50 protein-coding genes and 1 pseudogene are annotated in these 56648 nt (G+C 37.4%); 12 read left to right on the plus strand and 39 right to left on the minus strand.

Annotated features, from left to right (window positions below):
- Positions 1-51 precede the first annotated feature (51 nt).
- Positions 52-1575, minus strand: coding sequence for a malate:quinone oxidoreductase (locus H131_RS18730; RefSeq protein ID WP_268891049.1), 1524 nt, complete (start codon positions 1573-1575; stop codon positions 52-54).
- Positions 1576-2086: 511 nt separating this feature from the next.
- Here H131_RS18730 and H131_RS18735 point away from each other — a divergent pair.
- Positions 2087-2578: a hypothetical protein gene (locus H131_RS18735; protein ID WP_010860698.1), complete on the plus strand. Its 492-nt coding sequence runs from the start codon at positions 2087-2089 to the stop codon at positions 2576-2578.
- 186 nt (positions 2579-2764) lie between these two features.
- Here H131_RS18735 and H131_RS18740 read toward each other — a convergent pair whose 3' ends face one another.
- The 7 genes from H131_RS18740 to H131_RS18770 form a co-directional block, all read right to left on the minus strand.
- Complete coding sequence (locus tag H131_RS18740; protein ID WP_010860699.1) at positions 2765-3043, minus strand: hypothetical protein; 279 nt, start codon at positions 3041-3043, stop codon at positions 2765-2767.
- Positions 3044-3290: 247 nt separating this feature from the next.
- Positions 3291-4088, minus strand: coding sequence for an MBL fold metallo-hydrolase (locus tag H131_RS18745; RefSeq protein ID WP_010860700.1), 798 nt, complete (start codon positions 4086-4088; stop codon positions 3291-3293).
- Between the two features lie 392 nt (positions 4089-4480).
- Positions 4481-6400 (minus strand): helix-turn-helix domain-containing protein, encoded by a 1920-nt coding sequence (locus tag H131_RS18750; RefSeq protein ID WP_010860701.1) that lies wholly within the window; start codon positions 6398-6400, stop codon positions 4481-4483.
- A gap of 331 nt (positions 6401-6731) precedes the next feature.
- Entirely contained in the window at positions 6732-9071 is a 2340-nt protein-coding gene (helD, locus tag H131_RS18755) for an RNA polymerase recycling motor HelD (protein WP_010860702.1), read from the minus strand.
- A gap of 373 nt (positions 9072-9444) precedes the next feature.
- Entirely contained in the window at positions 9445-9783 is a 339-nt protein-coding gene (locus H131_RS18760) for a cupin domain-containing protein (RefSeq protein ID WP_010860703.1), read from the minus strand.
- 28 nt (positions 9784-9811) lie between these two features.
- A complete protein-coding gene (locus H131_RS18765) occupies positions 9812-10795 on the minus strand; it encodes an ABC transporter substrate-binding protein (RefSeq protein ID WP_010860704.1) in 984 nt (327 codons plus the stop codon).
- A gap of 86 nt (positions 10796-10881) precedes the next feature.
- Positions 10882-11712 (minus strand): helix-turn-helix transcriptional regulator, encoded by an 831-nt coding sequence (locus H131_RS18770; RefSeq protein WP_010860705.1) that lies wholly within the window; start codon positions 11710-11712, stop codon positions 10882-10884.
- 426 nt (positions 11713-12138) lie between these two features.
- On the opposite strand from H131_RS18770, the pseudogene H131_RS25540 reads away from it, so the two are divergent.
- A pseudogene (locus H131_RS25540) lies at positions 12139-12340 on the plus strand (transposase); the annotation flags it as partial.
- Between the two features lie 108 nt (positions 12341-12448).
- Here the strand turns inward: H131_RS25540 and rlmH are convergent.
- From rlmH to H131_RS18815, 9 genes are all read right to left on the minus strand, one after another.
- Entirely contained in the window at positions 12449-12928 is a 480-nt protein-coding gene (gene rlmH / locus H131_RS18775; protein WP_010860706.1) for a 23S rRNA (pseudouridine(1915)-N(3))-methyltransferase RlmH, read from the minus strand.
- Between the two features lie 90 nt (positions 12929-13018).
- Positions 13019-13183 (minus strand): CxxH/CxxC protein, encoded by a 165-nt coding sequence (locus tag H131_RS23930; protein ID WP_010860707.1) that lies wholly within the window; start codon positions 13181-13183, stop codon positions 13019-13021.
- 170 nt (positions 13184-13353) lie between these two features.
- The gene (locus tag H131_RS18785; protein ID WP_010860708.1) at positions 13354-14649 is read right to left on the minus strand and encodes a S1C family serine protease; all 1296 of its coding nucleotides are present in this window, start codon (positions 14647-14649) and stop codon (positions 13354-13356) included.
- Between the two features lie 246 nt (positions 14650-14895).
- On the minus strand, positions 14896-15684 hold the full coding sequence (locus H131_RS18790; RefSeq protein WP_010860709.1) for an MBL fold metallo-hydrolase: 789 nt from the start codon (positions 15682-15684) through the stop codon (positions 14896-14898).
- Between the two features lie 2 nt (positions 15685-15686).
- Positions 15687-16520: a two-component system regulatory protein YycI gene (locus tag H131_RS18795; protein ID WP_010860710.1), complete on the minus strand. Its 834-nt coding sequence runs from the start codon at positions 16518-16520 to the stop codon at positions 15687-15689.
- Positions 16507-17838 carry a YycH family regulatory protein gene (locus tag H131_RS18800; RefSeq protein ID WP_010860711.1) on the minus strand — a complete coding sequence of 444 codons (1332 nt, stop codon included), beginning with the start codon at positions 17836-17838 and terminating at the stop codon, positions 16507-16509. The genes H131_RS18795 and H131_RS18800 overlap by 14 nt, the downstream gene beginning before the upstream one ends.
- Positions 17835-19700, minus strand: a complete 1866-nt coding sequence (walK, locus tag H131_RS18805; protein ID WP_010860712.1) for a cell wall metabolism sensor histidine kinase WalK — start codon at positions 19698-19700, stop codon at positions 17835-17837. Before walK ends, H131_RS18800 begins: the two co-directional genes overlap by 4 nt.
- Positions 19701-19705: 5 nt before the next feature.
- Complete coding sequence (yycF, locus tag H131_RS18810; RefSeq protein ID WP_010860713.1) at positions 19706-20419, minus strand: response regulator YycF; 714 nt, start codon at positions 20417-20419, stop codon at positions 19706-19708.
- Between the two features lie 437 nt (positions 20420-20856).
- Positions 20857-22323, minus strand: coding sequence for a M23 family metallopeptidase (locus H131_RS18815; RefSeq protein WP_010860714.1), 1467 nt, complete (start codon positions 22321-22323; stop codon positions 20857-20859).
- 420 nt (positions 22324-22743) lie between these two features.
- Between H131_RS18815 and H131_RS18820 the strand changes: the two genes are divergently transcribed.
- Positions 22744-23556 carry a YitT family protein gene (locus H131_RS18820; protein ID WP_196228939.1) on the plus strand — a complete coding sequence of 271 codons (813 nt, stop codon included), beginning with the start codon at positions 22744-22746 and terminating at the stop codon, positions 23554-23556.
- A 58-nt stretch (positions 23557-23614) separates the two neighbouring features.
- Here H131_RS18820 and H131_RS18825 read toward each other — a convergent pair whose 3' ends face one another.
- From H131_RS18825 to rpsF, 8 genes are all read right to left on the minus strand, one after another.
- On the minus strand, positions 23615-24904 hold the full coding sequence (locus tag H131_RS18825; RefSeq protein ID WP_010860716.1) for an adenylosuccinate synthase: 1290 nt from the start codon (positions 24902-24904) through the stop codon (positions 23615-23617).
- Between the two features lie 340 nt (positions 24905-25244).
- Positions 25245-26606: a replicative DNA helicase gene (gene dnaB / locus H131_RS18830; RefSeq protein WP_010860717.1), complete on the minus strand. Its 1362-nt coding sequence runs from the start codon at positions 26604-26606 to the stop codon at positions 25245-25247.
- Positions 26607-26619: 13 nt separating this feature from the next.
- Positions 26620-27066, minus strand: a complete 447-nt coding sequence (rplI, locus tag H131_RS18835; protein WP_010860718.1) for a 50S ribosomal protein L9 — start codon at positions 27064-27066, stop codon at positions 26620-26622.
- Positions 27066-29036 carry a DHH family phosphoesterase gene (locus tag H131_RS18840; protein ID WP_010860719.1) on the minus strand — a complete coding sequence of 657 codons (1971 nt, stop codon included), beginning with the start codon at positions 29034-29036 and terminating at the stop codon, positions 27066-27068. The genes rplI and H131_RS18840 overlap by 1 nt, the downstream gene beginning before the upstream one ends.
- A 12-nt stretch (positions 29037-29048) precedes the next feature.
- A complete protein-coding gene (locus tag H131_RS18845) occupies positions 29049-29990 on the minus strand; it encodes a YybS family protein (protein WP_010860720.1) in 942 nt (313 codons plus the stop codon).
- A 328-nt stretch (positions 29991-30318) separates the two neighbouring features.
- Complete coding sequence (gene rpsR, locus H131_RS18850) at positions 30319-30555, minus strand: 30S ribosomal protein S18 (RefSeq protein WP_010860721.1); 237 nt, start codon at positions 30553-30555, stop codon at positions 30319-30321.
- 47 nt (positions 30556-30602) lie between these two features.
- The gene (gene ssb / locus H131_RS18855) at positions 30603-31172 is read right to left on the minus strand and encodes a single-stranded DNA-binding protein (protein ID WP_010860722.1); all 570 of its coding nucleotides are present in this window, start codon (positions 31170-31172) and stop codon (positions 30603-30605) included.
- Positions 31173-31208: 36 nt separating this feature from the next.
- Positions 31209-31499 carry a 30S ribosomal protein S6 gene (gene rpsF / locus H131_RS18860; protein ID WP_010860723.1) on the minus strand — a complete coding sequence of 97 codons (291 nt, stop codon included), beginning with the start codon at positions 31497-31499 and terminating at the stop codon, positions 31209-31211.
- Positions 31500-31673: 174 nt separating this feature from the next.
- Here rpsF and H131_RS18865 point away from each other — a divergent pair, with 174 nt between their 5' ends.
- On the plus strand, positions 31674-32246 hold the full coding sequence (locus H131_RS18865) for a DUF3267 domain-containing protein (RefSeq protein ID WP_010860724.1): 573 nt from the start codon (positions 31674-31676) through the stop codon (positions 32244-32246).
- Positions 32247-32288: 42 nt separating this feature from the next.
- On the opposite strand, the gene ychF is transcribed toward H131_RS18865, so the two are convergent.
- From ychF to H131_RS18880, 3 genes are all read right to left on the minus strand, one after another.
- Positions 32289-33389: a redox-regulated ATPase YchF gene (ychF, locus tag H131_RS18870; RefSeq protein ID WP_010860725.1), complete on the minus strand. Its 1101-nt coding sequence runs from the start codon at positions 33387-33389 to the stop codon at positions 32289-32291.
- A gap of 297 nt (positions 33390-33686) precedes the next feature.
- The gene (locus tag H131_RS18875; RefSeq protein ID WP_010860726.1) at positions 33687-33887 is read right to left on the minus strand and encodes a DUF951 domain-containing protein; all 201 of its coding nucleotides are present in this window, start codon (positions 33885-33887) and stop codon (positions 33687-33689) included.
- On the minus strand, positions 33888-34760 hold the full coding sequence (locus H131_RS18880; protein WP_010860727.1) for a mechanosensitive ion channel family protein: 873 nt from the start codon (positions 34758-34760) through the stop codon (positions 33888-33890).
- A 93-nt stretch (positions 34761-34853) separates the two neighbouring features.
- Here H131_RS18880 and yyaC point away from each other — a divergent pair, with 93 nt between their 5' ends.
- Complete coding sequence (yyaC, locus tag H131_RS18885) at positions 34854-35486, plus strand: spore protease YyaC (protein WP_010860728.1); 633 nt, start codon at positions 34854-34856, stop codon at positions 35484-35486.
- Here yyaC and H131_RS18890 read toward each other — a convergent pair.
- From H131_RS18890 to rpmH, 11 genes are all read right to left on the minus strand, one after another.
- Complete coding sequence (locus H131_RS18890) at positions 35403-36119, minus strand: DUF554 domain-containing protein (protein WP_010860729.1); 717 nt, start codon at positions 36117-36119, stop codon at positions 35403-35405. The two genes, yyaC and H131_RS18890, sit on opposite strands and share 84 nt — an antisense overlap.
- Positions 36120-36196: 77 nt before the next feature.
- Entirely contained in the window at positions 36197-37045 is an 849-nt protein-coding gene (locus tag H131_RS18895; protein WP_010860730.1) for a ParB/RepB/Spo0J family partition protein, read from the minus strand.
- Complete coding sequence (locus H131_RS18900; protein ID WP_010860731.1) at positions 37038-37799, minus strand: ParA family protein; 762 nt, start codon at positions 37797-37799, stop codon at positions 37038-37040. The genes H131_RS18895 and H131_RS18900 overlap by 8 nt, the downstream gene beginning before the upstream one ends.
- 243 nt (positions 37800-38042) lie before the next feature.
- Positions 38043-38942, minus strand: a complete 900-nt coding sequence (noc, locus tag H131_RS18905; protein WP_010860732.1) for a nucleoid occlusion protein — start codon at positions 38940-38942, stop codon at positions 38043-38045.
- A 179-nt stretch (positions 38943-39121) separates the two neighbouring features.
- Positions 39122-39838 carry a 16S rRNA (guanine(527)-N(7))-methyltransferase RsmG gene (rsmG, locus tag H131_RS18910; protein ID WP_010860733.1) on the minus strand — a complete coding sequence of 239 codons (717 nt, stop codon included), beginning with the start codon at positions 39836-39838 and terminating at the stop codon, positions 39122-39124.
- 75 nt (positions 39839-39913) lie between these two features.
- On the minus strand, positions 39914-41809 hold the full coding sequence (gene mnmG / locus H131_RS18915; protein WP_010860734.1) for a tRNA uridine-5-carboxymethylaminomethyl(34) synthesis enzyme MnmG: 1896 nt from the start codon (positions 41807-41809) through the stop codon (positions 39914-39916).
- A 27-nt stretch (positions 41810-41836) separates the two neighbouring features.
- Complete coding sequence (mnmE, locus tag H131_RS18920; protein WP_010860735.1) at positions 41837-43222, minus strand: tRNA uridine-5-carboxymethylaminomethyl(34) synthesis GTPase MnmE; 1386 nt, start codon at positions 43220-43222, stop codon at positions 41837-41839.
- Positions 43223-43519: 297 nt separating this feature from the next.
- Complete coding sequence (gene jag / locus H131_RS18925) at positions 43520-44335, minus strand: RNA-binding cell elongation regulator Jag/EloR (protein WP_010860736.1); 816 nt, start codon at positions 44333-44335, stop codon at positions 43520-43522.
- Positions 44332-45102 (minus strand): membrane protein insertase YidC, encoded by a 771-nt coding sequence (gene yidC / locus H131_RS18930; RefSeq protein ID WP_010860737.1) that lies wholly within the window; start codon positions 45100-45102, stop codon positions 44332-44334. The genes jag and yidC overlap by 4 nt, the downstream gene beginning before the upstream one ends.
- A gap of 253 nt (positions 45103-45355) precedes the next feature.
- Positions 45356-45700 (minus strand): ribonuclease P protein component, encoded by a 345-nt coding sequence (gene rnpA, locus H131_RS18935; RefSeq protein ID WP_010860738.1) that lies wholly within the window; start codon positions 45698-45700, stop codon positions 45356-45358.
- 100 nt (positions 45701-45800) lie between these two features.
- Positions 45801-45935 carry a 50S ribosomal protein L34 gene (gene rpmH / locus H131_RS18940; RefSeq protein WP_004233310.1) on the minus strand — a complete coding sequence of 45 codons (135 nt, stop codon included), beginning with the start codon at positions 45933-45935 and terminating at the stop codon, positions 45801-45803.
- Between the two features lie 552 nt (positions 45936-46487).
- On the opposite strand from rpmH, the gene dnaA reads away from it, so the two are divergent.
- From dnaA to H131_RS18975, 7 genes are all read left to right on the plus strand, one after another.
- The gene (gene dnaA, locus H131_RS18945; RefSeq protein ID WP_010860739.1) at positions 46488-47837 is read left to right on the plus strand and encodes a chromosomal replication initiator protein DnaA; all 1350 of its coding nucleotides are present in this window, start codon (positions 46488-46490) and stop codon (positions 47835-47837) included.
- 168 nt (positions 47838-48005) lie between these two features.
- Complete coding sequence (gene dnaN, locus H131_RS18950; protein WP_010860740.1) at positions 48006-49142, plus strand: DNA polymerase III subunit beta; 1137 nt, start codon at positions 48006-48008, stop codon at positions 49140-49142.
- A gap of 185 nt (positions 49143-49327) precedes the next feature.
- Positions 49328-49552, plus strand: a complete 225-nt coding sequence (yaaA, locus tag H131_RS18955; protein WP_010860741.1) for a S4 domain-containing protein YaaA — start codon at positions 49328-49330, stop codon at positions 49550-49552.
- A 3-nt stretch (positions 49553-49555) separates the two neighbouring features.
- On the plus strand, positions 49556-50671 hold the full coding sequence (recF, locus tag H131_RS18960) for a DNA replication/repair protein RecF (protein WP_010860742.1): 1116 nt from the start codon (positions 49556-49558) through the stop codon (positions 50669-50671).
- Positions 50672-50762: 91 nt separating this feature from the next.
- The gene (gyrB, locus tag H131_RS18965) at positions 50763-52700 is read left to right on the plus strand and encodes a DNA topoisomerase (ATP-hydrolyzing) subunit B (protein ID WP_010860743.1); all 1938 of its coding nucleotides are present in this window, start codon (positions 50763-50765) and stop codon (positions 52698-52700) included.
- Between the two features lie 24 nt (positions 52701-52724).
- Entirely contained in the window at positions 52725-55196 is a 2472-nt protein-coding gene (gene gyrA / locus H131_RS18970) for a DNA gyrase subunit A (RefSeq protein ID WP_010860744.1), read from the plus strand.
- A gap of 145 nt (positions 55197-55341) precedes the next feature.
- Positions 55342-56427: an HD-GYP domain-containing protein gene (locus tag H131_RS18975; protein WP_010860745.1), complete on the plus strand. Its 1086-nt coding sequence runs from the start codon at positions 55342-55344 to the stop codon at positions 56425-56427.
- The last annotated feature ends 221 nt before the right edge of the window (positions 56428-56648 follow it).

Below are 56648 nucleotides of genomic sequence, written 5' to 3' on the forward strand. Positions count from 1 at the left end.
AAAGAACCTTCAATCCAAAGACGGATGAAAGGTTCTTTATTTTTTATTTGATTAGTTTTTGTTTAGACCAAGTACTTGCGCTGTAGAAGCATGCACTTCTTCAAGAAGCTCTGGGTTTTCCACTAATGCGATGCCATAAGAAGGAATCATTTCTTTTAACTTTGGTTCCCACTCTTTTACCTGCTGAGGGAAACATTTGTTAATCACTTCAATCATAACTGGCACGGCAGTAGATGCACCTGGAGAAGCACCTAGTAAAGCAGCAATGGAACCATCGGCCGCACTGACCACTTCGGTACCAAATTGAAGCGTTCCTTTACCACCAGCTTCAGTATCTTTGATTACTTGTACACGTTGACCCGCAACGACAATATCCCAATCATCGCTCTTCGCAGTCGGGATAAAGTCACGCAACTCTTCCATACGTTGATCTTTCGATAACATTAATTGTTGGATCAAGTATTTTGTCAAGCCCATTTCTTTCACGCCTGCCGCCAATAATGTGGTAATATTATGCGGTTTTACAGAAGCAAATAAATCCATATTTGAACCTGTTTTTAAGAACTTCGGTGAGAAACCAGCGAACGGTCCAAATAGTAATGATTTTTTGTTATCGATAAATCTTGTATCAAGATGTGGTACAGACATTGGTGGCGCACCAACTGCAGCTTTGCCGTATACTTTAGCATGATGCTGTTCCACAATTTCCTGGTTGTTACATACCATGAATAATCCACTAATTGGGAACCCACCGATATGTTTGCCTTCAGGAATACCTGATTTTTGTAATAACTCTAAGCTTCCTCCGCCTGCTCCAAGGAAGACGAATTTTGCTGTATGATATTCCATTTTACAGCCATCCATATCATGTACTTTTAACTCCCATGAGCCGTCTTTCGTACGTTTAATGCTTTCGACACTATGTTTGTAGTTGATATCGACGTTTTGCGTTGTTAAATTGTCAAAAAGCATACGCGTTAAAGCACCAAAGTTAACGTCTGTACCCGTGTCAATTTTTGTTGCCGCAATCGCTTCATCTGCTGGACGGTCTTCCATAATAAGTGGAATCCATTCCTTTAGTTTTTCAGGGTTATCGGAAAATTCCATCCCTTTGAACAGCGGATTATTAGCCATCGTTTCAAAACGTTTTTTCAAATACGCGACATTTTTTTCGCCTTTTACCATACTCATATGCGGTAATGGCATGATAAAGTCTTCTGGATTTTGGATGAGCTTACGATTAACAAGATATGACCAAAACTGCATAGAAACCTGGAATTGTTCATTCACATTAATGGCCTTGCTAATATCGATCGATCCGTCTGGTTTTTCTGAAGTGTAGTTAAGCTCGCACAATGCTGCATGCCCTGTTCCCGCATTATTCCATTCGTTCGAGCTTTCTTCTCCGGCGTTTGCAAGTTTCTCAAACACGGTAATATTCCAATCTGGTGCTAATTCTTTGAGCATTGTCCCCAAAGTCGCACTCATGATTCCGGCACCAATTAAGATGACGTCTGATTTAATTTGTTTGCTACTCATTTTTACCATCCTTATACCAATATTCGCAGAAAGAATGTAGGCGCTCCTGCTTAGGTGTTTCAGCAAGCTAAGGAGTAAATAGTCACATACCTTTTCTGTCTTAACAACCTCATTGTGTATTACAATTATTCTTACATTAGAATCGCCTCTATTATATAACAGTTGTTATCTATTTAAAAGGTGATAAAGAGTAGGAAATCCGCGCAAACTATTCTATGGACATACAAAATCAAAGCCTTTTCGCAAAGAGTTAAGCTTTGACTTGCCCTGCTAGTCTATTACTTGTGAATACGTGGTAGGATTCACAGTTACGCGAATATTTTCTATTATTTAAAAATTGATTATTTGCCAGCTCCCCTATGTAATGATTTATGTAAAATATAATTTCATCCTTTATGTTTCATCTGTCACCCATATTGGATATGTTACATACTGTACTAAAGGTACTCATTTTACGATAGATTGAATTCAAATCAAATTATTTTTCCATTTAGATAAACATGGCTTACCAATGATCGTTTGAGATTTTATAAAGAAAGGAATGGCTATGGTAAATTTTATATCTTTTCGTGGGATTGTTACACAGATGAATGATTTTACAATCGGGCAAAATGGGGAAGGAGAAGGATGTTATAAACTACTGACGGTAGAAGATGGTACTGGTGGCATCGTCAATTTTGTGGTCTCACCTTCTACTTACTTTGTAAACCAAGAAATTGTGTCTCTTGGTGATTTTATTACTGGCTATTATGATGGCGATGTACCTGTACCTATGATATATCCTCCGCAATATCGAGCAATTATCGTTGTAAAGGAAAACAACAATCAAAATGTGAAAGTAGACTTTTTTAATAGCCAATTGGTGAGTAGTGATGGTCAATTACAATTAAATCTGTCTCCCTATACCCCTATCTTACTTAAAAATGGGCAGCCTTTTTCAAAAAATCCTGCTAATCGAAACTTAATTGTCATCTATGGCCCAACTACAAGGAGTATTCCTGCACAAACTACGCCGTATGAAATAATCGTCTGGTGTTAGCTAAAAAACACGTCTCTCATCTGGGCAACATATCACTGAAAGTCGCTATAACTAGGTTCTCTGAAAGCCAACTATATAGGTAAACCAGAAAATGAAACGGCTTGAGTCCATTATAAGGCTCAAACCGTTTCATTTATTTCGACTGTCAAATTGACAGCAAGTTTCACAATGGCGTAGGTCATTGCCTTACTGCTTTTTTACGTTCTCTCGCATGTCGTGTAATTGTTGCTTGATCTCCTCTAAGTATTCATTATTTTGTTGAACTGTATCCAGATGTTCACCATATTGTTCTGCATTGAATCGAGCATTTTCTGCATGTTCTATTTGATCGAAAGCATGCTCAATCGCTATCTCCTCCGGATGTGACTTTGCATGCTTCAGCAAACGCTCTGCCTTTTGAACAGAGTTGCTAAACAGAGTACTTGGATGATCCTGTTTCCAGCTTGTATCTGAGTGCTTAGCCAATTACGCCTCTTCCCTTCTGTGCCAATTAGATAAATATCTAGACATAGTATCGTAAAATGTCCTGAAAATATGCACGAATTAAGGAACGTTTTAATGAATTCTTGGACTATTGATACATCATCTAAAGAAAGAGTAATTTACAATCAAAAAACAGCCTAACTTATTATTTAGTCAGACTGTTTTCCCCAGATAAATCGCCAATTTATTAAGTACTTTCTTCGAAATCATATTTGTCACAATCTTTTTCTTAAAATTCTTGATTTGCCATCTCCTTATTGTTAGTATGAATTCCTTTCATACCTTCAAAAAATGGATACTCCTTACTTAAATATCTTTCTAACTCTCCGTTATCATGAAGTAGTTGATTTAAGTAATACTTCGAACAGTTTATCCTTTTTTTAATTTCCTGTAAATTTTGTGTTGTAGTACCATGTCCAGGTATGTGCGTTGTTATTTGATGATTAAGCAAAATATTTTCAGCTTTATTGACAGTATTCACATAGTCTTTATAGTTGCTGAAAATAAACGGAAACTCAATTTCTGACAAGTAATCTCCTGAAAGAAAAAGACCACAGGGCTCAATCACTGTAAACAAACCATCATTTGTATGACCAGGTGCTTTATAAAATGTCATGGTTACCGAATCCAAATCTAATTTTTGTCCATCCTCTGAAACAACAATATCTACTGTTGGATATATGGGTGTATAGCTTCTTTTCAAATAATATTTCTGGTCAAAATTTTTAATTCTTTCTATGCTTTCTTCTTTGTCTAGATTTTCATCAAATTCTTTAGATGCGATTACCTTAGCTGCTGGAAAGGCACCAGATCCAATAATATGGTCAAAATCACTATGTGTGTAAATAATATAAAGCTGTTTATCACCTATAATCTTGTTTATATAGCGCTTAATTTCTTCAACTTCATTTGGTAACCAATTAGGATCTGTCATAATTACAGCGTCATTAGTTTGAATTATTGCCGATGTAGTCATATATAATGCACTTTGAAAAACAGTAATATTATCTTTCTGGAATTGAATCATTATGAACCTCTCTTTTCCCCTTGTTATTAATACATATTTTTCTCATTCTTATTCAAAAATGGGTAGCTTTTAGGGTATCTACTAGTTTATTAAACTATTCTAAATTTGTTCATTCCCCTTCTATCTCCATAGTTCGAGCAGTATTGTTAAATTCCTTCTTTTAGAAAAAAGAATGCGCAATCAAATATAAATTTCGCATTCTTTGAGTTTTTTCTATTGATTACAAGCATTCATTACGATCGGGGCCATTTAAACAACTTTTAGAAGGACTGCTGCTTGAATTCCACCGGAGTTAAATAGCCCTGTGTCCCGCTTTCAATACCTTAAACATCGCTTCAGCCACTGCATTATCATAAGGGCAGAAACGGTTGGTATGACACTTTTATTATCCCTTATTGTGTACTTTTAAAAAGATTTACAACTTCCTCTAACTGCTGCTCTAAGGAAATAGGGTCATTAAAATAGTAAGCATCTTCATCTATAGGAAATACCCTATTATTTTTTACAACCAGAAGACTCTGATATAAAACATTTTCCTTTATTTCTTGTTCTAAGTTCTCTGAAATAAACAGATAATCCCCTGCATATTCAGGAAGCTTTTCGAGTGAAAGTGAGTAATAGCCTTCTTTACTATCAATTGCCCCTTGTTGAATAATATCTGGCGCTTTCAGGTTAAATTCTTTGTAAATGATTTCCCCACCTCTACCATAAAAATCTCCAAACGCCCCAATTGATTTAGCAGTTCCTCCAAGAATGGAAACCTTTTGATCACTTACAATCCCTTGAATGGATGGTTTATATTTTGCTATTTTTTCATCCCAGTTGGCAATCCACTCCTGTGCCTTTTTTTCTTTCCCAAGTATTTCTCCATACTCAAGTAGTTGCTCTCTATAATCTTTATCACCGTACTTAATAGCAATTGTTGGTGCAATTTTCTCGATGTTATCTAGATTTTCCATATTATCTAATGTAAATATTAAATCAGGCTTCAAATCTACTATTTTTTCCAATGATGAACTATCTCCATAGCTTTCAACACCATCAATTTTCCCCTCAAAGAATGGATTACTTAATGCTCGATCTGACATACCAACGGGTGTTATACCTAACGCTAGGAGATAGCCAACATGGTTATTTGCCACAACTATAATACGTTGAGGATTTTTTGGAATTTCCACTTCCCCATTTGCCCCTTTATATGTATAGGTTTCTATATTTGTTGTTTCACTTTGACCTTGAATAACTGCACCTGTATTCGTACTCCCCTCGTTCGAACAGCCACTAAATAATAAAGTAAAGCACAACAATAATGTTGCTAGTAAAGATGCTTTTCGACCCTTAAACATCAATAAATCTTCCTCTCCACCATATTGATAATGATTATCACCATCAATCAAACTATAATGGTTGGAATTTTTATTCACAATGGAAAATCCGTACCTATGATATGGAGAATCTAATACCTTTTGCTTTTCAAGTGTATGCTTCTTAAAGTTCCCTGGTGTCACACTTGTATACTTTTTAAATGTACGATTGAAATAAAACTGATCTGAGTATCCTACATGCTCTGCAATTTCTTGCACTGTTGCATTTGTATACAAAAGCAACTTCTGTGCTTTTTCCATCCTTACCTTTATTAAATATGCTATCGGGCTTTGTCCTGTCTGGTGCTTAAATGTTCTAGATAAATACTGTGCACTATAATTCAAATCTTGAGAAAGTGATTCCAGCGTTATCGGCTGGTTATATTTTTGCTGTACATAGCCCATTACCTGTGATGATAAATCAGATTTTTCTATTTTGTTATTTTGTTCATATACTTGATGTTGAAGTTCATATACGAAGCGATAAAATATTGATTTTACATGTAGTCTTTCCAAAACGCCTCCCTTCTGCCATTCCGTATACATAAGATTAACGTTTTCGAACAGGGTAAGTGGATACTTTGGAGTAAATCCATAATGTATTTGAAAGGGGCTATTGTACTCCAGCAGTTGCATCAGCTTCTTACTACTGTATAAAGGAAGTCTCGCCTTATAGAAAATTATATAATATTCAAAATGGTTATTGGCAGTAATTTCAATGTGCATGCCCTTACCGCCATGCATAACATGAAATGGCTTTACTATTTGTACATTACCATCCAACGTTATGTTAGCACTACCATTCATCGCAAACAAAAATGCACTTGTCGGTAAACGATAGGTTGGTAGCTTTTCTCCATCATCCATTATGAAATAGCGAACATCTAGCACCTTAATTGTTGCATGATCCCACAGCACTATGTAGTTATGTATTACCTCGTTGTCCATTTTTTCTCCTCCACATTACGATGATGCCTAATTGATAATCGTTATCAATTATAACATGAACATTCCTTCTTTTAGAAAAAAAGAATGCGAAATCAAATATAAATTTCGCATTCTTTGAGTTTTTTCTATTGATTACAAGCATTCATTACGATGGAAGCCATTTATTTTTTCTAACTTCCACCCTTACTTTTGATACGGTTGAGCGTAATGTAATTAAATGAGGTTTAAGTTAATTATAGTCGTTAATTAAAGATCATCATTTTCTTTCATTACTCGCCATTTTATTGACTTTGACCCCACTATTAGAAAATGTTTTTAAAGTTCAATGAGGTCAAATTTGAATGAGGCTTTCCTGCAAAGCGTTGTGCAAAAATGGGCTCGGTTCACCTACGCTATAAAGCTGCAAATCATGCATCGCTCTGGTGCAGGCAGTATAGAAAACTCTGCGCAGGCTCTCATCACCATATATTAGCTCCGATGCATCATAGATGATGACAGCTTCGAATTCGATGCCTTTGGATAAATACGATGGAATGATAACAACTCCTTGTTCATACTCAGGTGAGCCATTTTTTATGAGCTTAATATCTTCAATATTGGATAAGGCTTCATAAGCACGCTTGCTTTCCTCGGCTGATTTGCATATTATGGCAATACTATTATAGCCATGTCTTTGCAAATCTTCGACTTTAGACGCAATGCAGCGGTGTAATTCTGCTCGATTAGACAATTGTGTCAGCACAGGCACCCCGCCATCACGTTCGAAAGGAACAATCTGTTCGCCGTTAGGGACTAGTTTACGTGTAAATTCGATGATCGGCTTTGTGGAACGGTAACTGCGCGTCATGTTGATTATTTCCGTTTCATCCTGTCCGTATATACTGCTAAGGATGTGAAAATCCGCCATTTCACTGGCATGTGCGAAAATCGCCTGATTAAAATCACCTAGCACAGTCATCCTCGCAGAAGGAAACAATCGCTTTAAAAACTCAAATTGAAATGGTGAGTAGTCCTGCGCCTCGTCAACAAGTATGTGCTTTATCGAACGATTTGTCTGAAAACCTTGGATCAACTCTTTCATAAATAAAAACGGAGTAGCATCTTCGTAAAATAATTTGCCTTCGTCTAGCATTTCTAACGTCACTTGACAAATATCCTCCCACTCTGCGGGTGTTTCCCCCTCTATCCACTGTTTGATCTGCACGGGATCTGCAAAAAGCTGCTTGTAAATCTCCTTAATGTCGATAAAATGAAACGCTTGGATTCGTTTTCGCAACGACTTCAATTTATGATGAACAATCAATCGTACAAGTGTTTCAGGTTCCATCTCATAATCAGCAATCGCTTCTCCTTCAAAGCCTCGCTTTTTCGCTAAGTAGGTATGTGCCTTATGGTAATCCTCGTTGCTAAGCAGCTCAATTTCTTCCTGTACCCACGGCTTCGTCCGTTCGATTTTTTCGGCTTCTTTAATTTGCTGTATGAGCCATTCCTTTAACTTTTCAAGTCTATTATGGAAGTTGATCGAGGTGTCGCTGTTATAAAATCTTTCTACAATTTGTTGGGCGGTAACAATCGGCTTTCCTCTGAAGTTAATGCCCTTGAATAGCATGCCATTTAACTCAAGCGACTTTCTGTAGGACTTGATGACCTCAAAAAAACGGCTAGATGCTTTGAATCGGATGCCCGTCACTCTTGACCTGTGCGCAGGAGTATTCACTGCAGTTAAAACATATTCTAATTGCTCGTAGGAATTTTCAACCTGAAACTTTTTACTTAGCCGATGATCCAAGTATTCCTGAAATGTAACCTGCTGCATATTTTCTTCGCCGAGTTCCGGTAGTACATTGGACACATAACTGTTGAACATTGAATTAGGTGAAAATAAAATAATTTGATCTGCATTCAGACTATCTCGATATTTGTAGAGCAAATATGCAATTCGCTGTAAAGCGGCAGATGTCTTACCACTGCCAGCTGCACCGTGAACAATGAGCAGCCTCCTGTGGTCATGACGGATAATCCGGTTTTGCTCCTGTTGAATAGTAGCTACTATACTGTGCATATGTTTGTCTGTACCTTGACCAAGAACCTGCTGTAAAATCTCGTCTCCAATAGTGAGACTGGTATCGAACATAGATTGAAGAACACCTCCGCGGATAAGATATTGCCACTTCTTCTCCAACTTCCCTTGGATTATGCCTCCTCCTGGTGTTGCATACTGGGCAGGACCGGGCTGGTAATCGTAATAGACACTGGAGATAGGTGATCTCCAGTCGTAAATAAGGAAATCTTCGCCACTTTTATCCATAAGCGAAGAGATTCCAATATAGATTTGTTCCTGAGATGACATTCCCTCTTCTATGAAATCTATTCGGCCAAAGTAAGGAACCTTCTGCATACGGTGCAGCGTAGATAATCTCTTAGATGCATGTTTGTGGGTGCTTTGGCTTACGGACAGTGCTTGTGCTTCTTGTCTTAAGCCGATGACAGTCTCAAGAAAATCGTCGAAGGTATCCATGTTCACCTTAATTTCATCCCAAAAATGTTTGCGAATATTGACCACTTCGTTCTTGCGCTGCGAAGTTTCTTCCTTCAATCTGCTAATTTGCTCTGTAATGGTCTCCATTACATTGTCCACTCGTTTTTGCTCCTGCTGAAACTCCGAATTCATAGCATTCACTCCTTAAAAATATAAATGTAGGGGTTGACTAAAGAAAAAAAATACTCTATAATTAAAATAGGGATAATATACTCTTTTCATTTATATAGTGTCTATCTATATAAATTTACCACGGGTTCACATTTTTTTCAATGTATTGGACCTGATTTCTATTTCTATAATTAAACATATATATAAATGTAAAAACACTCCTATAAAGCGGCATTTAGGGGTGTTTTTTAATATCTGCTTATTACTAAAAAAGCATCGTTCTAAAATCTAGAACGATGCTTTTTCTATGTTTTGTATAAACCTCACTTACTTATGATACGGTTCTTTGTGATACTAGTAACAAACACCAGATTCAAGTAGCATTGGCTGCTGTTTATTCGGACTCAGTACCGCCAGAGTTTACTGCGCCTTTAGGCTCCACCAACATGATATGGCATTCCTTTTCGGCGAAAGGCTTTTGTTCGGCTCCTCCTGGAACAATAAACATCTCTCCCTTGGAAATTTTCACCTGACCATCACGAAAAGCAATGAACATTTCTCCTTCGAGCACAATAAATACCTTATCGGCGCCTTGATGCTCGTGCCATATAAAGTCACCAGCAATCTTAACCAGTTTGAATTGAAAATCATTTATTTCACCAACGACTTTCGGAGACCAGAGCTCGCTTAATTGAGATAGATTCTCATTGATATTAATAACTTGGTAATGCATATTCATCTCTCCTTATTTTTTCGACTTTTTAGAATTTGTGCAGGGCATCTGTTATATTTTGCAAAGCGTATTCAATAGCTAATGGGCCACCAGTAATAGCAGAAGTGTCCATTAAATGGACATTACCTTTCTTTACGGCATTTAGATTATTCCATACATTACTTTGTTTTAAGTCATTCATTAATTCTTCTTTTTTTGTAATGTCACCTATAAGGAAAATATGGTCTGCTTGAACAGTTGAAATTCCTTCAAACGTAGTAAATTTATTATTATTACCTTTTAATGTATCATCTGGTGTAAGCCCCAGTCCCTTTTCTTTATCAAACGCAAGTGTATAAACAGGATTTGCTTCCCCTAGAACATTAAAAGTTTTTCCATCCCAAGACAATATAAGTGCTACTGACTCTCCATGAATCGGCTTTAATGCTTCACGCCTAGCTGTGATTTCTTTCATCATTTTATCAATTACTTTTTCCGCTTCGTTTTCCTTTCCAATAATCTCAGCCACTGTACGGAGTCCATATTGCCAATTTTCATAGATATCCTTGGATTTTAACGTAATGACTGGCGCAACTTTTTCTAGTGAATCATACAATTTTTCATGATGTTCTGTTGCTAAAATATAATCAGGCTCAGTAGATAGCATTTTTTCAATACTAGGAGACAATTTATCTCCTAATTCTTCAGCTGAATCCAATTTTCCTTCTAAATAAGATAAAGAAGATAGATACTCTTTTTCAGTAGTAGCAGCAGGTGGCTCACCTAATGCAACTAATATTTCAGGATAAAAATACCATAGCGAGTCCACTTTTTCTGGCTTTTTCTCGATAATAATTTCTTTACCTAAGGCATCCTTAAATGTTCTTGGCCAATCAGTTGCATCTACATTAACTGCTGATGTAGATACGCCTTCTATAGTTGATCCTTTATTTTCAGCAGATGTTTCATTACAACCTGCTAGTATGCCTGCTAATAATAGCATTGAGATTAGCAGGCCTTTAATCTTTAGCATACGAAATTCCTCCAACATATTATTTTCTTTGGTATGTCATTAGTATAGTAAAGTAATTTTTAGATTAGAATGGATGCTTGTTGAAATTAGCATGGATTATTGATGAACTTCTCTCGATATTCAGTAGGAGAAATACCAAATTGTTTCTTGAACACCCTACTAAAATAAAAGGGGTCAGCAATTCCAACAGTTTGCGCAATTTGTTGTACAGGTGCATCACTTGTAAATAGCATTTCTTGCGCCATGTTTATACGATATTTTAATAAATATTCTGAAGGTCCCATACCTGCATGTCTTCTAAATACATACGAAAGTCGATTTCGATTAACGTTATTTTGTTCTGCAAGTGATGTTATTGTAAGGCTTTGATAATAGTATTCATGAATATAATTAGATACCCGTTCGAATAAAGTATGTGATTCACAGCAGCTTTTTTGCCTATTAACAACACATAATAAGGCTTCATTCAGTACCTCGCGAAACAGCATTTCGGTCTGAAACATCGAAATGCCTCCACGCTGATTATATACATGCCAAAGACGCATAATTAATTCGATAAGACGAGGAGATTGTCCTGTTGGTAATTCAAAATGCTGATGAGAAAAGCTTGACTCTTCTAGTTCTGAATTACATATCCGATATAAAACAAGTATATATTCCCAATTGGTGTTACCAAAAATTTCTTGAGCTAGTTTCATTTTTGCACCCCCATGCACAACTTTTCCTGGCGAAAGGATATAAGGCGTGCCATTAAATTGAAATTGTGTCTTTCCTGTAAGTGGAAAAACAAATCCAGGAAAAGAATCTGTATAGTCAGCGTAAGGCACACCTGAATTTCTAGCATATCGATATACTCCTTCTACTTGAAAAGGAGTGTGTGCTAAATGCTCTGCTAACTGATTAACATCGATTTTCACATTGCATACCTCATTTCAATAATAGTTTGCCGGTAATCTCGAGATCATCATTGTACATCCTGTGCAGCTCTTGACCACAAACAGCACATACGATTCAACAAGCTACTGTTCAAGCTAGAAGGCATTGGCATCGAGAACCGATTTTAAGGTCAGTTCCCCTTCCTCTTCACATATCCCCTGAACTATGGATTGAGCCATTTCTTCTATATTGCTCATCATGCTGCTATGAATCTATCTATTAGCGGCCATAATCCGAGTCTCTTCCTTTAACTGGCTCGGATTCAATCAAAAATCTGCGGCTGAAATGCGGAAAGGTGGGCATGAAGACTCTCGCCTATTTTTACATTATCGATAATGATTATCATTGTCAATCTATGACTAAGAAGAGGCTGAGACAAAACCCCAATAACAGGAAAATATAGTACAAAGCTTTCAGAAGAAAAAACAGGGGTTGCCATCTATCGACAACGAAAAATCAATGTAGAACCCGTTTTTGGATTCTTGATGGCTAATTTGCGTCTCGCTCTTCTCTGCCAGTGGAAAATCAAATGTTGAAAACGAAGTAGACCTTGCATTAATGGTGGTCAATCTCCAAAAATACACGGGTATCCACAGAGAAATAGGGTAGAGAAAATGGGAGAACTCATTGAATCCAGAAAAAAAGAGAACTCGAATGACATCGAATTCTCTTTTTCTTGACTATCAGCTAGTTATGTCCCAGCCTTATAAACCTCATTTACTTATGATAAGGCTCGCCCTTCATAATTCTAAAGCTTCTATAAATTTGCTCGATCAACACAAGCTTCATCAGCTGATGGGGCAATGTCATTTTGCCAAATGATTGCTTTTCGTCGGCACGCTTCAATACATCGTCGTGTAAGCCGAGAGAGCCACCTATTACAAAGGCGATTTTACTTTTCCCATACGTCATTAATGACTCAATATCTGCAGCCATTTCTTCGGAAGTTTTCATCTTGCCGTTGATGGCAAGGGCAATCACATATGTGTCTGGACCAACTTTAGAAAGTATACGCTCGCCTTCTTTTTTCTTGACGATTTCCATTTCCGCATCGCTTAGCTGCTCGGGTGCTTTTTCGTCTGGCACTTCAATTACATCCATCTTTGCGTAGCTACCTAGACGCTTTATGTACTCGTCGATTCCCATTTTTAAATACTTTTCTTTTAGTTTCCCGACTGATACAATCGTTATATTCACACGTTATCCACCTTTACAATTCATTTACAAACAACTTATCCACAAAAGTTATCAACATATCCACAAACACTTCCTATATATTGTGTAAAGTTATTTCCTTGATACAATATATTCTGCTGGCTGTTCACAGTAGTTGCATTTTGTGGATAACTTTTTACCCTCTTCGATTTTATCCATAATTGGGAATACTTTTTGCTCTGCCACGAACATGTCTAAAGCGTGTTCTATATGCTTTTCACAGCTGTATTTTTCCATTTTTACTTGACTCCTTATTTTCCGAAATTTCCACAAACTTATTCACAAATCAGTCTATGTTATCCACAATCTATTGTAACAAAGGAAAAGCGAGTAGGAAAGAAAAGGCTTTCTTCCACTACTCGCTGTGTAAAGTTTCTATTCACAATTTTCTAGTTATCCACATCACTTTATAGTGTATCACTATTTGTTAGTGTTAATGATAGCTCTACTAATTTACCTTGACGATATACTTTCATTGTTAAATCATCACCAGTCTTTTTCTCATTATACAAATGCTTTCTTAAATCAATGGCTGTTTCAATTTTCTCCCCATCCATTTCCACAATAACATCATATTGTTTTACTCCTGCTTTAGCTGCTGGGGAGTTATCCATTACCTGCGTAATCACAACACCTGTTGTCACTTCTTCTGGTAATTTCAACGTTTGTTGTTGGTAGAATGCCGGTACTTCTGTTAAATCAGCTAACGAGATCCCCATTGTTGGACGTTTCATTTCACCATTTCGTTCTAGCTCCTCAATAATTGGAATTGCTGAGTTAATTGGAATGGAGAAGCCTAGCCCTTCGACAGATGATTCAGCAATTTTCATGGAGTTAATGCCGACCAATTCACCCGCTAAGTTAACTAATGCACCACCACTATTACCTGGGTTGATAGCCGCGTCGGTTTGTAAAACTTCTTGCTGCCAATCTTCCGTACCATCTCCATTTAAGTCGACTGGCACCGAACGATCTTTACCAGAAACAACACCCGTTGTAACAGAACCATAAAAATCTAAACCAAGTGGATTCCCTATAGCAATTACTGTTTCACCTTGTTTTAAGACATCTGAGTTACCGAACGTTGCAACTGTTTTAACATTTTTAGAGCTAATTGAAATAACAGCTAGGTCTGTCCAAACATCACGGCCCACTAGTTGAGCCTCTTCTTTCGTGCCATCCGCCATTGTTACCTCTAACTGTTTTGCCCCTTGTATAACGTGATTGTTTGTTACGATAAAGGCTTTGTCGCCCTCTATTTTATAAACAACACCTGAACCGCTTCCTGCCTCTTGTGTTGATGTCGAAGGTGGACTCCAAAAGCCGTTGCTTGTCACTTCTTGAATATTGGTAATTCCCACAACAGCCTCTGAGGCTTTTTCAACCGCTGCTGTGACGTCTGTTGTTACTTCTGTTGCTACCTGATTAATGGTTGTGTCATTTTTGTCTGAGCCGTTTGTTGTTGTTCCTGGCATTTGATTGACAAGTCCAGGTAGCATTAGCCAAACGAGTAAAGCGCCAATAATGACACCGATAAGACCGCTGAAGAAGTAACCACCCTTACCACCGCCACCTTTCTTTTTTAAACGTTTTGACTGCATTTCTCGCTCCTCACGTTCGAGTCGCTCCTGTAAAGGTGACTTCTGTATTTCATCATTATTTAGAAAATCACTGTTTTTATCGTTATCTTGAAAATTACTCATCGTCCTCATCCTTCCATTGACTGCTATTTGTTAATTGTTACCCTTATCTTACGATTCAAACATTAAAATCAGATGAAAACTAAATAAAATGGACATAAAAATAGCTGTTCAATGCATTTACTTAAAAATGCGATTGAACAGCTTTTCTTTTTAGAAGCCTCTGGTAAATCAATGTTTGATTTTTGTATTTGTTATGAGCATTGACTGAGCCTCCGGCACGCCAATTAATCATCATTGGCCTTTATGTTAAACGGTTACTAACCTTGTTGGCTCTTCCGCGTCTGTATCAAATAAATGAACATATTCGCCTGCTATAATACCGCATGATTGCAAGGTTTGCGTTACGCTCATGCGCGCCAGCTCTTTCATGTTGTTATCCTTACTTAAATGTGACAAATAAATATTAGTCTGCTTTTCAAAAACGACCTCACTCATGGCAATAGCTGCATCCTCATTTGACACATGTCCTACATCACTTAAAATGCGACGTTTTATCGACCATGGATAACGCCCCATTTGTAGCATATTGACATCGTGATTACTTTCAAATACAAAGGAATCTGCCCCACGAATAATACCTTTCATACGATCACTGACATAGCCTGTATCGGTAATAATAACAAGTTTACGCCCGTCCTCATGAAAAGTATAGAACATTGGATCTGCGGCATCATGTGATACGGCAAAGGATTCAATCGACAATGAGCCAAAATGTTTCACAGTATCCATTTCAAACTCGAAACGTTGCTCTACTGGAATTTCACCTACGAGCCCATCCATTGCCTGCCATGTTTTGGCGTTTGCATAAATTGGTACACTATATTTTCGTGCCAATACACCAATTCCTTTAATATGATCGCTATGCTCATGTGTTACCAATATGCCATTTAGCTTTTTCATATTACGGTCGATTTTTGTAAATAGCTGCTCCATTTTTTTACCACTAAAGCCTGCATCGACGATAAATGCATAATCGTCGTTCTCCACGTAAATCGAATTGCCTGTACTGCCACTTGCTAAAACACTAAATCGCATAATTAAACTCCCCAGTCTTCTTCTTCGCCCTCTTGCTTGTCCTCTTGCTTATCCTCTTGGAATTCAATAACATTACCTTCAACAGCATTGACAAAATACTCTTCGGTTTCCCCATCAGATAATTTCACACGCATTTCCCATGTTGGGACCAGTACCTGCGTTCGAGTTAAATAAACAAGTGTCGAGTAGCCTAACTTCATTTGCGTAATCCGCGAATCTGGCTTTAGTAGTCCTTTTGTATACAATGTTTGTATAATTTGAAGTGGTGGAATCACACTTTCCTGTTGCTCCATCTCTTCAATACTATCAATCATTGTTTGCTCATACATTGTGACTTCGTTATTCGAATTCCATTGTACTTTTAATAAACCACTCTTATTGTAATAAAGCATTCCATTATTTGTTTTCTGGAAGAAGATTGCAACCCGTTCCTCACGGTCAACCTTCCATAATGCATAGGAAGTACCCTCTTTGATGTGCGCTTGGGCAAACTCTGTAAAGCTCGTATCGTCATTTATATTTCGTACTTTCACAGGACTCTCAAGAATTACCCGCGCTCTCGTTTCAACTGAAAGGTCCACTTGATGATTTGAATTTGCAAATTCAGAAGGCGTAAAAATATGGACTTTGCCTGAAATATACGTAGCCGACTCTATGCTATTAGGGAGTGCTCCATACGTAATATTATCGTCTTCTAATCGTGCCCCAATCGTTTTCTCACCAGGTATCTCAACGTTCTGCGCCTCATCGTAACGATTCACATACAACGAATATAGAAAAATATTTAAGATTAAAAAAACCATAATAAAAATGGACTTTGTTCTATTCCAATCCATTTTTGACACCTCCGAGCATGTCAGGCGTCAATAAAATCCATGCACCATTGCGTATAACAAACCACCTTGGCTCTAGATTAAATAATTGTTCGTTTTCTTCCTTTGTTAAATAATAGCCCACCACAATTTCATCTATATCAGATAATACAATATTATTAAGCGTATGAATTTTTTCAACTATTTCTGTTCCAGATGGCAATTCTTTAATCTCTTTTTCCGATGGTATATCCATATCTAATGTAAAGTATGGTCGTTTATAACGGAAAATGCGATTATCTCCCCAAACAGTTGTAATTCGGGTTGTTGCCTGATCACTATATACCGGGAGCCCCTCTAAGTAGAGCTGATAATCCAATTGATTTTTACTTGTACTTGTTGATACATACCGGTAATCCGCTGTAAAGCCCCCATGTTCATTGATAAATTCAAAACTACTATTTAATAGCTTTGACGGCTCTATTCTTTCGCTACTTTCTGCAGCTGGATACACGTAGTTTAGTGATTTTAATCTCCTATCGACAGTCATTAGCGACATGCCATCTGTATATTTTTCAGATGTCGTGCTTTCAACAGTACGTTGTACAATATTTGGATCTGTAAATAACACATTTTTAAATGATTCTAGTGAAAGTTGTTCATCATCGATATAATACGTATACTTTACAGATTCAATTTTGTCATTAGCTACATAAAGTGATGTATAGCCATCACGCTCTACCTCTTTAAAAACACCATACTGTTTTGAAGGCTCAATAATATCCCTTACAAACTGATTGGCGTTTGAAAGGCTTACATGAGAACGCAACAATGAATCATTATTGCTACTAACGAAAAATACCTGTAATTCTTTATTGTTGTATTGGCTCCAATCTATGATCATACGATTGAACGTTGTTTCTGGTAGTTCCTTATCGGCAAATTGAAAAATAGAGCTAAATGCTGAGAAGGGAATCTCTCCTGCAAAAAAGACCGTCATGCGATTATTTGCTCGAATCAGCTCATTTACATAGTCTGGTGAAATTTTATTATTAATTCGCACTAAATCAAGAATGTTCCAGCCCTTAAAGGCATTCATCATATCTTTCATAGCGCCATTCGATACAGTTCCTGTAAATCCATCTTCAGCCCGAATTATAGCCTTATATGGTCTGATGACATCTTCCGTACTTTTTTGTGGCCCGATTAAGATTTCCTTACCTTCTGTTTGTTCAATAAATTTATAATCCGGCGTGTATGTCCAAATGATAAAGGTCAATACCACACTCAGCATAACGAGTAGAAATAAAACAGCTGATTTTACTGGTTCAATATACTTCATTCCCACTCACCTGCCTCGTCAAATTCGTCTAAATCATATGGTAATGTAAAGAATATCGTTGTGCCATGACCTTCATCACTTTCCGCCCAGATTTTCCCGCCATGTGCCTCAATCATTTCCTGTGCAATGGCTAGACCAAGGCCTGTACCACCCATAGAGCGTGCACGTGCGCGGTCTACTCGATAGAAACGATCAAATATGCGACCGACATTTTCTTTTGGAATCCCCATACCATCATCGGAAATCATCACCTTCAACATATTCCCCTGAACGGTAAAGCCAAAGCGTACATTACCACCGTCTGGTGAATATTTAATAGCATTGGAAATGATATTATCGATAACTTGTGTCACCTTATCCGTATCAAATTCAACATAATAAGATGCCTCTGGGAATAAGCGTTCAAATACTACCTTGTCAGACTTAGACATTTCAAAGCGATCGATGATGCGATTAAAGAATGAATTGAATAGGACAATGTCTTTATTCAGCTCATAATCTGCACTATCCATGCGGGATAACTGCAACAAGTCATTGACTAAACGGATCATACGCTCGGTCTCTGTCTGTGTAACATTTAAAAATGTTGGCGCAATGTTTTCATCTTTCCACGCCCCATCAGCCAACGCCTCTAGATAACTGCGCATTGTTGTTAAAGGTGTTCGGAGTTCATGTGAAACGTTGGATACAAATTCTCTACGATCCATTTCAATCTTTTCTTGCTCCGTATTGTCATGTAGCACGGTAATTAGACCATTGATAAAGCCCGTCTCTTTTTGAATAACTGAGAAATTCGCCCGTAATATATACGGGGCATCTGCCGTACTAAAATTTAAATTTACTGCATCATTCATATGAATTAAATCTTCAAAACTATATTCCTGATCGATGCCTAAAACAGATGCAATTGGACGACCTAATGTTATATCTCTTGAAATATGCAATAGCTCAAGTGCTGGATCATTAATAAGAATAATACGCCCTTTGCGATCTGTGGCAATAACGCCATCTGTCATATTACTCAGAACCGAATTGAGCTTACGTCGCTCTGCCTCTGTTGTCGATTGCGCCTCCTGCAAGCGATTCGTCAAATGGTTAAAGGTAAGAGCAAGCTGCCCGATCTCATCTGTCCCATAAACTCGCACTTTACGTGAATAGTTTCCTTTTGCCATGGCCTGTGCCTGCTTCCGCATATCAGCAATCGGCTGTGTAATTGTGCGAGCCACTAAAATTCCTAAGAAGATAGTAATAACTAAGGACATCGCTGTTCCACCCAGGAAAATACGGTTAATATCATTCATTTGTTCAAAAACCGATTCAATATTCGATTCAATATAGAGTACCCCTATAATTTCATCATCAGGACCTGCGCCATCACGAATTGGCGTTGCTAGTACCCATACACGATCTCTTGTTTTATTGTCGATTTTTATAATATCAAATAAAGTCTCTGCTGAAATTGCACGACGGACAAGGTCAGTATTCGAACGTTGTCCAATTAAATTTTGGTTTTCAGCTTCTGACGTCGCAAGTATACGCTGCCGGTTATCTATGACGCGAATTTCTAAAATATCTCCATTTGAAACATCCTTCAAGCCTGTTGAGAATTCCTTCACGATGGACTTTAGGCTTTCCTCACGCGTTGGCATACTTTCATCGCGTTCTTTTAAAATTTCTTCACGAATGCTATATTGCATCAAATCAACACGTTGAAAAATGGATTCTTGAAAATTACTCTTCAAATTTCGCTCTAATTCACGTGCGAAATAGATGCCTATGATTTGCAAAGCTAGCATGATAAGTAAGATATAAATTAGCACTAGCTTGACATGAATGGATTTAAAGAAGCTTACTTTGTGCATTCCGTTTACTCCTGTTCAGGATTTCGTAAATAATAACCTACACCACGTCGTGTCACAATCCAAGCTGGATGACTGGGATTGTCCTCTATTTTTTCACGCAAACGACGAATCGTTACATCCACTGTACGTACATCACCAAAATAATCATAACCCCATACGGTCTGTAATAAATGCTCACGCGTCATCACTTGTCCTATATGTTTACCTAAGTAATGCAATAGTTCGAACTCACGATGTGTAAGTTCGATTGATTCTTCACGTTTCATCACTAAGTATGCATCCGGCTGAATAACAAGAGAGCCTACAACAATCTCATTTGACTCTTCCTGTGCTTCTTCTGCAGCTGGCGCCACAACTTGTAAACGGCGCATATTCGCTTTCACACGAGCAATCAGTTCACGTGTACTAAATGGTTTCGTCACATAATCATCTGCTCCCATTTCTAAGCCTAATACCTTATCAATCTCAGAGCCTTTTGCCGTAAGCATAATAATAGGAAAATCATATTTTTTTCGCACTTCTCTACAAACTTCCATACCATCCCGCTTAGGTAACATTATATCTAATAGCATTAGATCCGGCTGTTCTTCCTCAACCTTCTCTAGCGCTTCATCTCCATCATATGCGCAAATAACTTTGTAGCCTTCTTTAATTAAATTAAACTGTAAAATATCTGCGATTGGTTTTTCATCGTCAACAACTAAAATCGTTTTGTTCATCCATTCTCTCCCTTTCGCTATTCATCTATTTTAAAACAATGTGTCATGATATATTTCAACTTCGTGTATTAAAACTTATGCTATCGCTTCGCTGTTGCGCAGCAATACTTTGTGTATTCTCATTGACAAAGCTAGTGTACTTTATTGCCTGAAGATAAAAGTCACTACTCTTAACTCTAACATGCTTTTAGCTTCCATGCATTATTCATGATTAGTTTCTCTATATCTATTTCGTCTATTAGCCCAAACGCTCACGTGTTTAAAACTCCTACTGCAAAAAGAAGGGAACAGCCGCCTATAACTACCAAATATATGAGCCACAGGATAACACACTCCTAGGCTATCTTTCTAAATATTTCTTGGGAAATAACATTATATTTTATGAGTTATATGCAAAAAGGCAGCCCAGCATTTGGACTGCCTTTTATACAAGTAAATTACTGACCTACATAAGATAAAGGATTCACAAGTGCACCATTTTTCTCAACTTCAAAATGTAGATGCGTACCTGTAGAATTTCCAGTAGAACCCATAATCCCAATGACTGAACCTTTTTCGACAACCTGTCCAACCTCTACATCAATAGAAGATAAATGTCCATATAGCGTCGTATAGCCATTATTATGATTTACCACAATACGGTTTCCGTAGCTACCTGAAACTCCCGCTGCTACAACAACACCATTATCAGCCGCGAGGATGTTGTAGTTGCTAGGTCGGGCAATGTCGATTCCTCGATGTTGTGCACCCCAACGTTGTCCCATTTGACTAGAAATATAGCCACCTACTGCTGGCCAAGAAAATTCACCTGTACCTCGAGAAGAGATAACCTTTGTCCCTACAACTTCAATTTCATCAACTGGTTGCTGGACGACTGTTTCTTTTAAAGCCACTTTCGATGTACGTGTACCATTCTCAGATGTTAATAAATAGGATGTCTCCTTTTTACCGTCAACACCTTGCTGTTTTATAACTGACTCACCTTTATACATCGTTGGGTCTTCTTCTATAACCTTCTTAAACGGAATCGTATCTGTAACTTTCTTTTCTTGTTTTACTGCAATTGTTACGAACGGTTTAGCGACAGTTACGTTTAACGCTTGTCCTATTTGTAACACTGTATCCACCGCAATACCAGGATTTAAGGCTAATAACTCAGCTGTTGTTAAGCCATGTTTTTTAGCAACCGATCCTAATACATCACCTGGTTGAATTTTATATTCTTGTTGTTCGATGGAGCCAGTCATTAATAATTTCACCGCTTCTTCAGGCGTTAGTATAGCATTTGGCGCGATCTTCTTTGTTACACCTGAAACTCCCTGTTTAAAGGAAATATCTAAGATCCGCGTTTCACCAGATTGTAAAGATGGTAAACCATTAATAGCTTGTTGGTTATCTTGAAAACTTTTTAACTCTTGCTGTGAAACATATTGTAGCTTTAGCATACGAACAGTTTCTTCATAAGCATTAGCATCTTTTAAATTGGCGATCGGTTTGTTATCTACTAATAATGAAAAGGCTGGTGTTTGTGCTACAAGAGATTGCTCAACCTTCTTTAATGTTTCTGCATCCTTTGTTTCATTACTAAACACTTGCTCTGGTATTATTTTCACAGCAGCGTTAGCATCTATAGCGTATTCCTTGTACTGATTAGTTGCTTCCTTTTCTTTTGAAGCAATGATTTCCTTCACGGCTTTGTCATCAGATACAGCACCCATATATTCATTGTCTACATAAACATGATAGATTTTATGTAACGCTTCTTTATGATTAATTTCTTTGGCATACCCCATATTAATAGTTAAACTTGCCATTAATACTGCAATAATTGATACCTTTTTAAAAGAAGAAAAATTGTAGGTGAATCTATTGTTTTCTTCTTTTTTATTCCAAGACGAACTCATCAATAAAGCCCCTTCCAACTTTACCCTATCATAGGTTTAATTACCCACAAGGATTTTTTGCACCACTATAATGTACCATAAAGAAAATATTGATTGAATCTTTTCTCCCTTTTGTAATGTAATTGTATTATTTCTCTACTAATTGTTACATAACTCCTATTTTTGTTAATCGCTATTCTATTGTATTTATATTCAATTATTCAGCATTTTAAACAATTTTATACTTTTTTCTTAAATTCTAGACAGTATATAGACTTATTACTTTTTACTTGATTAATATTTCGATAAAATAGAATAAGGTTAATACACTAGTTGATTGGAGCGATTTATTTGAGTGACTCACAAACCTCTGTGATAACATCTAAAGCAGGGAAACCACAAAAAAAGAAAAAAGCCCGAAGACTTATAATAAGGACCATTATGGTTATGCTTGGTGCAATTATAATGGCTGTTGGACTAGAGTTATTTTTAGTACCTAACCAAATCATGGATGGTGGAATTGTTGGTGTTTCTATTATCACTTCACATCTATTAAATTTACCACTCGGTATTTTCATCTTCGTTTTAAACTTACCTTTTATCTTTTTAGGCTATAAACAGATCGGTAAAACTTTTGCCCTTTCTACAGGACTGGGAATTACTGTACTTTCCGCAACAACAATTCTTCTACATAATTCAGAACCATTTACAAGTGATACATTACTGGCAACAGTGTTTGGGGGAATAATTTTAGGAATTGGGGTCGGTATTGTTATCCGTTATGGTGGTTCTTTAGATGGTACGGAAATTTTAGCGATTCTTCTTAATCGAAAATTGCCTTTCTCAGTTGGGGAATTTATTATGTTTTTCAACTTATTTATCTTTACTGTAGCCGGCTTTATTTTCACTTGGGAGCAAGCAATGTACTCTATTCTAGCGTACTATATCGCCTACAAAATGATTGATATTGTTATTCAGGGAATGGAAGAATCCAAATCTGTTTACATTATTAGTGATGAGATTGATGAAATTGGTCAAACGATCATGGATCGCTTAGGTCGTGGTGTAACCTTTTTACATGGCGAGGGAGCGTATACGGGTAACGACAAAAAAGTAATTTTCACCGTTATTACACGTTTAGAGGAATCCAAACTGAAAACCATCGTCTCTGAAATAGACGACAATGCCTTCCTTGCAATTGGTAATATTGCAGAAGTAAGAGGTGGACGCTTCAAGAAGAAGGATATTCACTAAAAATCAGGATATGAAAAAGGAAGCAATGGCGTGCCTGCACCATTGCTTCCTTTTTATATTATGCTTCCCAAATATCTACTAAAACGTTCGTCTGTTCACGAGCAGGACCGACAGAGAAAGTAGCAATTTGAATGCCTGTTAATTCGCTCACACGCTCTACATAACGTCGTGCATTCTCTGGCAACTCTTCTAATGTTCGGCAGCCTGTAACATCTTCTGACCAGCCTGGAAGTTCTTCATAAATTGGTTCGCATTGTTCAATAATATGAAGATTTGCTGGATATTCTGTAATTGTTTCATCTTTATATTTATATGCCGTACAAATTTTCACTGTCTCTAGACCTGATAAAACATCGATTGAATTGAGCGCTAAATGGGTAATGCCACTTACACGACGTGAGTGACGTACTACAACTGTGTCAAACCAGCCTACACGACGAGGACGCCCAGTTGTTGTTCCATACTCGCGACCAACTTCACGAATTTGCTGACCAACTTCATCAAATAATTCTGTTGGGAATGGACCGTCTCCTACACGTGAAGTATAAGCTTTACATACACCTATTACACTTGAAACGCGTGATGGGCCAATACCAGCACCAATCGCTACACCGCCAGCAACAGGATTGGATGAAGTAACAAATGGGTAAGTACCTTGATCGACATCAAGTAAAATACCTTGTGCTCCCTCGAATAATACTTTGCCGCTCTCATCTAATACATCATTTAAAATTTTTGAAGTGTCCGTTACATACTTTGCAATTTCTTGCCCATAGCCATAATATTCTTCAAATATTTCTTCGAACGTTATGCCTTCAACTTCATAAAATTTCTCGAATAATTTATTTTTAATTGCTAAATTATAACGTAGTTTTTCTTCAAATATTTCTTTATCTAATAAATCAGCCATACGGATTCCGATGCGTGCAACTTTATCTTGATAGCATGGACCGATTCCTTTGCAAGTTGTACCGATTTTATTATCGCCACGGCTTTCTTCATCTGCAATATCTTGTTTAATATGATACGGCAGAATAACATGAGCACGGTTAGAAATACGAAGATTGTCTGTATCGATGCCACGCTCCTGTAGTCCTTTCAGTTCTGTTACAAGCGACTTTGGATTAACAACCATACCATTTCCCATTACTGAAGTTTTTTCTTTGTAGAAAATACCAGATGGAATTAAATGTAATTTATATGTTTCACCTTCAATTTTAATGGTATGTCCTGCATTATCTCCACCTGCAAAACGGGCGATTGCATCCGCCTTTTGTGAAAGGAAGTCGGTAATTTTGCCTTTCCCTTCATCTCCCCACTGTGTTCCTACAACTACAACTGATGTCATAATCAGCACCTCCGTTAGATACATAATGTATCTCATTTATCAAGCCGTTAATTATTGTAACAATGATAGAAACCTCTAGTCAACAAAAAATAGTTAAAAACACGAACATAAAATCAAATACTATGATTTAACGTTCGTGTTTAATGACAGAATGGTATGAATATTATCGCGCTTTTAGATAAAGTGAAACGCCAATCAGTTCGGTTTTCTTTTTCCCCACTGATTGTAGTTGAACCAATCGGGCTTTTACGGTTCGTTAATCGACCACCTAGTCATTCTAGTTGTCATCTTTGCACTCGAGGTGGGCGTCGTACTGACCGTTCATGCGGGATAAATATTACTAATCACGTGGAGGTGGTGGCGGCATTTGTGACCAATCCACGTTAATAAATTTATTGAATTCCTTTTTAAATGCAAGCGTTACTGTTCCGGTAGGGCCGTTACGTTGTTTAGCTATAATAATTTCAATCATGTTTTTACTTTCAGATTCTTTATCGTAGTAATCGTCACGGTATAAGAATGCAACAATATCCGCATCCTGCTCAATACTTCCCGATTCACGTAAGTCACTCATCATTGGTCGCTTATCTTGACGTTGCTCAACGCCACGAGAAAGCTGTGATAAAGCAATTACAGGCACCTTTAATTCACGCGCCAATCCTTTTAAAGAACGTGAAATCTCTGATACCTCCTGTTGACGGTTTTCACCGGGTTTACCACTACCTTGAATTAACTGTAAATAGTCGATTAAAATCATTCCGAGGCCATGCTCTTGTGCTAAACGACGACACTTTGCTCGTATTTCATTGATACGTACACCTGGTGTATCGTCAATAAAAATACCTGAATTCGATAAACTTCCCATTGCCATAGTTAGTTTACCCCAATCCTCGGTTGTTAAAGCACCTGTACGTAAAACTTGGGCATCAATATTTCCTTCTGCACAAAGCATACGCATAACTAATTGCTCTGCGCCCATCTCTAACGAGAATATGGCAACATTTTCACGTGCCTGAACTGCTACACTCTGCGCAACATTTAGCGCAAAGGCCGTTTTCCCTACAGAAGGACGCGCCGCAACAATAATTAAGTCATTCCGCTGGAAGCCCGCTGTAATATGGTCTAAATCACGGAATCCTGTAGGAATACCCGTAACATCACCTTTACGAGATTGTAGCTGCTCGATATTATCGAAGGTCTCTACTAACACGTCTTTTACATGCTTAAAGTCACCTGCATTTTTGCGATTGGCAACTTCCATCATCTTCTTCTCAGCTTCGCCAAGTAATGCCTCTACTTCGTCCTCTCGTGTATACCCATCTTCTACGATTTTTGTGGCTACACGAATTAAACGACGTAATAAAGCCTTTTCTTCAACAATTTTAGCGTAGTGGGCAACGTTGGCTGCCGTAGGAACAGCATTGGCGAGCTCTAGTATATACGATAGCCCGCCAACGTCTTCAATCTCTTTTTTTGCTGATAATTCCTCAGTAACTGTTACAACATCTATCGCTTTTCCCTGATCACTTAAACGCAACATCGTTTCAAAAATTTTCTTATGCGCATTTTGATAAAAATCATCTGCTAGAAGAATTTCTGATGCCGTTATTAATGCCTGTGGTTCTAGGAAAATCGCACCGATAACCGATTGCTCCGCTTCCCGGTTATGCGGTGGAACGCGGTCTATCATCGGTTCGCTCATGGATAGTCGCCCCTTATTCTTCCGTTACATGTACTTTTAATGCCGCTGTTACATCATGGTGTAGTTTCACAGGTACATTTGTAAAACCTAGTGCACGAATCCCATCATTTAAAGTCATTTTACGTTTATCGATTTTTATGCCATGTACTTTTTGTAGTGCATCTGCAATTTGCTTTGTAGAAACCGAACCGAATAGACGGCCGCCTTCACCTGATTTTGCTTTTAGCTCCACAGTTAAAGTCTCTAATTTTTCTTTCAATGCTTTTGCTTCAGCTAATTCTGCTGCTGCATTTTTTTCTTCTAATTTTTTTTGTCCTTCTAATTGACTCATAGCTTGCGCATTCGCTTCAGCAGCATAGCCATTTTTTACAAGGAAATTTTGTGCGTAGCCATCTGCCACATTTTTGATTTCACCTTTTTTTCCTTTTCCTTTAACGTCCTTTAAAAATACTACTTTCATTATTCCGAACTCCCTTCGAGTACCTCAAATATGGCCTCTTCTAAATATTTTTTCACTTCTTCTATAGTAAGAGCTTCAATTTGACAGGCCGCATTCGTTAAATGGCCGCCGCCGCCGAGCCGTTCCATAATAAGCTGTACATTTATTTCTCCAAGTGATCTTGCACTAATGCCAATTAAGCCATCAGAACGGTGAGCAACGACAAATGAAGCACTAACGTCCTTCATTGTTAGTAGAATATCTGCTGTTTGTGCGATTAATACAGAATCATACACTTTTGAATCTTCACCTGCGGCAATAGCAACACCTGGTTTTACGAACTTTACAGTTTGCACAATCTTAGAACGCTCAATATACGTATCAATATCTTCTTTTAGTAAACGTTGTACTAAAACTGTATCAGCGCCGTTCGTTCGTAAATAAGAAGCTGCCTCAAAAGTACGAGCACCTGTACGAAGAGTAAAACTCTTTGTATCGACAATAATTCCAGCCAGTAATGCTGTTGCCTCTAGCATATTAATTTTTGCGCGTTTAGGCTGATATTCTAGTAACTCAGTCACAAGCTCAGCTGTGGACGAAGCATATGGTTCCATATAAACGAGTGTCGGATTTTCTATAAAATCCTCACTGCGACGGTGATGGTCAATAACAACGACCTTTTCCGCTAATTTCAATAAGTATGGATCTATCACTAAATTTGGTTTATGTGTATCAACAATAATGAGCAAGGATTTCTCCGTCATTTTTGCTGCAACCTCTTCTGGTGTTAAAAAGTGTTCATAGAAATCAGACTTTCTTTCAATTTCATTCATCAAACGTGTTACACTTCCGTTTAATTCATCGAAATTTATGACAACATAGCCCTTTACATCATTCATTTGTGCCATTTTACGAACACCTACAGAAGCACCGATGGAGTCCATATCTGGATTCTTATGCCCCATGACAAATACTTGATCACTATCTTGAATCAGATCACGCAGGGCATGTGAAATGACACGAGCCCTAACACGCGTACGTTTCTCCACAGGATTCGTTTTACCACCATAGAATTTCAGCTTTCCAGTAGGTTGCTTGATGGCTACCTGATCACCACCACGACCTAAAACAAGGTCCAGGCTTGATTGTGCTAAACCGCCAAGTTCCACCAAAGAGGAAGATCCTGCACCTACGCCAATACTAAGCGTTAGTGAGAGATTTTTCTGTGCTGTTTTTTCACGAATTGTATCTAAAATAGCAAATTTTTTCTTTTCAAGTTCTGTTAAAATCGACTCATTTAATACTGCTAAAAAGCGATCCGATGAAATACGTTTTACAAATATTCCATGCTCCGCAGCCCAATCATTGACGATCGATGTCACCATCGTATTTGTTAAACTACGAGGTTGATCATCCATTGCTTGCGTAATTTCGTCATAATTATCTACAAATAAAATTGCAATAACTGTACGATCGGCGAAATACTGTTTTTCAATTGCTATTTGCTCGGTAACATCAAAGAAGTATAACAATCGCTCTTCTTCTTTATAAAACACACGATATTTCCGATCACGAAGGGTAATGGTTGCTTCATTTGTTTCTTCGGTCTTCATTAGTACATATATATCATCTGATATATTAACAATCCCTTCGCCTACTAATGTCTCCAAATTCAGTACACCTTGCATATATGGATTCGACCATTCAATTTCAAATTGCTCATTCACAAGTAAAATCCCAATCGGCATTTCAAGTAATGCCTCTTCTCCAACCTTTTTCATGCGGAAGGAAATGGATTCGATATGCTTTTCTGTTTCTTCAAAAGTAGCTTGTTCAACCTTCCACGTATAAACCATTAACAGAACAAAACCTATACCATAGCCGATTCCTATTCCGATATTCCAAATACATAGAAGTACGAACGTCACGATGCCAAAAATGGAAAGAACAAAAAGTGGATAGCGGATTGGTCGTTTTCTAAAAGTCCCCATTAGATCAGCCCCTTATTCTTTAGTCTTTCCTTTCACAAGTGAACGTACGTCAAAACCTAAATCTACAATACCAAGTAAAATAATGAATGACGATAATGGAATAGCTAATAAACTGGCAATCCATTTCACAGCATTTGGCATTCCTTTTTTGGAAATAAAATAATGGATAAAGGAAATCCCTTGTAGGATTAATAATAGCCATAAAATATAAGATACATTTAAAACAATTATCTCTAACATAGTGCCAGGTTCTGGACGTATAAATAAATTAATGGATAGAACAATCATGTAGTACCATAAAATAGCACGTGGTAAACGCATATTTTGAAACGGTACAAATTTTGGAACAGCTAAACCTAGGCGTTTTAAAATAGGTAAATTCAATGTAATTACGATGAATGCTGTAGAAAATGCAAAAATTGTTATGGTTGCTGGCATTGTCAACTCAAGTGTTTTAATCATTGCCTCTAGTTGTTCTGGTTGAATTGCTACCTTTCCAGTTACACTTTTAGCAAGCTCATTAGACTGCTCATAATTTTCACGAACGATGTCCAAACTCATATCAATCATGTTAAGACCTGCTAAGCGCACATAAGCTAAATAAACTAGTGCTGTTGACAACAAGACAGCGATACCAGATGACATGAATAAATAAAGTTTGCTTTTTTTCAGGTAAATCGCATCACCTATGACTACTCCAAGCAACCCCATGATAAAGGCGAACGGTAACATAGTAATGCCACTCACTAAAACGGTTAAAATACAGCCTACAACTGCTACGAGTATTGATGAGGAACGCTTGAAACTTGCACCATACCAAGCAATCGGTAACGGAGCAAATAATAAGGCTACCATAAACATAAATGGGATATACGCAGAGATAATCATTAAGATTGTAAAAATTGCGACCATCATTGAGCCTTGCACAAGCGCCTTGGTTTGATTATTCGGCATTGAAAACCTTCCTTTTTTTCAGTCAAACTTACTAAAGCTTATTGTACCATTTTTTCACGTTATTGAACAAAAAACGCTAAGATCAACTATTTTCTTTAGGGCTAATCTATGCAGACTAAGTGCGCAAAAGCACTTGTACATTCAACATGCCCAGGCTCCTTAGTGGAAACGCTCCTATTTTCTCAAGAGAAATTGATTAGCATCTTAGAAATTACATCTACTAAAAACTATGCATTACGTAACAACAAAAAAACCAGCATCCCGATACGAATATCGAAATATGCTGGTTTGAAATCGATGCAGAGTCAAAACCCTGACGTCATCAATCTTATTTGTCTTCTGATACGAATGGAAGTAATCCCATAATACGAGATACTTTAATAGCAGAAGTTAATTTACGTTGGTATTTAGCGCTAGTGCCAGTTACGCGACGTGGAAGAATTTTCCCACGTTCTGAGATGAATTTTTTTAGTAAATCTACATCTTTATAGTCGATATGCGTAATGTTATTAGCAGTGAAGTAGCAAACTTTACGGCGTTTGCGGCCTCCGCGACGTGGTGCCATAGTGATGTCTCCTCCTTATAAGTTTATAGTTTTTGTAGATAGAAGAGTTAGAATGGAAGATCATCCTCTGAAACTTCGATCGGTCCCTTGCTGTTAGCAAAAGGATCTTCATCTACACGTGTATAGTTCGGCTGATTCACTGGTGGTTGATTTTGCTGATAAGAACCGCCGCCAAATGAACCTTGCTGAGGCATTGCGCCACCAAACTGTTGTTGTGGTTGGCCACCGCCATAAGACGGTTGGCTATTTGCGTAAGATTGTCCACCGTATTGGTTAGATGCTGGAGCACCTCCACCACTACGAGGCTCTAAAAACTGTACGCTATCTGCCACAACATCAGTTGTATATACACGCTTACCATCTTGTCCTTCATAGCTTCCTGTTTGGATACGACCTTCTACTCCAATTAAACTTCCTTTTTTCATGAAGTTCGCTAAGTTTTCGGCCTGTTTGCGCCAAGCAACACAGCTTATGAAATCTGCTTCTTTTTCACCTTGTTGGTTTGAAAATGTACGGTTTACAGCAACTGTAAATCGAGTAGACGCAATACCATTTGGTGTGTAGCGTAGCTCGGGATCTTTTGTTAGTCTTCCAACTAATACAACACGGTTTATCATCAGAATACAACCTCCTTTTCAGCATTTTGTTTAAAATTATTTTGCTTCTTCGCGAACTGCAATGTGACGAATGATATCTTCGCTGATGTTAGCAAGACGTGTGTATTCGTTGATTGCTTCTGAAGTAGCGTTTACTTTTACGATTTGGTAGTAACCTTCGCGGAAGTCTTTAATCTCGTAAGCTAAGCGGCGTTTGCCCCACTCTTTTGCTTCGATGACTTCAGCACCGTTAGAAGTTAAGATTTCGTTGAAACGTTCAACTAAAGCTTTCTTCGCTTCGTCTTCAATGTTCGGACGTACGATGTACATTAATTCGTATTTTCTCATCTGTTTACACCTCCTTATGGACTCAGGCTCTCCTGTTTACAGGGAGCAAGGAGCAAGTAATAACTATTACTCACATCAATGAATTGTAACACATAGATATATGTCTTTCAAGTCGCAAACTAAGAATTCATTCGATATAATAAATGATAGTAAGTTCATAGAGGGGGCGTTTTCATGCTACCAGACAAAGAACCTGTTGTGATTGAATTAGATATAAAAAAACTGATGATGGACAATATTGTTGTCACAACTGGTCTAGTCATATTATTTATTGCCATTCAATATATTTGCTTAAAAGATTTTCAATTTTCATTTTGGGGTACGTTCAGCGCGAGCATACTATTTGTCGTCCTCTATATCGTCTTCATTATACTACATGAAATCTTTCATCTCATTGGATTTATGCTCTTTGGTGGGGTGCCTTTTAAATCTTTGAAATACGGTGTAAATTTCGAGCTTGGTGTGGCTTATGCAACAACTGATCAGCCATTACCCAATCATGCGATGAAAAAAGCATTGTTGCTACCATTTTGGACAACTGGTATGTTACCGACAATCGCTGGCTTCTATTTCAACAGTACTGTATTACTACTAATAGGTGCCTTTTTGATAGCAGGGGCCATTGGCGATTTTGCCATGTACAAAGAATTACGCAAGTATCCAAAAGATGCTCTTGTACTAGACGATCCTGAATACCCAAAGCTTTATGTTTATCCTACACAGAAAAAAGAGTTATTCAACAAGTAGCAAAAAAAGGGCAACCTATTGAAGATTGCCCTTTACATATTTTTATACGTTAAAACGGAATAACATAATATCGCCATCTTGAACGATATATTCTTTACCTTCGAGACGTACTTTACCCGCTTCTTTAGCCGCTGCTTGAGAACCAGCTTCTACTAAATCGTCGAAAGCAACTGTTTCCGCACGGATAAATCCACGTTCAAAGTCCGTATGAATAACGCCAGCACATTGCGGCGCCTTCATGCCTTTGCGGAATGTCCATGCGCGTACCTCTTGTACACCTGCAGTGAAGTACGTAGCAAGTCCTAGTAAATCATATGAAGTACGAATCAGTTGATCTAACCCTGATTCTTTAATGCCTAGCTCTTCTAAGAACATTGCTTTTTCTTCATCATCAAGCTCAGAAATTTCTTCTTCAATTTTTGCACAAATTGTAATTACGTGAGCACCTTCAGCCGATGCATATTCACGTACCTTTTGTACATATTCATTATTATCAGCATCTGCAACTTCTTCTTCTGAAACATTTGCAACATAAAGCATTGGTTTAATCGTTAATAGATGTAGGCCTTTAATAATCTTTAACTCATCCTCTGAAAGTTCAGCAGCACGAGCTGGTCTACCGTTCTCAAGTTCTTCTTTAATTTTAAGAAGGATTGGTTCTTCCACCATTGCATCTTTATCTTTTTGTTTTGCCATTTTGCTTACACGCTGTATACGTTTATCAACAGATTCTAAATCTGCAAGTGCAAGTTCTAAATTAATAACTTCAATATCGTCTATCGGGTCAACTGCACCTGATACGTGCGTAATGTTTTCATCTACAAAGCAACGTACTACTTGGCAAATTGCATCTACTTCTCGAATATGCGCAAGGAATTTGTTCCCTAAACCCTCTCCTTTAGATGCACCTTTTACGATACCAGCAATATCCGTAAACTCAAAAGCTGTTGGGACTGTTTTTTTCGGTATTACTAATTCAGTTAGTTTATCTAAACGTGCATCTGGCACTTCGACAATACCTACGTTCGGATCAATCGTTGCAAATGGATAGTTAGCAGCCAATGCTCCTGCCTTTGTAATTGCGTTAAATAATGTTGATTTACCAACATTTGGTAAACCGACGATTCCAGCTGTTAATGCCATGCATGGACACAACCTTTCTATGTTCTGTTCAGATTTGCTCTTTTACCCCGTACTAATTGGTGCTAAGAATCCACTTCAAAATGGAGGTGAAGCAAGTCGTCTAAGTGGGACATTTAAAACCCAAAAGTCCCCGATTTGTTCAGACCAACATGAAGGCGAAGCCATAGGAAGTGGTTTCTTAGCCTAAGTTTCTTAAAATAATCGGCAGCTATGCAAAAGCCTCACCGATTAAAGATTCACTTTATAACCTTATCTATTATATTGATTCGCTATTAAAAAGTCTAATACACCTGATACTTAAGCTTCATTTGCTGATTTTAATACTTTTTTCATTTTTTTCCCAAATTCACGACGTGGAATCATCACACTGTGCTGACACCCTTCACATTTAATTCGTACATCTGCACCCATACGAATAATTTTCCACTCATTTGTGCCACAAGGATGTTGTTTTTTCATCTCAACAATATCATTTAAACCAAATTGTTTTGCTTCCATTTATTCGTTTCTCCCTTCTTCTTTCCCACTTTTACCATAAAGCATCATGTTTGGATAAGCCATTGAAATATTATTTTCCTCAAATAATTTAGTCACATCACGACGAATAGTTCTTGCCACTCCATATTGTTGTTGTGGTAATGTCTCGGCAGCAATACGAATGGTTACCTCTGTGCCCTTGACGTTTTGCACTCCTAAAAATACAGGTGCAGCCACTAGTTCTTCATGAACTTTAGGAAGTGTACTTAAATAGCTTATTATGAGGGCCTCAGCCTTTTCAAAATCAGCATCTGTTGTCATTTGTAAATCTACAAAAATTTTAGAGTTGTTAACAGAATAATTTATGACTTCTCCAATTGATCCATTTGGGATAATAAACTGCTCCCCAGTTGCACCTTTAATTTTCGTTGTCCGGAGACCAATCTCTACAACTGTTCCTTCTGCAGTATTAATCTTAATATAATCCCCTACACCAAATTGGTCTTCAAAAATAATAAAAAACCCTGTAATAACATCTTTTACCAAACTCTGTGCACCAAAACCGACAGCTAAACCGACGATTCCAGCTCCGGCAAGTAGACCTGCAACTTTAATATTTAATAAGGACAAAATGGCAATAATTGCTGAGAAATACACCACATAGGAAATGACACTTTGTAGTAATCTAGCAATTGTGCGTTGACGACGCTCTGAGTGCTTTAGCGGTGAACGCATACGTAATAAAAACACTTTATTGATAAACTTTTTACCTAAACGAACAACTATTAAAGATACAATTAAGATTAATGCCATCTTAACAGTTGCATCAACAACCGTATTCCAGAAATCTTCTGATGTCAGATATCTCTCCAATATTTTTGTGTTAAATTCCATTATTACCACCTCTTGAATAACTTGCTAAAAATTTGCGTATACTGCATAAAAATTGAGCACTTCTTACAAATAAAAAGGAAAGTGAGTTTTTTTATGAATACTATACCAGATTTGGTACTACCTTATTCGCTTCATCATGAAAGTAAAAATGCTGTTTGGCAATTGAGTACATTATTTTTAGAATATATACCTTTTCAACATGAGCGCCTAATTTTTTGTTGTATTGGTAGTGACCGTTGTACAGGCGATACACTGGGACCTTTAACGGGTAGCTTTTTAAAAAAATCCGTTAGTTTTCCCTACGAAGTTGTAGGATCACTAGAAGACCCGTTACATGCTCTCAATTTAGATGCCACACTACAACAGCTACACCATCATACTACGAAACCCTTCATTATTGCGATTGATGCATGTCTAGGAAGTGAACATAATCTTGGTCATATCGCTGTACAGAATGGACCGATTTTGCCTGGGAAGGCTGTAAAAAAACAATTGCCCCCAATTGGTGACATATCCGTTAAAGGAATTGTCAATATTGGCGGCTTTATGGAAATGCTTGTTTTACAAAATACAAGACTGCATATTTCTTATGCGATGGCTGAAAAACTTTCTAGGGCACTTTTATTAGCTGCTCATCGTTATTCATTGAAAAGGATAGATGATGCAGACCAAAATACCGACAACGATGATTCCAGGCAACAAGTTAGCAGCCTTGATCTTGGTTAAACCTGCTATATTTAAACCGATTGCCAAAATCATGACACCACCAACAGCGGTCATTTCTGTAATGAACATTTGTAGTGCTGTATCTGGTATATAGGCACTGATGACGCCTGCAAAGAGCGCGATTATTCCTTGATATACAAACACAGGTACCGCAGATAATAGGACGCCAATACCTAATGTGGACGCTAAAATAATGGATGTAAAACCATCAATAATTCCTTTTGTTATTAGCACATTATGGTCATTGCGCAAACCACTATCGAGTGCACCTATTACGCCCATCGAACCAACAACAAATATTAACGAGGCAGTTACAAAGCCTTCGGCAATGCTAAGTTGATTGTCATCATTACGATTTTTGCTAAATAATGACTCTACCCATTGACCAAGTCGATTCATCTGCTTATCTAAATCCAGCCATTCACCTATTACGGTACCTACTACTATACTTACCACTAAAATAATAAAATTATTACTTTCAAAGCCCATTTTTATCCCTAGTAATGCAACAGCTAAACCTATAATCGATAATACGGTAGCTTTCATAGACTCAGGTATATTTTTAAATATACGCCCCACTAATGCACCTGCCATTATGAGCACCGCATTAATTAATGCCCCTAGCAATACCACAATCTTTCCTTCCCTCTCTAGAAAAATAGAGAGCGCCTAGTATTTTGGCGCTCTGATTACGTTAGAGAAATTTCTAGCTATTCCTCCTGTAAATTTAATATTTCTAAAATGCGTTCCAAATCATCTTCTGAGTAAAATTCAATTTCAATTTTCCCTTTATTATTTGCCTTCTTAATTTGAACATTTGTTCCAAAATAATCTCGTAATTGTGATTCTTTAGCTGCAACAAAGATATCCTTTTTCTTCGGCTGCTCTGTTTCACGTGAAACTTCTTCGTTTAAATTTTGCACAAGCATTTCCACTTGGCGAACATTTAAGCCTTGCTTTATTATCTTACCTGCAACTTCGGAAATTTTTCTTTTATTTTTCAAGCCAAGTAAGGCACGTCCCTGCCCCATTGACAATGTACCCGCATTCATCAGTGTACGAACATCAGCTGGCAGAGCTAGTAAACGAACATGGTTGGCAATGTGTGGCCTACTCTTACCTAATCGTTTGGATAACTCTTCCTGTGTTAAATGTAGATTCTCCATTAAACTTTGATACGCTTCTGCCTCTTCAATGACGGTTAAGTCTTCACGTTGAAGGTTCTCTAGAATAGCTAATTCCATCATTTGTGCATCTGTAAGCTCTTTAACAATGGCTGGGATAGCATCTACACCCGCTAACAGTGATGCCCTAAAACGACGTTCTCCAGCGACAATCTCATATTTCCTAGCCTTTTTCCGTAAAGCAATTGGCTGTAAAATACCATGTTCTCGAATGGAATCTGCTAATTCTTGCAATGCTTCTTCATCAAAAATTTTGCGTGGCTGAAAAGGGTTTGCAACGATTAACTCCAATTGTATTTCTTCTACTTGTCCACTATGTTCAAGGGACTCCCCTGGAAATAATGCACCAATGCCTTTCCCTAAACCTTTAGCCATTTTTAATCACTTCCCTCGCCATCTCTAAATATACTTCTGCACCTCTTGATTTTGCATCATAAATGATAATAGGCTGTCCATGGCTAGGCGCCTCACTTAATCGCACATTACGAGGAATAATTGTTTTATATACTTTATCTTGAAAATATTTTTTTACTTCATCAATAACTTGTAAGCCTAAGTTTGTCCGTGCATCAAGCATCGTTAATAATACACCATCAATATATAGCTGCTGATTCAAATGCTTCTGTACTAAGCGTACAGTAGACAACAGCTGACTCAATCCCTCTAATGCGTAATACTCACATTGTACGGGAATAATCAGTGCATCTGAGGCTGTTAAAGCATTGATGGTTAGAAGACCTAATGACGGTGGGCAATCAATAATAATATAATCAAAGTCTTCTTTTACATCTTGTAATGCGTGCTTTAGACGTACTTCCCGTGAAATTGTTGAGACTAATTCAATTTCAGCCCCTGCAAGTGAGATTGTTGCAGGAACAATTGATAAATTTTCTACATTTGTTTCTTGAATGACATTTTCAACATTTTCATCATCAATTAACACATCATAGATACAACTTTGTATTTCTCCCTTATTAATGCCCAGTCCACTTGTTGTATTGCCCTGTGGATCCGTATCAATTAATAGCACTTTCTTTCCCAAGTATGCTAGACAAGCGCTCAAATTGACCGATGTCGTTGTTTTACCTACGCCACCCTTTTGATTGGCGATTGCTATAATTCTACCCATTTAAAAGCACCTGCTTTCATCTATCAAAGTTTGCTTTGATAAATCCATTTGTAAAATCATTGTTTAATACCGCTATCTTAATTCCCATTCTAACAAAAAAACACAACAGAGTTGTATAAAATATTGAGAATATATACAAAAAAGAAGACATCTCAGAAATATTCCTAAGATGTCTCCCCTATAAATAACATATAATTCAATAAAAATATTTTTCTGAAATAATTTTAAACTTCTATTATTCATTCAAGACTTTTTCTTTTTAGGTATCTTTACAGTGATTTGATAGTAATCCTCTGTATCTTCTTCTTCAGTATTTACAGTAATACCACTTTTCGTCACCATAGATAGCGATTGCTTAATGGTATTTAAGGCAATACGGACATCTTTACTTATTGCCTTTCGTTTTGGCTTAGCTTTCTTTGGCGCGGTTTCTTCCTGTTCCACTGACTCAGGATTTAATAGCATATGAATCTGCTCTTCTAGCTGACGGACATTCCACTCATTGTCAATTGATTGCTGTAAAATTGCTAATTGTAGCGGCTGATCTTTAATGGCAATCAATGCACGCGCATGCCTTTCAGAGATAGTGCGATTTAAAATAGCTTGCTGCACTTCTTCAGGAAGCTTTAATAAACGTAATTTATTGGCTACCGTGGATTGTCCTTTTCCAATTCGTTGGGCCAGTGCTTCTTGTGTTAGCTCATGAAGCTCTAATAATTTTTGATAGGCTATTGCTTCTTCAATTGCAGTTAACTCTTCACGTTGAAGATTTTCAATTAACGCAATAGAAGCTGTCTCCTTATCACTTAAGTTTCGTACAATCGCAGGCACTTCTGTCCATTGTAGTTTTTTCATCGCTCGGTAACGACGCTCACCAGCAATAATTTCATACTGATTCTCTGCTGTCATACGGACAACAATTGGTTGAATCACACCATGTGTATGAATGGTTCTTGATAATTCTTCAATTTTTTCATCATCAAAAATAGTACGTGGCTGAAAACGGTTTGGCACAATTTGATCTATTGGAAGCTTAATGACCTCTTCTGCAGTATTAACCGCCTCTGCTTGTTCTACTTCATTTTTCACAATAGGCTCTGCTTTATTTCCGCCTCCAAAAAAACGTGAAAAAGGACTTTTCATCCAAGTGGCACCACCTTTAAGTAACTATCTTGCTCTGTGTCATTCTATTATTATTTATTATATTTCCTAAAATGTATATAGTTCATAGATGTCATTTGCGTGAACCATCCCTAACTAGTATGTATGCTCAAAATAGAAAAAATATTTTCCACCTTGAGTCGTTCCACATGAAACACTAATTATTGAATTGGTGTTTTATTTGGTACACCTGGTTTACGCGGATATTTTTTCGGTGTTCCTTTTATTTTATCAAATATATATAAAGTTCGTTCACTTTCTTCAACAGGTAACAGGAAAGAAAATTCTTCTCTCAGTGTAACACCAAATGTAGCTAATGCTTTTTTAGCATCTTTCAATTCTTCTGCGCCTGCTGTGGCCTTTAAGGCAACAAAATAGCCATCTTGTTTTGCTAATGGTACACATAGCTCGGATAATACTGACAAGCGTGCTACGGCACGGGCTGTCACAACATCAAATTGCTCACGATATTTTACATTTTGGCCAAATTCCTCTGCACGAGCATGGACAAAGTGCATATGCTCCAATTGTAACTCATCGCTTAAATGATTTAAAAATGTGATTCGTTTATTTAAAGAATCTACAATTGTTACATGTAAATGTGGGAAGCAGATTTTAATTGGTATACTTGGGAAACCAGCTCCTGCGCCAACATCACATACTGTTGTAACTTGAGTAAAGTCAAAATAAAATGAGGCACTAATCGAATCATAAAAATGTTTTAAATAGACACCCTCTATATCCGTAATGGCCGTTAAGTTCATCTTCTCGTTCCACTCTACAAGTAGTTCAAAGTATTTCTTGAATTGTGCTATTTGCTTGTCAGAAAGCTCGATACCCTTACCCTTTAATGCCTCAATAAATTGTTGTTCGTTCATGTAAAGTCTCCTTTTTAAAAATAGGAAGCGGGCACAAAGGTATGCCCGCCTCTTATTCACTTTACTGTTGTTCTATTATTCGCCGCTTACACGTGCAATTTTACCTTGTTCAATATAGACAAGTAAAATTGAAATATCTGCTGGATTTACGCCAGAAATACGCGATGCTTGTGCAATAGAAAGTGGCGTTACTTGTTTTAATTTTTGTCTTGCTTCTGTAGCTAGCCCTGAAATTGCATCATAGTCTATATTTTCAGGGATTTTTTTATTCTCCATTTTATGAAGTTTTTCGACTTGTTGCAATGCCTTTTCAATATAACCTTCATATTTCAACTGAATTTCAACTTGTTCCTTCACTTCATCTGTCAATTCAATATCAGCTGGTATTAAAGAAGATATTAAATCATAATGCACTTCAGGACGTTTTAATAGATCTGCTCCCCTAATACCGTCTTTTAATTCACTTCCACCTACAGAACGGATAGCAGATTGTGTTGCTTCATTTGGTTTAATAATGACTTCGCGAAGACGCGCAATTTCATTTTCAATAAGCTCTTTTTTCTCCACGAATTTTGAAAAACGTTTTTCTGAAAGCATTCCAATCTTATATGCTCTCTCCATTAAGCGTAAATCAGCATTATCGTGACGAAGTAGAAGACGATATTCTGCACGGGATGTCAGTAAACGGTATGGCTCATTTGTCCCTTTTGTTACTAGATCATCAATGAGTACACCAATATAAGCCTCTGAACGACTTAAAATCAATTCTTCTTTACCAAGTACATTTGCAGCAGCATTCATCCCTGCCATTAAACCTTGTGCAGCAGCTTCTTCATAACCTGATGTTCCATTAATTTGACCAGCTGTATACAAGCCTTTAATGCGTTTTGTTTCTAATGTAGGCCATAGTTGTGTTGGCACGATTGCATCATATTCAATAGCATAGCCTGCACGCATCATTTCTGCTTTTTCTAAGCCAGGGATGGATTGTACTAAACGTTTTTGCACATGCTCAGGTAAGCTTGTTGATAATCCCTGTACATATACTTCACGCGTATTACGACCTTCTGGCTCTAAGAAAATTTGATGGCGCGGTTTATCATTAAATCGTACAACTTTGTCTTCAATTGATGGGCAATAACGTGGGCCTGTCCCTTTAATCATGCCTGAGTACATCGGTGAAAGATGTAAATTTTCTTCAATAATTTCATGCGTTTGCTGACTCGTATAAGTTAGCCAACAAGGTAATTGATCCATGATGAATTCAGTAGTATCAAAGCTAAACGCACGTGGTTCATCGTCTCCTGGTTGAATCTCTGTTTTAGAATAATCAATTGTACGATTGTTCACACGCGGCGGTGTACCCGTTTTAAAGCGCACAAGATCAAACCCAAGATGTTTTAAGTTATCTGCTAAACCAATTGATGGTTGTTGGTTATTTGGACCACTTGAATATTTGACATCTCCGATAATAATTTCACCACGTAAGAATGTACCTGTTGTTACAACAACTGTTTTCGCACGATAAATGGCGCCTATTTGCGTAATTACACCTTTTACTTCATCTTCTTCTACAATCAGTTCCTCCACCATTGCTTGGTGAATTGTTAAGTTTTCATTTTCTTCTAATACACGTTTCATTTCATGTTGGTACAATACTTTGTCAGCTTGTGCGCGTAATGCACGTACAGCAGGACCTTTTCCCGTATTTAGCATGCGCATTTGTATATGCGTTTTATCTATAACTTTCCCCATGACACCACCAAGTGCATCAATTTCACGTACGACGATTCCTTTAGCAGGTCCGCCAATTGACGGATTACATGGCATAAATGCAATCATATCTAAATTGATTGTTAGCATCAGTGTGTTAGCACCCATTTTGGCTGCAGCATAAGCAGCTTCTGAGCCTGCATGACCTGCACCAATTACAATTACATCAAACGTGCCTGCCTCATATTGTGTTGGCATGCTCGTATCTTCCCTTCTCTAGTAGAATTATTTCCCTAAACAAAATTGTGAAAATAGCTGATTAATTAGGCTTTCTTGTACCGTATCGCCAATAATTTCACCAAGTATCTCCCACGTTCTTGTTACATCTATTTGCACCATATCAACTGGTACACTAGCTTGTGCAGCTGCTAATGCATCCTCTACCGTAGCTTGTGCTTGGTGAAGTAATGCAATATGACGTGCATTTGATACATATGTTAAATCGCCCGCTTCAATTTGCCCCTCAAAAAATAATGCGGCAATTGCTTCTTCAAGCTCTATGACTCCTTCTTCTTGTAAGAGAGAAGTTGTCACAATGCGATGTTTGCCTGCCAACTCTTTAACGCGAGCTAAATCTATTTTTTGCGGTAAATCTGTTTTATTTACAACGACGATATAATCCATCGCTTCAATTGTCTCGAAAAGACGCTCATCCTCAACCGTTAATGCATCTGAATAGTTTAATACCAATAAAATTAAATCTGCACCACGCAACGCCTCTCGAGAACGTTCCACACCAATTCGCTCTACAATATCTTCTGTCTCTCGAATACCTGCAGTATCGACTAAACGAAGTGGAACACCACGTACATTCACGTACTCTTCTATAATATCACGAGTTGTCCCTGCTATATCTGTCACAATGGCTTTATTTTCTTGCACTAAACTATTTAAAAGTGAAGATTTCCCGACATTTGGGCGACCTAAAATAACTGTGGATAAGCCTTCTCGTAAAATTTTTCCCTGAGAAGAAGTCTTTAGCAGTTGAATGATTTCATTTCGTACCCACGTACATTTTTCAAGTAATACGGGTACCGTCATTTCTTCTACATCATCATACTCTGGATAATCTATATTAACTTCTACTTGCGCTAATGTCTCTAGCAATGCTTGGCGTAAATCACCGATTAGACGAGATAGTTTGCCATCCATTTGGCCAAGAGCTACGTTCATTGCACGATCCGTCTTCGCACGAATTAAATCCATCACCGCTTCCGCCTGCGATAAATCAATACGTCCATTTAAAAATGCTCTTTTCGTAAATTCACCTGGCTCTGCAAGCCTTGCACCATTTGTTAATACTAATTTTAATACTCGATTAACAGACACAAGCCCACCATGACAGTTGATTTCAACTACGTCCTCACGCGTAAATGTTTTCGGTCCACGCATTAACGACAGCATTACTTCCTCTACTACCTCTTTTGTCTTTGGCTCTACTAAGTGCCCATAATGAATTGTATGTGAAGCCTTCGTTGTTAAACTTTGACCACCTGGTGATTTGAATATTTTATCTGCAATTGCTACTGCATCGTCCCCACTCAAGCGAACAATTGCAATAGCACCTTCACCCATTGGTGTGGATATTGCAGCAATTGTATCGAACTCCATTTAATTACCTCCTTCACGTTATCCACATGTGGATAAACATAACCGACCAAAACTTTCTAACAACTTAGATTAACATATTTTTAAAAAAATCTAAAGTAAGGATAACTTCCAATTGTGGACAACATTTGCGCTAAACCATTTATTGTTTTCTAATTGCTCTAGAAACAAAAATCGACAAGATCCTTCGACATTTGGATATGGGATTATCCACAGAAAAAAGGTCATTTTATCATAACGATAAAATGACCTAGGCTATTATAATTTGTCTGTACGTTTTTAGTGAAGGAACTGCGTTCGTTATTTAACAGGTTCTATGACTAAATAACGATTAGGTTCTGTTCCTTCTGAGTAAGTTTCAATATCTAGGCGATTAGCCAATTGATTATGAATAATCTTTCTTTCATACGACTGCATCGGCTCAAATGCCACACGTTGATTTAAACGAAGTGCCTTGTCAGCCATACGATCCGCCAACTGCTCTAATGCTTCTTGGCGACGTTCACGATAGTTTTCTACGTCTAATTTCACCATTAAGAACTGCTTAGCACTTTTATTTAACACAAGTTGTGTTAATTGCTGCAAAGAATTTAATGTTTGCCCTCGTTTTCCTATGAGCAGTGCTGCTTTTTCACTTTTTAGCTGAAATAATACGTATTTACCTTCACGTGCTGTGTCAATTTCAAGATCTTGAATGTCCAATTGTTCAGCAATATTTACTAAATAAGCTTTTGCTTCTTCAATTGGGTTTGCAGAGTTCTCTTCTTCCTCTGTACTTTCTTCTACTATGACTTGTTGGACAGCTTCGATTCCCATTGTTTGTTCAGAAACTTGTGAACTTACTGTTTCAACATCATCTAAGTCTGTTGCTTTGAACGATAGTTCCTTAGCCGAATGCTTTTGCTCAGCTACTTGTACTACGTCAATAGCTGGCTGAACTTGCTCTTCTTTTACTGTCACACGAACTTCTGCAGATCGTGCACCAAAACCTAAAAATCCTTTTTTGCCTTCTTGTAAAACTTCAACATCTACTTGTTCACGGGTTTTGCCAAGTTTCTGTAACGCCAATGAGATCGCTTCTTGTGTTGTTGCGCCTATTTGCGTAAGTTGTTTCACTTTTTAGCCCCTCCATTTTGAGCAGGTTGTGTTTTATCCTTTTGCCAAGGTTTGTAAATAAAAAGGTTTTGGAGAATCGAGATAATGTTCCCGATTACCCAGTACAATGATAATGCCGCTGGTAAAGCCATACCGAAACCAATAATCATGAATGGCATAATGTACATCATCATCTTCATTTGAGGGTTGTCCATTGCTGGGCCCGTACGTAATACGATAAATTGCATTAAACCAGCAAGAATCGCTAGTACTGGTGCTGGATCTGCTAATGGGAACATAAAGAAATTTCCTAAATCAAAAGCAGATGTAGCATTCATACGACTAATCGCATGATAGAAACCAATTAAAATTGGCATTTGAATAAACGCAGGTAAACATCCAGCAATAGGATTGGCTCCCGATTCACTCATTAACTTCATCATTTCTTGTTGGTACTGTTTCTGCGTTTGTGCATCCTTAGAAGCGTACTTCTTTTGCAATTCCTTCATTTTTGGCTGAAGTTCTTGCATTTTTTTAGAACTCTTTGTTTGTTTAATCATTAATGGAAGAATCGCTAAACGAATAATAATTGTTACTGCAATAATCCCCCATGCATACGTACCGAGTAAATCAGCAAAGTACTTAATCGCTGATACTAATGGCCAAACGATGAATTCATTCCAGAAGCCTTCGCTATCTTTGGAGATAGGCTCATTAAATTCTGTACAACCAGATAGCAGCAATGCTACGGATACTAGCGACAAAATTACCCAAAGTTGTTTTTTCAACCGTCTTCCCCCTACAAACCTATTCAATTTTCTTAAATCTATCTACGTTCTTTCTTACTTCTTCTTTACTCAACACATTCTCTCGCTTTTGAATAAAGTTAACAGTTATTTTATCATGCAAATAAGCTTTGACTCTACTAATTGTTCCAACTTAATATACCCATTCAAATAAGGAGAGTTACTATATTTACATTTGCTACAGTGGAACTTTATACGAAAGTGCGCTTTGTTGCCACTTTATTTGCCGTACGTACTATGCTTTTTTTAAAACTTTAGCAATTCGTAATACATGCTGCAAACTTTGTTTCACTTCATGAAAATCCATAGTGGCCGCCGGATGTCTGGCGATAATAACATAGTCCATATTCGGCTTGAGCTCATCTTTTAATTCATGAATGCTTTGTCGAATATAACGCTTAATCTGGTTGCATGTTACCGCATTTCCAACCTTTTTACTAACCGATAAACCTATGCGTAATTCCGTTTGTCCCTCTTTTGGTAAATAATAAATGACAAACTGGCGATTAGCGAAAGACTTTCCCTTTTTAAACACCTTTTGAAAATCTTCATTCTTTTTCACTCGTTGGCGTTTTTTCATTACTTTCACCTGCTACTAAATAATATCCTTCAATCTTTATTGTTAGGTTTACCAAAAATAAAGAAAAAAAAGACCACTGATGTGGCTCAGTGGACTTATTTTATGCTGATAAAACTTTTCTACCTTTACGACGGCGAGCAGCTAGAACTTTACGACCGTTTTTCGTGCTCATGCGTGCGCGGAAACCGTGAACTTTGCTGTGCTTACGCTTTTTTGGTTGGTAAGTACGTTTCATGTTTATAGACACCTCCTGAATGAAAGTTGAATTTTTCAACATACAGACCTGCATATTATATAAAGTAATCAGCTATTTTGTCAATGTATTTCATAAATTTCTTTCGACAATTATTTCTCGGTTATTATTTTGCTTAATTATAATTATCCACAGAAAACTTGTCTTTTTTACACAGAGTTGTGTATAGTATTTTTTGCATGTTTTTTTATCCACAAGTGTTATCTACAGCTTTTTCACATAAGCAGTGCTTGTGGACAACTCAAAAGTGCATAAACAAAGGTTGTGTGGATAAGTTTCACAAACTATTGAAATAGCTTTGTTTTTCTGATACGATAACTGTGCTTCACTTTGTTGAAAACTGAAACGAACTAATCTTTTATCCACAACTGTTGATATGCTGTGGATAATTTTTATCACAGCCTTTGGTTAAGTTTTATCCACAGCTTGTGATTTTGTGGACTAGTCGTAAAATGAACGTATTTACTTATCACATAAATGCACTAAATTTTTTTATTGCTGTATATGTATTGAACTGTAAAGGAGAATAGCAGCTTGGAACATTTAGAAGAATTATGGAATAATGTCCTGGCTCAAGTTGAACAAAAAATTTCTAAACCAAGCTTCGAAACGTGGCTAAAGTCTACAAAACTACTTTCTTACAATGGAAGTGGATCAACCGTGACAATTGCTGCGCCAAATTCGTTTGCTCGAGATTGGCTTGAGAATCATTATATTCATTTGATTACAGGTATATTAACGGAGCTTACAGGCGAAGACTTGCTTATTAAATTTGTTGTTCAAAAAAACCAGGATTCGGACGATTTTGATTTACCAGCGCCTATTATCCAAGCAAAAAATAACGATCATCATGATATTTCACCAGGTATGTTAAATCCGAAATATACATTTGATACGTTTGTCATAGGCTCTGGAAACCGCTTTGCACATGCTGCCTCGTTAGCTGTTGCAGAAGCCCCTGCGAAGGCTTATAACCCTTTCTTTATATATGGGGGAGTAGGGCTTGGTAAAACCCATTTAATGCACGCCATTGGCCACTATGTGTTAGAACATAATCCCAATGCAAAAGTTGTGTACTTATCATCCGAGAAGTTTACAAATGAATTTATTAACTCTATTCGTGATAATAAGGCACTCGATTTTCGCAATAAATATCGTAATGTAGATGTGCTGCTAATTGATGATATTCAATTCTTAGCCGGAAAAGAATCTACACAAGAAGAATTTTTCCATACATTTAACACATTGCATGAGGAATCAAAGCAAATTGTTATTTCAAGTGACCGCCCACCAAAGGAGATTCCCACATTAGAGGATCGCTTACGCTCCCGGTTTGAATGGGGATTGATTACTGATATTGCACCACCCGATTTAGAGACTCGTATTGCTATTCTACGGAAAAAGGCAAAAGCAGATGGTCTAGACGTTCCAAATGAAGTAATGCTCTATATTGCGAACCAGATTGACTCCAATATCCGGGAGCTTGAAGGTGCGCTTATTCGTGTCGTGGCGTACTCATCGCTTGTTAACAAGGACATTAACGCTACATTAGCTGCTGAAGCTTTGAAAGATATAATTCCTAATTCTAAACCACGAACTGTCTCCATTTTAGATATTCAAAATGCAGTAGGAGAGCACTTTAATATTCGTTTAGAGGATTTTGTCGCTAAAAAACGAACAAAATTAATTGCATTTCCACGTCAAATTGCGATGTTTTTATCACGCGAATTAACAGATTTTTCGCTGCCGAAAATTGGAGAAGAATTTGGGGGTCGTGATCATACAACAGTTATCCATGCTCACGAAAAAATATCTTCTATGTTGAAAAATGACACTCAGCTGCAACAAGATATTAAACAAATACGGAGCATGCTAGGGAAATAATCCTGTGGACAATTCAATTATTTAAACACAAACTTATGCACAGTCTATCTACATGTGGATAGACTGATTTCATTCATCTCAAAGCACTTATCCACAAATCCACAGGGCCTATTACTATATCTTTTAATATTTAATAAATAAATAATATAAATATGTGAGGGAAAACAAATGAAATTTGATATTTTACGTGACCGTTTATTAGAGGGTTTAAATGATGTCATGAAAGCTGTAAGTTCTAAAACGACTATTCCGATTTTAACGGGGATAAAAATTGATGTGACAAATGAGGGTATCCGTTTAACAGGTAGTGATGCAGACATTACAATTCAAACATTTATTCCTGTAGAAGAAGATGGCCAACAAATTATCCAGATAGCAGAAACAGGTTCAATTGTTGTACAAGCTCGTATGTTCAATGAAATAGTACGTAAATTACCAACAAATGATGTTGAAATTCAAGTAACAGCTGGTTTCCAAACACATATTCGTTCAGGTAAATCTGAATTCCATTTAATTGGCTCAGATGCAGCAGAGTATCCTTTACTACCTGAATTAACGGAAGATCAAAAATTTACTATACCTGCAGACCTATTAAAAACAATTATCCGTGAAACAGTATTTGCAGTTGCCACTTCAGAAAGCAGACCGGTGTTGACAGGTGTAAACTGGCAGATCAAAAATGAAGCTTTAATCTGTGTTGCAACAGATAGTCATCGTCTAGCAAGACGAAAAGTACAATTAGAAAATTTACCAGCTGTCGAACATAGCGTAGTAATTCCTGGAAAAAGCTTAAATGAATTAAATAAGGTGTTAGAAGATTCTACAAACCTTGTTCAAATTGTTATTACTAGCCAGCAAGTATTATTTAAAACTGGGGATGTATTATTCTTCTCTCGTTTACTAGAAGGCAATTACCCAGATACAACACGTTTAATTCCAGAAGAATATCAAACAAATGTGACGATTAATGGTAAAGCATTATTACAGGCAATCGATCGTGCATCACTTGTAGCTCGCGGTGATCGTAATAATGTCGTGCGCTTCGACATTTTAGATAATCAAGCTGTCGAAGTGTCATCCAATTCACCAGAAATAGGTAAAGTGCAAGAAGAAATTCCAGTAGAAGCATTAGAAGGGGAGGGCTTAAAGATTTCCTTTAGTGCGAAATACATGATGGAAGCCTTAAAAGCAATTGATGGTCAAGATGTCGTTATTCAATTTACAGGGGCTATGAGACCATTTATTTTACGTTCTGTACATGATGACGCAATTCTACAGTTAATTTTACCAGTTCGTACTTACTAATTTTTATGACGTAGGTAGCTGGTTAAAGAACCGTTCTTAAAGTTCACTTTATTTGCCAGTCACCACTAATAACTTTGATACGCTTTAGGAGATAGTCGTTAACTGCGGCTATCTTTTTTTACTTATGGTGCATTTTTAGGTATGATAGAGAGATAGATATTCTGTATTTGGAGGGTGGCACAACTATGAAAGACATTGAAATTGACGTTGAGTTTGTGACGTTAGGACAACTTTTGAAAATGACCGATGCTATTAGCTCAGGTGGTATGGCTAAATGGTTTTTACACGAAAATGAAGTATACGTAAATGGTGAGGTAGATGATCGCCGTGGTCGCAAATTGCGTAATGGAGACGTTGTAAATATACCTGGATGTGGTCGGTTTCGTATCGTTGGACCCGCTGGACAATAAACTATGCATATTGAGCAGTTAAAACTTACAAATTACCGCAACTATGATACTTTAGCGTTAAATTTCTCTCCAAAAATTAATGTATTTATTGGTGAAAATGCGCAAGGGAAAACAAATGTTATGGAATCCATTTACGTATTGGCCATGGCTAAGTCACATCGTACGACGAACGATAAAGAATTGATACGTTGGGATTCAGACTATGGTAAAATAGAAGGGGCCATTCAAAAAAGGCACGGAATTTTACCAATTGAGCTTACGATTACGAAAAAGGGTAAAAAAGGTAAAATAAATCATATTGAGCAAAGTCGCCTTAGTCATTATATTGGTCAAATGAATGTGGTTATGTTTGCACCCGAAGATTTGAATGTCGTAAAAGGGAGTCCGCAAATACGACGACGTTTTATTGATATGGAGATTGGACAAATCTCTCCAGTCTACTTACATGATTTATTAACCTTTCAAAAAATTTTAAAACAACGTAATCATTATTTAAAACTGAATCAAGGCAAAGTAATGACAGATGATGTGATGTATGAAGTCTATAATGAGCAATATATTCATGCAGCTACCCAAATTATTCGTAAAAGATTTCAATTTATGGATTTATTACAGGAGTGGGCAGAACCAATTCACGCAGGTATTTCACAAGGTAAAGAAACATTAGCTATTAAATACCGCACAGTAGCGGGTATTGAAAAAGAACACACTCCTAGTGAAGTTGAAAATCTTTTGCACAAAAAGCTGTTAGAGGTAAAGGCTCGTGAATTTGAACGAGGCGTAACTATGGTTGGGCCACATAGAGATGATTTGCAGTTTTTAGTGAATAACTATGATGTGCAGACATATGGTTCTCAAGGGCAACAACGTACAACTGCTTTGTCATTAAAGCTCGCCGAAATAGAATTAATTAAACAAGAAACAAATGAAACACCCATTCTACTTTTAGACGATGTATTGTCGGAACTCGATGATTATCGCCAATCGCATTTATTAAATACCATTCAAGGTGAGGTCCAAACTTTTGTAACTACTACAAGTGTTGATGGAATTCATCATGAGACGATGGAACATGCACAACTGTTCCACGTGAAACAAGGTGCGATTGAGGAAAGTTAGCCAGGGAGTTTTTTAGATTATAAAAGAATGGTAATAGTCAGCTCGGTTGACTGTTCATTCATTTACACACAATGATGTTATGAAGGAGTAGATGAAAGCCGTGGCTATAGAAAACGAAGGTTTACAAAATCAAGCTTATGAAGCCGATCAGATACAGGTATTGGAAGGTTTAGAAGCGGTTCGTAAAAGACCAGGGATGTATATCGGTTCAACAAGCTCCAAAGGGCTTCACCATTTAGTATGGGAAATCGTTGATAATAGTATAGATGAGGCTCTTGCAGGATTCTGTACAGATATTACAGTAACAATTGAAAAGGAAAACTGGATTCGCGTAGAAGATAATGGACGAGGAATTCCAGTTAGTATTCAAGAAAAAATGGGTAAGCCTGCTGTCGAGGTTATAATGACAGTGCTACATGCTGGTGGTAAGTTCGGTGGTGGTGGATACAAAGTATCAGGAGGTCTCCATGGCGTAGGAGCATCTGTAGTTAATGCCCTTTCTATTGAGACAATCGTTCAAGTGCATCGTGAGGGACATATTCACGAAATTATATTTGAACGCGGGAAAACAATTCAGGCTTTAACTGTTATTGGCGATACTGATCGTAATGGTACAACTACACGCTTCAAAGCAGACCCTGAAATATTCAAAGAGACAACAGTTTATGAATTTGATATTTTAGCTCATCGTATTCGTGAATTAGCTTATTTAAACAGAGGTATCCGCATTACAATTGCAGATGAACGAGAAGAAGAAAAACGTTCTACTACATATCATTATGAAGGTGGTATCCGTTCTTATGTAGAGCACTTGAATCAATCTAAAGAACCAATCCATGAACCGATTGATGTTCTTGGTGAAAAAGATGGTATTTCAGTAGAAATTGCGATGCAATATAACGCTGGATTCTCTTCAAATATTTTTTCATTTGCTAATAATATTAATACGTACGAAGGTGGTACACATGAGTCTGGCTTTAAAACGGCTCTCACACGTGTTATCAATGATTACGCACGTAAAAATGGATTACTAAAAGAGGCAGATACAAATCTTACGGGTGAAGATGTTCGTGAAGGCTTAACAGCTATTGTCTCTGTTAAGCATCCTGACCCACAATTTGAAGGGCAAACGAAAACAAAGTTGGGTAACTCTGAAGTAAGCCAAATCACAAATGCTTTATTCTCAGATGGTTTTGAGCGATTCATGCTAGAAAATCCGACGGTAGCTCGTAAAGTTGTTGAAAAAGGTTTAATGGCTGCTCGTGCACGTGTTGCTGCGAAAAAAGCGCGTGAATTTACACGTCGTAAATCAGCTCTTGAAGTGTCGAGTTTACCAGGTAAATTAGCTGACTGCTCTTCTACGAATCCAGCTGACTGCGAAATATATATTGTTGAGGGTGATTCTGCCGGTGGTTCCGCAAAATCTGGTCGTGACCGTCACTTCCAAGCAATTTTGCCATTGCGAGGTAAAATCCTTAACGTTGAAAAGGCACGTTTAGACAAAATTTTATCGAATGCAGAAATACGTGCGATGATTACCGCATTTGGTACGGGTATTGGTGAAGAATTCAGCTTAGAAAAGGCACGTTATCATAAAATCGTTATTATGACGGATGCCGATGTCGATGGTGCGCATATTCGTACGTTGCTCTTAACATTCTTTTTCCGTTTCCTAAGACCATTAATCGAGGCGGGTTATATTTATATTGCTCAGCCACCACTTTATCAAGTGAAACAAGGCAAGCACGTTGAATATTGCTATGATGATGAAACATTAAAAGAAATTTTAGAGCGCTTACCAAAAATGCCAAAACCAAATGTACAACGTTATAAAGGTCTTGGAGAAATGAATGCGGAACAACTTTGGGAAACAACGATGGATCCTGAGTATCGCACATTGCTACAAGTGGAATTAGATGACGCAATCAAAGCAAATCAAGCATTTGAGCGTTTAATGGGTGATGAAGTTGAACCCCGTCGTCAATTTATCGAAGAAAACGCAGTATATGTAAAAAATTTAGATATTTAATTTTCGTGAGGGGAGGTCTACACTTTGTCAGAACAAGAACGCTCCGGTGTTAAAGGAATTAATATAACAGAAGAAATTGAAACATCCTTTCTCGATTATGCAATGAGTGTAATCGTATCACGTGCATTACCAGACGTACGTGATGGACTAAAACCAGTACATCGTCGTATTTTATATGGCATGCAAGAGTTAGGAAATACAGCAGATAAAGCGTATAAAAAATCAGCACGTATTGTTGGGGATGTAATGGGTAAGTTTCACCCACATGGTGACTCGTCCATTTATGACGCAATGGTGCGTATGGCGCAAGACTTTAGTTACCGTTACATGCTCGTTGACGGCCATGGTAACTTTGGATCTGTCGATGGCGATGGTGCTGCAGCGATGCGTTATACTGAGTCTCGCATGTCTCGTATTGCAATGGAGATGCTCCGTGATATTAACAAAAATACAATTGACTATACTGACAACTACGATGGTTCTGAAAAGGAACCAGTTGTTCTACCAAGTCGTTATCCAAACTTATTAGTAAATGGTGCAGCGGGGATAGCTGTTGGGATGGCCACGAATATTCCACCACATCAACTTGGAGAGACAATCGATGCAGTACTAGCACTTTCTGAAAATCCTGCGATTACAACAGAAGAGCTTATGGAAATTATCCCTGGACCTGATTTCCCGACTGGCGGTTTAATTTTAGGTCGGAGCGGCATTCGTCGTGCCTATGAAACTGGGCGCGGATCAATTATTATTCGTGCAAAAGTAGAAATTGAACAAAAAGCGAATGGTAAAGAAACAATTCTTATTCATGAATTGCCTTATCAAGTAAACAAAGCAAAGCTTATTGAAAAGATTGCAGAGCTTGTACGTGATAAAAAAATAGATGGCATTACAAACTTAAGGGATGAATCAGACCGTCGTGGTATGCGTGTGGTCATTGAAGTGCGTAAAGACGCCAATGCCAATGTCGTTTTAAATAATTTATATAAACAAACAGCAATGCAATCAAGCTTCGGCATTAATATGTTGTCGCTAGTAAGTGGTCAACCAAAAGTAATGGGCTTAAAAGAGATGCTATATCATTATCTTGAGCATCAAAAAGTCATTATTCGTCGTCGTACAGAATTTGATTTAAAGAAAGCAGAAGACCGTGCACATATTTTAGAAGGTTTACGAATTGCACTTGATCATATCGATGAAATAATTGCAATTATTCGTGGCTCTCGTAGTGGTGATGAAGCGAAGCCGCAATTGATGGAACGATTTAATTTATCAGAGCGTCAAGCACAAGCAATTTTAGACATGCGCTTAGTACGTTTAAGTGGTTTAGAGCGTGAAAAAATAGAAGCAGAATATCAAGAGCTACAAGTGCTAATTGCTGAGTTGAAAGCAATCTTAGCAGACGAAGCAAAAATTGTTGAAATTATTCGTACTGAAATAATAGAAGTAAAAGAACGTTTTAATGATACACGTCGCACAGAAATTACATCTGGCGGTATGGAAATGATAGAGGACGAGGATTTAATTCCTGTCGAAAATTCAGTAGTCACTTTAACTCATAACGGTTATATTAAGCGTTTAGCTGCGAATACATATCGCAGTCAAAAGCGTGGTGGTCGTGGTGTACAAGGGATGGGTACAAACGAAGATGATTTCGTAGAACACCTGATGAATACATCTACACATGATACAATTCTATTCTTTACATCAAAAGGCAAAGTATTCCGAGCAAAAGGTTATGAGATTCCTGAATACGGTCGTACAGCAAAAGGACTACCAATTGTTAACTTACTCAATATTGAAAAAGATGAGAAAGTAACTGCGATGATCCGTGTTGCTTCATTTGAAGACGATGCATACTTTATCTTTACGACAAAAACAGGTATTACAAAACGTACACCAGTATCACAATTTGCGAATATCCGTACAAATGGCTTAATAGCAATTAGCTTACGTGAAGATGATGATTTAATTGCTGTTCGTTTAACAGATGGTTCTAAACAAGTGATTATAGGTACGCGTGATGGAATGCTTGTACGTTTCCAAGAAGATGATATTCGCTCAATGGGTCGTACAGCTGGCGGTGTTCGTGGTATTAAACTACGTGACGGTGACGAAGTAGTTGGAATGGAAATCGTTGAGTCTGGGGAAGAAATTCTAGTTGTTACTGCAAAAGGTTACGGCAAACGTACTTCTGAGGAAGAATATCGTTTACAAAGTCGTGGTGGTGTTGGATTAAAAACAATTCAAATTACGGATAAAAACGGTCCTATGGTAGCTGTAAAAACTGTTGATGGTTCTGAGGATTTAATGCTAATTACAATTAATGGCATGTTGATACGTATGGACGTAAATGATATTTCGTTAATTGGTCGTAGCACACAAGGTGTTCGTTTAATTCGTTTAGGAGATGACGAACTGGTTGCAACTGTTGCGAAAGTTGAAAAAGAAGAAGATGACGATTCTTCTGAAGATGATGAACAAGTAGTAGAATAGTAAAAAACCGATGATCGGCACACTATTGTTGTCGTCATCGGTTTTTATTATAAATCATGAAAAATAAGTAATTATTTTGAATTCCATGATAAAATGAAATAACCTTAATGTTAAGCAAGTGAAATAGTGAAGAGGTGTTAATTTCGTGGAAACTATACATGTCCCAATATCAGAGTTACGCATGGGTAAAGTAATATCTGAAGATATTTTTGCTAATACGCAATATCCAATAATTTTTAAAGACACAATAATTTCCCATGAGCATCTGCCGGTTTTTAGTGCATTTAATATTGCAAGGGTCCCTGTATATAAAGATGGGATGAAAGATGCTCAGTTAAATGACGACAAAGAATTAGAAGTTGCAATTCCACCTGAAGCTATCCCAACTTTTAGAAGGGTGTACAACAATTCTGTTGAGCAATTTAAAAGGGAATTTAAAAATTGGGAAGCTGGTGCCAAGGTAGATATTGCGAAAGCACGTACAATTATTCTTCCTCTGCTAGAGATGGTATTAGAAGATCGTACAATTATTTTTGATTTAAACGAGTATTCGAATCCTAAGGACTATTTATATCACCATTGTGTAGCAACTGCGTTGATTTCTTCTGTTATTGCACAAAAATTAGGTTATGATAGAGGACTCACGATTCAAATAGCAATTGGGGGTTTATTAGCAGATTGTGGTATGGCTAAAATTCACCCGCGTATTCGGGATAAAAAGACGACGTTAACAGAGCAAGAATTCGATGAGATTTATAAGCATCCTATCTATAGTTATAATATGGTCAAGGATCTAACAATTTTAAAAGATACGATGAAAGAAGCTATCTTTCAACACCATGAGCGTTTAAACGGAAGCGGTTATCCTAAAGGTGAAAAAATCGCCAACATATCTATTTTCGCACAAATAATTGCAGTTGCTGATGTATTTCATGCAATGACATGTGAACGCGTATATCGATCCAAGCAATCTTCTTTTAAAGTGATTGAAATGGTTAATGAATCTGAATTTGGAAAGTTTGATATTAAAGTAGTAAGAGCACTTATTGATTTAGTCGCTGATTTACCTATAGGTACAATTGTTGAACTTTCTAATTTAGAACGTGGTGAAGTAATGTTCGTCAACAAATTTGCTCCAACACGGCCTCTTATTAAATTAAGTAACACAGGAGAGATTTTTGATTTAGGGAAAAACCGTATGTTCTATATTTCACGTATAATTACTAATTAACAAAATTGTAGTAAGGCGATCATCTAGAATATTGATTGCCTTATTTTCTTTATAATCAATGATACTTCAAAACTATTTTAATTTTTTTATAGAAAGTGTTGACATAGTTTTAGAATCTTGATATTATAAGTAAGTCGCCAAGAGGTGACGCAGTAAACGCAACAAAATGAACCTTGAAAACTGAACAAGCAAAACGTAATTAATAAAGTTTTTAGTAGCGA

This window comes from Lysinibacillus sphaericus OT4b.31 (genome assembly GCF_000392615.1).
Taxonomy (GTDB): domain Bacteria; phylum Bacillota; class Bacilli; order Bacillales_A; family Planococcaceae; genus Lysinibacillus; species Lysinibacillus sphaericus_B.

Coding starts and splice junctions, on each gene's coding strand:
- H131_RS18735 (WP_010860698.1), top strand. CDS start 2,087: ATGGTAAATTTTATATCTTTTCGTGGGATTGTTACACAGATGAATGAT.
- H131_RS18745 (WP_010860700.1), bottom strand. CDS start 4,088: ATGATTCAATTCCAGAAAGATAATATTACTGTTTTTCAAAGTGCATTA.
- H131_RS18750 (WP_010860701.1), bottom strand. CDS start 6,400: ATGGACAACGAGGTAATACATAACTACATAGTGCTGTGGGATCATGCA.
- helD (WP_010860702.1), bottom strand. CDS start 9,071: ATGAATTCGGAGTTTCAGCAGGAGCAAAAACGAGTGGACAATGTAATG.
- H131_RS18760 (WP_010860703.1), bottom strand. CDS start 9,783: ATGCATTACCAAGTTATTAATATCAATGAGAATCTATCTCAATTAAGC.
- H131_RS18765 (WP_010860704.1), bottom strand. CDS start 10,795: ATGCTAAAGATTAAAGGCCTGCTAATCTCAATGCTATTATTAGCAGGC.
- H131_RS23930 (WP_010860707.1), bottom strand. CDS start 13,183: ATGGAAAAATACAGCTGTGAAAAGCATATAGAACACGCTTTAGACATG.
- H131_RS18785 (WP_010860708.1), bottom strand. CDS start 14,649: ATGAGTAATTTTCAAGATAACGATAAAAACAGTGATTTTCTAAATAAT.
- H131_RS18790 (WP_010860709.1), bottom strand. CDS start 15,684: ATGCGATTTAGTGTTTTAGCAAGTGGCAGTACAGGCAATTCGATTTAC.
- H131_RS18795 (WP_010860710.1), bottom strand. CDS start 16,520: ATGGATTGGAATAGAACAAAGTCCATTTTTATTATGGTTTTTTTAATC.
- H131_RS18800 (WP_010860711.1), bottom strand. CDS start 17,838: ATGAAGTATATTGAACCAGTAAAATCAGCTGTTTTATTTCTACTCGTT.
- walK (WP_010860712.1), bottom strand. CDS start 19,700: ATGCACAAAGTAAGCTTCTTTAAATCCATTCATGTCAAGCTAGTGCTA.
- yycF (WP_010860713.1), bottom strand. CDS start 20,419: ATGAACAAAACGATTTTAGTTGTTGACGATGAAAAACCAATCGCAGAT.
- H131_RS18815 (WP_010860714.1), bottom strand. CDS start 22,323: ATGAGTTCGTCTTGGAATAAAAAAGAAGAAAACAATAGATTCACCTAC.
- H131_RS18820 (WP_196228939.1), top strand. CDS start 22,744: ATGGTTATGCTTGGTGCAATTATAATGGCTGTTGGACTAGAGTTATTT.
- H131_RS18825 (WP_010860716.1), bottom strand. CDS start 24,904: ATGACATCAGTTGTAGTTGTAGGAACACAGTGGGGAGATGAAGGGAAA.
- dnaB (WP_010860717.1), bottom strand. CDS start 26,606: ATGAGCGAACCGATGATAGACCGCGTTCCACCGCATAACCGGGAAGCG.
- rplI (WP_010860718.1), bottom strand. CDS start 27,066: ATGAAAGTAGTATTTTTAAAGGACGTTAAAGGAAAAGGAAAAAAAGGT.
- H131_RS18840 (WP_010860719.1), bottom strand. CDS start 29,036: ATGGGGACTTTTAGAAAACGACCAATCCGCTATCCACTTTTTGTTCTT.
- H131_RS18845 (WP_010860720.1), bottom strand. CDS start 29,990: ATGCCGAATAATCAAACCAAGGCGCTTGTGCAAGGCTCAATGATGGTC.
- rpsR (WP_010860721.1), bottom strand. CDS start 30,555: ATGGCACCACGTCGCGGAGGCCGCAAACGCCGTAAAGTTTGCTACTTC.
- ssb (WP_010860722.1), bottom strand. CDS start 31,172: ATGATAAACCGTGTTGTATTAGTTGGAAGACTAACAAAAGATCCCGAG.
- rpsF (WP_010860723.1), bottom strand. CDS start 31,499: ATGAGAAAATACGAATTAATGTACATCGTACGTCCGAACATTGAAGAC.
- H131_RS18865 (WP_010860724.1), top strand. CDS start 31,674: ATGCTACCAGACAAAGAACCTGTTGTGATTGAATTAGATATAAAAAAA.
- ychF (WP_010860725.1), bottom strand. CDS start 33,389: ATGGCATTAACAGCTGGAATCGTCGGTTTACCAAATGTTGGTAAATCA.
- H131_RS18875 (WP_010860726.1), bottom strand. CDS start 33,887: ATGGAAGCAAAACAATTTGGTTTAAATGATATTGTTGAGATGAAAAAA.
- H131_RS18880 (WP_010860727.1), bottom strand. CDS start 34,760: ATGGAATTTAACACAAAAATATTGGAGAGATATCTGACATCAGAAGAT.
- yyaC (WP_010860728.1), top strand. CDS start 34,854: ATGAATACTATACCAGATTTGGTACTACCTTATTCGCTTCATCATGAA.
- H131_RS18895 (WP_010860730.1), bottom strand. CDS start 37,045: ATGGCTAAAGGTTTAGGGAAAGGCATTGGTGCATTATTTCCAGGGGAG.
- H131_RS18900 (WP_010860731.1), bottom strand. CDS start 37,799: ATGGGTAGAATTATAGCAATCGCCAATCAAAAGGGTGGCGTAGGTAAA.
- noc (WP_010860732.1), bottom strand. CDS start 38,942: ATGAAAAGTCCTTTTTCACGTTTTTTTGGAGGCGGAAATAAAGCAGAG.
- rsmG (WP_010860733.1), bottom strand. CDS start 39,838: ATGAACGAACAACAATTTATTGAGGCATTAAAGGGTAAGGGTATCGAG.
- mnmG (WP_010860734.1), bottom strand. CDS start 41,809: ATGCCAACACAATATGAGGCAGGCACGTTTGATGTAATTGTAATTGGT.
- mnmE (WP_010860735.1), bottom strand. CDS start 43,222: ATGGAGTTCGATACAATTGCTGCAATATCCACACCAATGGGTGAAGGT.
- rnpA (WP_010860738.1), bottom strand. CDS start 45,700: ATGAAAAAACGCCAACGAGTGAAAAAGAATGAAGATTTTCAAAAGGTG.
- rpmH (WP_004233310.1), bottom strand. CDS start 45,935: ATGAAACGTACTTACCAACCAAAAAAGCGTAAGCACAGCAAAGTTCAC.
- dnaN (WP_010860740.1), top strand. CDS start 48,006: ATGAAATTTGATATTTTACGTGACCGTTTATTAGAGGGTTTAAATGAT.
- yaaA (WP_010860741.1), top strand. CDS start 49,328: ATGAAAGACATTGAAATTGACGTTGAGTTTGTGACGTTAGGACAACTT.
- recF (WP_010860742.1), top strand. CDS start 49,556: ATGCATATTGAGCAGTTAAAACTTACAAATTACCGCAACTATGATACT.
- gyrB (WP_010860743.1), top strand. CDS start 50,763: ATGAAAGCCGTGGCTATAGAAAACGAAGGTTTACAAAATCAAGCTTAT.